We start from the raw sequence: 55,745 nt of genomic DNA on the forward strand, positions 1-55,745 counted from the left end.
AGGTCGGGACGACGACGCCCGAGGCGACAGCGCTCATCGAGACGACCGAGCGCGCGCTCGAGGCCGGCATCGCGGCGGCGAAGGTCGGCGGGCGGATGGGCGACATCTCCGCGGCGATCGGCGACGTCGGGCACCGCGCGGGCTACGGGATCAACACCGACTTCGGCGGGCACGGCGTGGGTCGCACCATGCACGAGGACCCGCACGTCCCGAACGACGGCCGCCGCCGCAGCGGCATGAAGCTCCAGGCCGGCCTCGTCATCGCGATCGAGCCGTGGTTCATGGCCGGCGGCGACGGGTACGTGATCGACGACGACGGCTGGACGATCCGTTCCGCCGACGGCTCGCTCGCGGCACACTTCGAGCACACGGTGGCGCTCACCAAGGACGGCCCGCTCGTCCTGACGTCACGCGACTGAGGAGGGACCGTGTCGGGGACGGACAGCGTCGACCGCCGGTTCGACGGGCACGAGCACCGCTACGACGAGTCGGCGACCTCGCCGTACGGCACCCCGGTCGCGGGCGGCTCCGCCACGCCCCCCGCGTACGGCACGCCGCCGACCGCACAGCTCCCCACCGTCTCGTCGTACCCGGTCTCGTCGTACCCGGTCTCCTCGCACCCGGGTTCGTCGTTCTACGCAGTTCCGTACGACGCCGTGCCCTACGACGCCGTGCCGGCCACCCCGCTGCCCGGAGCCGCGCCCTACGCGCCCGGCACGTGGCCGACGACCGCGCGCACCGACCAGGTCACGCCGTCGACCGCGGGGATCGTCGTGGCGTGGTTGCTCACCGTGCTCACCGGGTTCTACCTGCTGCCGTTCGCGATCGCGATGACGCGCGGCAAGGCCGCCCGGTGGGGGATCTTCTGGGTCACCCTGCTGCTGGGGTGGACGTTCGCGGGATGGGTCGCGGCGCTGGTGTGGTCCTGCCTGCCGCACCGGGTGCTGACGTTCGCGCCGGGTCCGGCCGCGTACGCAGTGCCGCCCGGTTGGTACCCGACGCCCGACGGTCGTCGTGCGTACTGGGACGGCGCGCGCTGGACGGGGCACGTCGCCTGACGACGCCCCCGCTGGTCAGCGCAGGTCGGCGAGGGCCTCCTCGAAGGTCCGGCGGCCCGTCCCGTGATCGGGCGTGAGCTGCGCTCCCGCGCGGAACGCGGCGAACGAGCGTCCCGGCAGGCGCACGCTGACGCTCCGGGGCCGACGACCCCGCGCCTGCGCGACCAGCCGGTACGCGGTGCGCGCGTCGACGACGCCGGGCCCGCCCAGGTCCGCGACCCGCCCCGACGGCCCCGCCTCGACCAGCTCGACGAGCCGCTCGGCGACCTCGTCGACGTCGACCGGCTGCAGGCTCGTCCCCGCGGGCAGCACGGTCACACCAGCGACCGTGAACCGGTCGAGCAGCCGCGGCACGAACTGGTGGAACTGCGTCGCGCGCAGGATCGACCACGGCACGCCGCCGACCTCGACCAGGTGCTCGACCTCGAGCTTGGCGCGGTAGTAGGAGTACGGGATCGCGTCGACGCCGACGATCGAGACGAACACCAGGTGCGGCGTCCCGGCCCGGCGAGCGGCGAGCAGCAGGTGCGCGGCGGCGGCGACGTCGTGCTGCGGCCGGCGTGGCTCACTCGCGCAGTGCACGACGGCGGACACTCCCGCGAGCGCCTCGTCGACCCCCGCACCCGTCGTGAGGTCGCCGACGACGCGCTCCACCCCGGCCGGGCTCTCGCCCGGTCGGCGGCTCAGCACCCGCACCCCGCGGCCTCGTCGGACGAGCTCGGCGACCACCGCCCGCCCGAGCATCCCCGTCCCGCCGGTGACCAGAACCGGACCGTCGACGTGCGCGCTCTCCCCTGCCATGGCGGCCATCCTGGCAGGGCCGGGGTCCGCCGACCATGGTCCGGGACGCCCCGCGGATCGTGCTAGCCTTCTGCAGCGCGCGCGAGTGGCGGAACGGCAGACGCGCTGGCTTCAGGTGCCAGTGTCCGAAAGGGCGTGGGGGTTCAAATCCCCCCTCGCGCACTCTGGGGTCTCGGGACAACCGAGGCTTGGTAGTCCGGACAACTCCCGGCAGGACGAGATCCTGCCGGGAGTTTCTGGTTCAGGGCTCAGCGAGGCGCTTGACTAGCACGCTAGCGTGCCATTGCTCCCGCTTTGCACGAACGGAGCGGTCGGAGCTCATCGCGCATGCACGCCAACCAGCCCGGTCACCGTGGTGGGTGCCGGGCTGATGGACGTGCTGTGAAGTTCGGCGACGCGGAGCGCGTCAGGCGGCCACGGGCGGCCTGCCTCTGCTGGCGTAGTAGGCCTCATGGAACGCGCGCTTGCGCTTGCGGCGGCTCTTGATGCGCGCGTGCTCGACGGCCCAGTCAGGTCGTCGGTGTCGCCGATGAGTTCCATCCAGGGGTCTGGCATCGAGCGGCAGATGTGCCAGTCGCGCAGCATCCGTACGTTGGCGCCGATTAGCGCGAACGTCAGCAGGATGTGGTTCTTCAAGGCGCCGAGGACGCGGGTGAAGTTGCGGACAATCTTGACTCCGCGGTTGTGCTTGATTTCGGCGTTGATGTGCTCGACGCCCGAGCGCTGCCCGCGGGGCCACAACACCACCGTGGCCGGTCGGGACCGGTTCTGCTCGTGGTGCGGCGCCGTCCTGGTGGATCCGCTGACGTGGCACCGGTCCGCGAACGACGACGAGGCCCGGCCGTGAACCTCCCCGCAGGTGCCTCGGTAGTCACTCCCGCGCTGCACCTTTCCGGCGAGCGCGTCGTGGTCGCCGGCGACTGGCATGGTTCGCGCACTGCCGGTCTAGACGTGATCTCACGCGCCGCTGCCGCTGGCGCACAGGTTGTGCTTCACGTTGGAGATCTGAACGTCCCCGCCATCGGAGCCCCGTCTATCGTCAAGACGCTCAATGAGAAATGCGCTCGCACCGGTGTCGTCGTGCTGGTCTCGCCCGGCAACCACGACGACTGGGATCGCATCGACGCCGCACCGCTGGACGACGCAGGCTTACACGTCCTCGGCCGGCATGTGCGCGTCATACCGCGCGGCGCCCGGTTCGAGATCGCCGGCCGCCGGTTCGGCGCACTCGGTGGCGCCGTCTCTGTGCTCGGCCGCCTGGTCCGAGGCGAGACCTGGTGGCCGCAGGAGGCGATCACCGACGAGCACGTCCGCCTGCTCGGAACCGCACCGCTGGACGTGCTCCTCACGCATGACGCCCCCGCGGGCGTCCCGCTCGCGTCGGGATACGACCCGCCCGCCGACCTCGTTGCCGAGGCTGACGAGCTGCGGGCACGACTGCTTCGCGCCGTGCAGAGCACACGGCCCCGACTCGTGTTCTGCGGGCACTGGCACACCCGCCGGATCTACGACCTGCGCGTGGACGACGAGACGACAACGACCGTGCATGTTCTCAACCGAGAGCACACGGCCGGAAACGCCGTCCTCCTCGACCTGAGCACCCTGCACGTCAGTCCGCTACCCGCCGCAGCGGACGCATCCACCTCATAGCTGCGGCCTCACAACGGCCATGGACCCGACAAGGAGTGGCGTATGCCGACGGATCAAGACCGACCGAGTTCTTCCAGCCGCCCCCCACTGGTGCGCGACGGCGACCTGAGCGATGAGCAGCGGACCTGGATGCCGCCGACCGCCTGGGACGCGTACGGCCAGTGGCCGTGCGCGAGCAAGGTCGAGCTTGCTGACCGGCTGGAGTTCCTCACCGACGCCGGCGGGTGGGACTGGCGCAGCGTCGCCGTGGCCGCCCGCGCCTACCCCGAATGGCGGGTCGAGCTGCGCGGCGAAGGCTTCCTGACCATCACACCTCCGCGGGGCCAGGACCCCACCGACGCGAGAGCGGTGATCCGAGGCGCCCCCACACCCGCAGCACCGGCAACTGTGGACCGGACCACGACGCGCCTGAAGGCGAGCAGAACCGTCCTAGCGTGGTTCGCCGAAGCGATCACCGGGGCGTGGATCTGCCTCGTGGTCGCGCTCAACGGGGCGTTCAGAGACCAGGACGCACTCGTGGTCGGCACATTGCTGCTCGCCGCGGGGATGATCGTGCTGATGCGGCTCGACGCCCGGCGCGAGTACCACCGCGGCTGGAGTGACTCGCGACTTCACTCCGCTGTCCAGACGAGCCTGATCCGACGTGATGGGCAACCTCCCGGCCCGACGCAAACGCCGCCCGAGCCCTGGCAGCGAACCGCATTGCTCGCGACGGCCGTTCGGACCGCGGTCCTCGCCGCGAGCAGCCCATCCGACGACGCGGACCACAGCTGAGTGGCGTCGCAGAGGGCAGCGATCCTGTCCAGCGTCGACCGGTTCTGGACCTCCGATGACTTGCGCGGTGCGCGCTCGACGAGGCGTCACCTGCTCGCGTCGCTGGCTGCGACGGGCGAACTGAAGCGAGTACGTCGGGGCCTCTACTGGCGCGGCCGATCCACGCCACTTGGGCGCTCGGCTCCGACGCCCGAGCAGATCACGCGCGCGCTACTCGGCCCGACGCCGGGCACCGGTCCCTCGGGTCCGTCGGCTGCGCACGCGCTTCGACTGTCCACGCAGGTGCCCCGGATGGCGCACGTCGCCGTCCCCCTCCGGGCGCCAAGGTCGGTCGTCGGCGTCAGGTTCGTCTCTCGCGCCGCACGCTCCGAACGGGTGCGTCAGGATCTCAGTGCCCTTGAGGTCGCGGTGCTCGAGGTGCTCGAGTCGTGGCAGGACGTCGTGGAGGTCCCCGACGCTGCGGCCAACTCAGTGTTGTGGGCGTTGTGCCTGTCGGGCCGTATCGATCCAGTGCGCCTGGTGGCCGCCGCGACGACCGAGCCGCGGATCGTGCGCACTCGTCTTGCGGACCTGCTTCGCTCGATGGGGCGCGAGGATCTGGCGTCGGCCATCTCGACGGGCGATCGCGGCGGCCGACGATGACTCAAGACACGGGATCGGCGCAGCTCTGCTCACAGGACCGCCCCGCGGCCTGCGTCTGCCGCGAGACGCTCGGTGGTGAGACCATGGGGCCTCCCGATGATGGCCCGCGTGCGCCGCGAAGCACGCCGCATCATGACCGCTGAGCTCGGAGGGACTTCCCTCATCCACCGGTGAACGGGCCGCAGGTGCGTGTGCGCACCCCCAAAGACCTTCGCCGCGAACGCCGCCGCCGGCCCCACTCCTGCTGGGACCACCTGATCGCCGCCCCGCTGTGGCCACTGCACGGCATCAACCTCGGCACCCTGCTGCGCACCCGTGACGCCGTCGGTGCATGCCTCGCCGTCCCCCGCCTGCCCTGGGTCCCCGAAGCTCTCGGTCGTGGCAACACCCTGCGCCACCCGGCATGCGTGCACTGGACCGGGAACCCGATCCGCTGGCTCGAGCAGCAACGCGAGCGCGACACGGCGATCGTCGGTGTCGAACTGACCAGGAGTCGGTGCGCCTCGGCGACCTGCCCGCAGCGCGCAGGCGCACCGTGATGGTCCTCGGCCACGAGCAGACCGGGATTCCTCCTGAGGCGCTCGACCTGCTCGACCTCGCCGTCGAGATTCCGATGATCGGCACCGGCGCCAGCCTCAACGTCGCCGTCGCGGGCTCGCTCGTGCTGTACCGGCTCGCTGGACTCCTGTGACAGCTACATCCCGCGTGTCAGATTCCGGGTGACCTCGATCGCGACGGGTTCCCGATCCTCGTCCGCCTGCGCGCTCGCTGCCCTGAGGTCACATCGGTGCTGATGGACGAGGCTACGTTTCTCGCGCACCGCGACATGTCGGTAGGGGACCCCAACAGCGAACCACGGTCCACGCCGACTCGTTCCGAACGGCTAACGGCCGATGAGAGCGCGGTCGAAATGCTGCTCCGTGAGCTCGGCGGCGTGCGGCTCGAGCACGAGCTGCTTGCGCGGCCTGCATGCCTGCTCGCACTCGGCCATGCGTGAGACCGGGAGAGTCGCGTGACCTTCATGATGAGACGAAACGCCTTCACATAGAGTTACGTGGTGACGAAAAATGTCAAGGAGGGCACCGCGCGCGCGGGCGATCTGCCATCCCGAGCTTTCACGCTCGCCGATGCCGAACGGCTCGGTCTGAGCCGGTCTGCTGTCTACCGCCTTGCCTCACGGGGCGACCTGGAGCGCGTCGCCCCAGGCGTGTACCGGCGAGCCGAGGACGACCTCACATACGACCCCGACCTGCTCGGAGCCGCCATCCGTGCACCCCGCGCGACCATCTGCCTGACAAGCGCTCTCGTACTTCACGGACTCACCGACGAGATCCCCGCCGCCACCGATCTGGCGGTCCCCCGCCGAGCCCGACGACCCGCGACCTCGCCCGCGATCCGCTGGCACCAGTGGGACGAAGCAACCTTCGAGATCGGTCGCGGCCCGCACACCATCGAGGGCACCGACACCGTCATTGGCCTCTACAGCGCTGAGCGCTCGATCGTGGACGCATTCCGCACCAGAAACGTCGCTGGCTACGAGACCGCCACCGAAGCGCTGCGTCGATGGCTCCGCAAGCGTGGTTCTCATCCGGTGAACGTACTCGCCGTCGCCGAGCGACTCCCTCGCGCCCGAGGCCCCCTACTTGAGGCGCTGCAGTACCTCACGTGAGGTCGTGCGCGCTCGTCGCCTTCGACGCGAACCGGCAGTGCGCACTCGTCCCCTTCCGCCACCGAGCAGGCGACGCCGCACCTTTCACCCTCGACCGGGTGAACAGCCGCATCAGGACCTGCCCGATGTCAGATGGCGCGGCTACGTTGCGCGCATCGCCGTCAGTCGGAGGTCGAGCAGGATGCCGAAGCGAAACCGTCACCGCGAGTTCGCGCGTGCCTATCCGGCCGGTGCGTCCGCGGCCCAGGGCACCACCACGGCGAGTGCTCCCGTGCACGTGCAGCCGCCGTCGAGCGTGCAGCGCGTCCGCACACCGGCCGAGGCGGAGCAGCTCGCATCGCGCTTGCTCAACGGTGCGCCGTGGCCGATCGCCGTCGTTTCGATCCCCTCCGGCGCCCAAGAGCCGTTCATCGACGCCGACGAGCTCAAGCATGAGGTCGGCGATCTGGGCGAGGTCGTGCTGATGCCGACCGATGAGACGTCGCGTGCGTTCTCGCGCGCCATGCCCGACATGACCCAGGTCTACGGCGGTGCCGGCCGCGTGTACCGCGTGGACCGGACCTGGATGTCGGACCCGTACCGCAGTCCGCTGCGGTTCGCGTACTCGCGCGGTGACTCGACCCGCGTGGTCGACGCCCTCGCTCGCGATCTCGCCGCCTTTGCCCTCGAGGCGGGCCTGACGAACGCCTCGTCGCCCGTTGCGTCGCAGGCTCACGCGGCAGGCACCGTGAAAGCGACCGTCGCGGGTTCGCGAGCGATGTTGGTGCTGGACGACGACTCGTACGCGACCATCTGGGCCGAGCTCACCGTCCCCGATGTGCCGATCGATCACGTCGTCACGCCAGGTCAGCGAGTGCACGGCGTACTGGACGTCGCGACCCGTCGGCTTGATGTCCGCGACTCCCTGCGACCCGCAGCCCAAGCCCTCGCTGAATACGCACCGGGCATGACCGTCGTGGCCCGAGTCGAGGCCGTCGCGAGCGACACGGCGACCCTCGCCGTCTACCCAGGGGTCACGACAGCCCTCGAACACGGCCGAATCACAGACAACCCGCTCGATGACATCCGCGACCTCCTCTCGCCGGGCGAGGTCGTCATCGCGCGCCTCGAGTCGCTCGACCTCAGCCGAGCACCGAGTTGCGAGCTTCGCCTGGACACGGTTGACGATGACGACGAGCCGGTTGCGGCTCCCGCGCTGCTTGCCGGCGGCCCGCCGTGGCTGGTCCTGACGTTGCCAAAGACAGACCCGGAGCCGGCCCCGCCCCCCGTCGTCCCAGCGGTTCTCGAACCCGTCGCTGCCTTCGCGCCTGCCACGACGACACCCGTCGCTCGCGCAACGCCGCTGGACGCGGGGCGCCGGACACCGGCGGTGGCGAACCCGGCGCACCTGGACGAGATCCGCGAGCTGCGACGCACGCACCAGTGGCTCGAGTCGGAGAACGCTCGACTTCGGCGGGACCGGGACAACCTACGAACGCGGCTGCGCACGTCCGGTAGCCAACGCCGCAAGGCCGAGCGTGCGGCGCGGGGCCCCGGCGACGACCTCGACCTTGCCGACCTGTTCAGCGACCCCGTCGAGCAGTTCCGCTTCGAGGTCCACCTGGAATGGGCACGCCGGATTCCTGCGGGACAGAAGGCAGAACTGCCGCTGCGCGACTACGACATCGGATCCTCGTTCCTGCCGTCTCTCGAGCAGCTGCAGGGGGTGGAGCGCGCCAAGGTCGTCTCCGTCGTCGTCGAAGTCGTGACGGGCCTTGCCGCTGGCCTCGACTCCCGCGAACTGCACCCACTGCGTACCGACCGGTCCGGTGGCTCGCCGACGGTGCGCCGACCAGGCGGCGCCACCTGCATGCGTGTGGCCCTCCAGCGCAACTCCCCGGCCGCCCGTCGCATGCACTTCTGGCAGCTCGGCGACCACGTCGAGCTGTCGAGAGTCACTCAGCACGACGACATGACCCCGTAGGCACCGCTCACGACCCACCGGCCGCGAGCCAGCGTGTCTGGGGCTCGCGGCGACGAGCGGAGACGCACCCCCTCTCCGCGACACCCAGTCCGAGGCGATGTGACCTGTCGTCTGTGTTCTTCGACGCGTTGACGTGCGCGGGAGGCGGACGCGATCGGCGGCAGCGGGGTGGATCTCGAGCCCGGACCTTGACCAGCGGTCGCGCGTCGATACCATAAATCTACGATTTCCCCCCGCCAAAGGAGACACCATGGGGCGCACGCCCGGCGCGAAGAACCGGACCCCACGCGAGCTCAGGGCAGAAGCGAAGCGCCTCACGGAGAAGGCCAGCTACATGGAGAAGCTCGCGAAGCTGAAGGCGAAGGACAAGAAGAAGTAGGTCGGGGCGAGGCCTCTCAACGACAACGCCAGCGGATTGGGTGGCGTCGGCGAGGTCGGTACCGGTGGCCCCGACGAACGACTCCGCAGGGGTCAGGTCCGTGAGGTGGGTAGACGACTCGGTTGAGATGCCTCAGATTCCGTTGGTCCATTCGTGGTCCGGCTTGTTGCCTACGACGAAGTGCTCATCGCCGCAAATCGCACATGTGTCGTCATCCGAGCTGAAGTGCCCGTGGGGATCGATCTCATCAGCGTCGGCTTCTTCGCCGCAGACGGAGCAGGCCTCGCTCGCCATTCTTCTCCTTTGAAGACCGCTCGACACGCTTCGGCCGAGCTCCTTGTTTCCAGCGTACCGAGCGATACGGCCGAGCTCGGGGCCTTGGGGCGTGATGCATGGGGCGTACGCCGTCGGAGAGATCCCCGGTCCCCGAGGCCGTCAGCGCAACCACATTCGCCCTCGGCCCCGTGCAGCACAAGGCGATGCGCCGCCTGGGCTCTACAGGTGAACCGTCCGGCCCCTTAGCACCCGATACCTGCGCCCAGGACGACGACGCGGCAGGCGGCTCAATCCTCGGCAATGAGAGCGAGGGTCGCGTCGCGGAGACGGACATCGTCGTCTCGAAGGCCCGCCAGAACCTCATCGAGCCCGACACTCGTCTGAGCGATGCGATCGATCACGTCCTGGCCGGCCTGGCGGGTCACGAACACCTTGGAGAAGTCAGGGTCGACCAGCGGCCGCGGGACCCGCGAGTTCTCGACGACCACGGTGGGCCCGAACTCGAGAAACACCGCAGGCCCGCCGTCGGCCCGCCTGAGGGCGACGGACCATTCCCACTGGCCGACGAACCGGGTCTCGACCTTCTCGACGCGACCGTTCGAGAGCCCGTCGTTGACCTGCCCTTTCAGGCTCCGTTCTGCGAAGAACTTGAGTGCCCGCTTCGTGTCGGCGAGCGTCCGACGTCCATCTTCGAACTGGCGCCTGGCGTGCTGAGCGGGAAGCTCCACGAACTCCTGGGCCGCGATGTCCTGCGGCCGGTGGCCGTAGCGGGCCGACTCGCCCGTCTCGCACATGGTCTTGATGAACGCGATCCGATCCTCGTCGCTCACAGCACCGGGACCCTCCATGAAGCGTTGCGACATCTGGTCGAGGAAGAACTTTGCTGCGGGTGCGTGCGCCTCCGGGCGGCATCACCCTCGACGTGCGTCGCCAATCGATCCAGCAGCTCGGCGTAGGTGACGACGACTGCGTTCTCCCACCCGTCCGTCTGAAGGTGCCTCTCGCGCCGGGCGCACAGCAGCACGACGATGCTCCGTTTGCCGCCCGTCGCGCCGTAGGCGAGGTACCGGTAGTAGCCGTGGCCATGACCGTCGGACGACTCGAAGTTCTCCACGACGATGCTCGCGCTCGCGTTGGTGAGGACGATGTCGGCGATGTCCTTGCCCGGGTCGTCGTGTGCCGAGGTGTCGACTTCCTGCAGGACCCGGTAGCCCACGGGTGGGACCTGGTCTCCTTCGGCAAGGCCACGGTTCACCTGCTCGATGAAGAGCCGCTGGAACGAGTCGCCGAAGCCGTGCGTGGCCTCCGGGCGCAGCAGCCAGGCGAACACGTTGGACAGCTGCTTCTCGTGCGTGCCGTGATGCATCACCCGGAACACGTTGAACTGCTCGGCCAGGCTCCTCGACAGCGACGGCACCAACGCCGTGACCAGATGGTCGAGCGTGCTCGAATCCATCGGCATGTCCCGAGCCTACCGACGGCCCCACCCTGGCCGGGTGGGGCCGCCTCGGTCTCGGAAAAGGTGGATGCCCGGAGTCGCAGACCGATCACCTCGCGAGCACATGGGGGGCGAGAACATGACCCGTGGGCGACTAAGTGGACCGCCTCGATCGGCCGATATGTATGTCGTGTCGACGGAGACCTCTCAGGACCGCTTAGAAGTGCTCGCGAGCATCTGGGCCGGGAACGCCCGCGCGACCTCGAACGAGTTCTTCGAACTCTACAAGGACGACCCCGACGCGGCACGGCTCGCCGGGTACGAGGTCGAGGCCCTGCGCACCGCGGCGGCAAAGGTCGCGCGCACAGGCTACGGCATCCCGCTGGCGACGCGGCTGCCGCTTGCGCAGTGGGCGCGGCGGCTCGAGCTCGACATGGAGGACAAGCGGGTGTCAGTCCGCACCTCGCGAGAGGTGGAGCGGATGATCAACGTCGGGCGAACGGCGCCGCCGGTCGTCTCGGGGTTCCCGGCGAGCGTTGTCTCCGAGGCGGTCAGGCGTCTCACCGAGCGCAACGCTGACCTGTCCAAGCTCGCCCATCGGTCGCCACGGCCCGCACGATGGCGGCAGGCGCCGTCGGCCAAGCTTCTGTGGGCTCCCGTGATCGCAGCCGACGAGGCCGAGGTCGCGATCGTCGCAATCCTGTCCGCGACGCGCGGCGAGTGGTTGTTCTCGCTGTCGAGCAAGAGTCGGATGTACACACACTCCCGGCACGGCTGGGCGAAGAACGAAGAAGACCGCACCTACGTCGCGGGCCTGTCCGACATCATCGACACCGTGGGCGGCGTCATCGAGTCCCATCGCGGCGGAGGTGGTCGCGTCTACCTGACACGGCACGTCGTCCAGTGCGCGGAGTGCAGACTCGTCATCGCCTCGATCGAAGAGCCGTACACCACCGGACCCAAGGCCGTCGGACGCTGCTCCGCGAGCCGCCGACGCTGAGTTCTGGGTTGGAGTGACTCCAGTGCGCAAGGCTCGTCAACGGCTCGCACGCGGGCTTCGCGGCGGGCTCGGCGCGACGGCAGAACCCCACATGGCCGCACGCGACCCACTCGCGCCTTCCACCGGCGTCCGCACTGTCGGTGCCCTCTGCGAGCATCAGCCCGTGGTCGACATCACCAGCGGTTTCGCTCGCATCCAGCGGCAAGCGCTCGACTCGGCGGTGCCTGTGGCCGACACGCTCAGGCTCTGCATCGCGCTCGGCGGACAGCTTGGCTCTCCCCAGCTGATCGAGTGGGCGAAGTGCGAGCTCAACGGCTACGCCGAGCTCGTCGAGGTTCCGCAGTACCGAAGGGTTCATGCCCCGGTCTTCATCGACTACGTCAATGGCCACCACAAGGTCACCGGCCAGGTCCTACCCCGCGGAGTCCTCGACGACGAGATCCACGACTCTGTCGGGTCTCTCGCGATGCACCACCCGCTGCACGAGATCGCGAAGCTCGCCGCAGAACACCGCGGCGACGACGCTGTTCACATGCTGCCGCCGGGCGAGGGCCACCTCCGCCAGCTCATCGACTTCGGAGCGAGGAAGAGCAATCCGTACTTCTCGGTGATCTCGGTGTACGTGAGCGTCAACGGTGCCGTTCTAGACGCGATAGTCGATCAGGTGCGCACGAAGCTCGTCGAGATGGTTGCCGTCTTCGATGCCGAGTCTTCCGCGAGAGGTGCAAGCCTGGAGTCCGCCGCGGAGCGCGCCGTCAGCGTGGTGGCGCCGGGCGCCACCATCCATTTCGTCAACGCACCGGGAGGCACGGCTGTCTCTGGGAGCGACCGCGCCATCGTTACCGCGAACTCGGCCGCTGGCGAGCTCGTCGCAGCGACCGCCGGAGGGGACGTGAGCTCGCTGACGACGACCGCGCCCAACCACCCCGCCCGGTTCTGGGAGACGGCTTGGTGGACCGTCGGGAAAGTGATTGTCGGAGCGATCAGCCTGATGCTCGTCGCCGCCACCGCGTGGTTCGCGTACCTGGCGGTCCAGTAGACCGGCCGAGAACGAGAGTGATGAGGAAGCCGTGACACCCACGACGCGCCCGGATCAGGAACCGTCCGAGCTCGGCGAGAGCACCATGACGAGTGTCGTCGCCACGCTCACCCGTGACGAGCTGCAAGCGATCCGCGACAACGTCGCCGCGGGGCGCCTGGACCAGCAGCTGAAGTCGCTCGACGAACGCGGCACCGGGCAGAAGCTCGTGCGTGACCAGTACTCCGGGCGGTACCCGTTTGAGCTCCTGCAGAACGCCGCCGACGCCGCAGCAGAGGCCGCCGAAGCGCGCGGAGAACGCACCGAACCGCAGGGGCGCGTCCGGTTCGAGCTCACGAAACTGTCGCTGCTCGTCGCCGACAACGGTGCCGGGTTCGGGCCGGAGCAGATCAAGTCCATCTGCTCGCTCGGTCGCTCTACGAAGAGCCCGACGAAGTCCGTCGGCTACAAGGGCCTCGGGTTCAAGTCGGTCGGCGAGATCACCGACAGCCCCCAGATCATCACCGCCGGCGTCCGGTTCGGGTTCGACGACGCACGCGTCGCCCGGATGGTCGAGGACGCCCTTGGTCGCGCACTGCCGGACGGTCAACACCTGCCGACGTACGCGTTCCCGTTTGAACTCGACGACGCCGACCTTGGTACGGACGCTGTCGTTGTCGCGACCCTGCTCGCTGACGGGTACACCAGCGTCCTTCGGCTGCCGCTCCGCGAGGACGTCGCACGCGACACCGTCGAGGAGCAGCTTCTCGACAACGTCCACGCGCAGCTGCTGCTGTTCCTGGGCTCCCTGCGTGAGCTCGTCCTGGCTGGCACGTCCGCCGACTTCAAGGCCTTCGTCGTCCGGGTCCCACAGGGCGACGCCGACCAGGTGCTGCTCGACGTCGACGACATCACGAGCGAGTGGCTGGTGTACACACGCCATCTGCCGGTCGGGAACGACCTGGTCTCCCCGATGGGGGAGGCATGGAAGAAGGTCGAGACCGTCACGGCCGCCGCGGCGTTCCCGGTCGGTTCGGACAACCGGCCGCTAACCGTCGGTACGCACCCCCTGCACGTGTACTTCCCGACCGACGAGCTGACAGCGCAGCCGTTCGTCGTGCACGCCGACTGGGCACTGCACCTGGACCGCCGTCAGCTGTCGACGACGCCGCAGTCCGCCGCGTACAACGCCTTCTTGACCGACGCCGCCGCCGACCTGGTCGCCGCCGCGGCCACCGACCTCGCGGCACGCTTCGGCGATCCGACCATCCCCTCCGCCGTCCTCGCACCGCGGGGCACGCCGACGGGAGCTGGTGCCGCGTTCCAGCGTCGCTTGCTCGAGGTCTTGCCCGAGCTCGCGTTTGTGGCCACGGTCAGCGGGGAGCTCGTCACGCCCCGCGAGGTGCAGCTGCTCGACTACCGCTGCCCCGACGTGCACGCGTTTCACGAGCTCGCGGACGTCACTGGTGCACCGCACCTGGCGGCCCCGGACGTCGAAGCCGACAGCGCAGTGCGCAAGCTCGTGTTCGGCTTGCGGCAGACGGTGGCACCGCTGGGCCTGCGAGCGTCGCTGGAACTGCTGGCGCTACCCGGGGACGACACCACCGCCTACTACCAGCACCTGCTCGAGTGGGACCGCAAGGTCGGACGCACCGAGTTCGCGAGGGTGCTCGCCACCCTGGCGTGCGTTCGCACCCAGGACGGGCAGGTCTTCACACCGCGCTCACGGGTGTTCTTCGCACGCACCCGCGGCGAGGACATCCCCATCGAGCTGCCACTGCCGATCGCGGTCCTGCCCGACGACATCGAGGGCTTGGCGGGACTGCTCGAGGACGCCGGCGTCGGCCGATTCGAGTGGCGCGACATCATCACGGACTACGTCGCCCCGCTGCTGTCCGACCCGGACACCGACGACGACACCCGGCGCCGCGCGCTGGACGCCCTACGGGCATACCTGCGGATGCGGCGCAGCAGCACCGGTGACCGGGAGGTGCGCGACGCGGTCGCGGGCGTCCTGGTCCCCGCCCGGGATGCCGACGGCCGGCGCCACGAGATGGTCCCCGCCGGCGACGTGTACTTCACCGCGGACTGGACCGGGCAGGCACGGCTCGAGGGCATCTACGGCCCGTTCGGCGAGGTTGAGTTCCTCGACGTGCCACCGCCCGCCGACCCGCAGGCGCAGGACCTGGACCGCGAGCTGTGGGAGTTCTGCGGGGTCGCGGCCAGCCCGCGCGTCATGACCGCCGAAGCCGCCAACCAGCGCCACTACATCACCTACAAGATGGGATGGAAGTCGCACCCTGACCAGGGCGCCGCCCTGTGGTGGGCCTGGTGGGCGGACGGCGCCGTCGAGCACGCCAAGATGTGCCGCGCAAACCATCCCCAGTCTCAGCAGCTGCGGACGTCGCACACCCTGGACCGGTTCGACGAGCTCGTCGGGGCGGGCAACCCGAGAAGGCTGCAGATGCTCTGGGCGGCGCTCGCAGCCGACTGGACCGACGTGTACGAGCCGGCTTCGACGGCGAGGTTCCGGTGCGTGCACGGTAACCACCTGGGCGACGAGCGCCGCGCTCCGTCGCTGCTGCGGTACTCGCTGGAGCACCATGCGTGGCTGCCGGTGGGCCGCGGGAGCAGCGCCAAGCTGGTCACTCCCGCCGAAGCGTGGCGGGTGAACCGCAGCACGCCGGCGCACATCAAGGCGCGGGTTCCGGCGCTGCCCGACGCGATGACGCTCGGTTTCGCGAACCGGGTCCTGATGCTCGCGCTGGGCGTCGTGGACGCATCCAACCTGGAACCCGAGGACCTTTACGGCCTGCTGCGCGCGCTGGCGGACGAGGCCGGGGACGAGCCCGTGACCGACGAGCAGGTCAAGGCGGCCCGGTGGGCAATGCGGACCTTGAACGACGCCCTACAGCCCGGCCGGCACCTCGCACCGGACGACCCGGTGCCGCTGCTGGCGAAGAGCGCAGGCCAGTACGTCTTCGCGAGTGACCCGGTCGTGGTCCACGACCCCTTGCTGCAGGAGGCGTGGGGTGAACGCCGCCCGGTGCTCGACGCCGACGAGGACTGCAAGGCGCTGGTGAAGGTGCTCGGACTGACCGAGCTCAAGCCGCCGCTCGTGCGAGTCATCCCGCACGAAATCGGGCATCGCGCCGATCTTGTCGACCAGGTCCAGGCGCACGTGGACCGTGCCGCAGCGTTCATGCTCGCGCTGCTGCGCAAAGTGCGTCCATCAGCGGAAGAGGCGTTCGTGGCGCGCATCAAGCGAGTGGACGTGCGCCCCTGCAACGAGTTGATCCTCCAGTACACGTTCGGCGAGGAGTCCGTCGAGCTGCCTTCCGCCGTCGCGCACATCGCGGCCCGGCGCGAGCTGGTGCATGCCGCCGGTGGCCCGCCGACACGGCCCATCTTCGGCACCGCATACCTCGAGGTCAGCCCGACGGGGGCACTGCCGTGGTTCGTATTCGGACCGCAGCTGGCGACGCACGTCGACACGGACAACTACGGAGACCAGTTCGGGCAGATCCTGTCGTACGACGACGCCACCCGGTACGAGTTCCTGATGTCCAAGCAGATCACCCCGGACGACGTAGGTGCCGCCGCGGCAACTCTTGGCCGCGCCGACGCCCTGCTGGACGACCTCATCGACCCCGGCATCACCGACGACGAGGACCTCGACGACGAGACCGGATCCGATCAGGCCGGTTCCGACGACGGCGACGGCCCGGACGCCCCTGATAGCACCCCGCAGGAGCCCGACGCTGGCGGTCAGGACGACGGGGACGAGCACGTCGCAGCTCCGGGCGGCTCCGGTGCGGCACCGACCGGCACGGGCGGTGGTGCCGGCCGCGGGCCCGTGACGAGCGGTGCACCCGCCGACAGGGGGACACCCACAGGCGGCCCGAGCGGAACCTCCGGCACGACCCCTCCTGCTCCGCCGACACCTCCCAGCGCGCCGGCCCTTCCGCCGCTCCCCGAGATCGACATGGAGCACGTCGAGATCGTCGACGCGCATCCCGGCCACGTGGTCAGAGCGCCAGGAGCCACCACTACCCCGACGAGCACGGGCCCGGGCGGCGGTGGCTACGGCGGAGCATGGACCCCCGAGCCGCCGGTCTCCGAGACCCGCAAGCGCGAGAACGGACGCCGCGGGGAGCAGGTGGTGTACCTCGCAGAACGCCGCCGCGTCGAAGCACTCGGCATGGACCCCGACGAGGTCGTGGTGTGGCGTTCGGACGCCGAGCAGTTTGCTCCATACGACATCGCGTCCGTCGACGACCACGGCGTCAGCATCTTCATCGAGGTGAAGTCGACCGAGGGCGTCGACCCGCACGCCCCGTTCGACATCTCCCCCGGTGAGCTCAACGAGGCGATCCGATTCGGGGAGAAGTTCCGGATCTTCCGCGTCACGGCGGTCCGCACCGCGGCCCCGGTCATCACCCGTTACACCGACCCCGTCGCGCTCGTGCGCTCCGGCACAGCGACCCTAGACGTGGCCAAGGCGCGGATGCGGTTCGGGCGTGACGACGACCCCGATCCGGCTACCGGGTCGAGGTCGTCAGCGAGCAGCTAGCGGTGGGCTTTCGTCGGGTTTGCCAAACGCGGCCAACCGGCTCAAGGCGCGGATAGAACGCACGCGGAAAGCGATTCGGGCTCCCCGCAACGGTCAGGGCGCTGGGAACCGCGAACTAGCCGTCGCAGTACTACACGAGACAACAATGGCGCATGGGCATCTTCGACTCCGTCTCACGTGCGCTCGGCGGCCTCCGTCCCCTGTCCGACGAGGAACTGGAGGAACAGCGCGAGGCGCTCCGACAGCGCTACGTGTCCTGCAGGGATGTCGGGGAGGCATCAAATCTCTTCGATGAGTTGCACCGGTACGACGCTGAGATGACGCGCCGCGCGAACGAGGTCTACCAGCGCGAGAGCCCGAACCCACCAGAGCCCAGGCACCGGAGCACGGCTGGTACTTGCCGAACGACGACTAGAGCACGGTGCGTCCAACGACACCTGTGCACCGCGATGCCAATGCGGAGAGTCCAACGCCGCGGACGCCTTGCGGGGCAGCTCGATCGGCACCGTCACGTCCCGGCCGGGCCTCCACCGACGACAGCCGCATTCGAAGACCGCTGGGGTGTCAGCTAAGGGCGCACTGCCGCTTTCCCTTCCGGCGTTCGCTGCCGGTCCCGAGAGCATGCAGCCCCGCTGCAGGCACGACGGGTCCTCACAAGGAGGATCGAGGGGTGACCCGGGCTCCGGCATCAACGCTCGCGTCCGTCGAGGCAGGCGCGGTTCTCGGCGACCTCGCCACCCGACCCCCCGGTCGCGGACAACATGCCCGCTCTCATCGCCGCGGTCCTGCCCGCCGACACCTGACGAGGACCACGACATTCAAGGGCTTCGCAACGGCGTCGTCGGGCTCACCGTGACGCACCGCTTCGGCGCGGAGCTGCCGGCGCTCGCGGCCGCGATCAGAGCCGGTGATGGTGACCGGACCGTCGAGCTGCTGCGCGCGGGCGGGCGGCGGTGTCCTTCGTCGAGACGGTCGGTAAACACCCCGGCCCGACGGACCTCGAGGCGCTGCGTGCGGACATCGAGACGACTGCTGCCCAGCTCGCCGCCGCCGCGCGGGCCGCCGAGCCAGAAGCCGCCCTCCACGGTTGGCCCGGCCGCTCTCAGAGCGCGCGTACGAGCGGCGCTCGCCTTGCCGGGTCGCTCTCGGTTGATGTGCGCGACGCGCTCAGCCAACCACCTCGCCGTCGCGTCGGTGATCCGCGGGACCCGCCTTCGGGAAGCCGCCTTGTGACGTGGTCGGTGCTTTCGGATGCGCGAGCTCGCGACTCTCCGGCCTCGCGACCGGACTGTCGGTTCGACCGAGCCGGAGCCCCGGTCTCCCGTGTCGGTGGCCTCTGTCATGGTCGCCTCAGATCGAGTGGACGAAGGCAAGGAGAAGCATGCGGGTCCGTATTCACCGCGGGAGCCGGGAGGTCGGCGGCTCGTGTGTCGAGGTCGTGGCCGAGGGTTCGCGCCTCGTGCTTGACGCCGGTCGGCCCTTGTGGGCGCGGCACGACGAGCACGTGCCGCTGCCGGCCGTGCCGGGCCTCGAGGACGGCGACGACCCGTCGCTCCTGGGTGTGGTGGTGTCCCACCCGCACCTGGACCACTACGGGCTGCTCGACCAGGTCCACCCGTCGGTTCCCGTCTACGCGGGCGCTGCCGCGTCGTCCATTGTCGGGGCGGCGCGCTGGTTCTCCCCGCGTGGTCCGGCACTTCGCACCGCGGGCCACCTGCGTGACGGCGAGTCGTTGCAGCTTGGCCCGTTCCGCATCACGCCGTACCTCGTGGACCACAGCGCGTTCGACTCGTACGCGTTGGTCGTCGAGCACGGGGACAGTCGTCTGATGTACACCGGCGACCTACGCGGGCACGGCCGCAAGTCGCGGCTGTTCGAGCGGATGATCGCCCAGCCGCCCGCAGGCGTCACGACCTTGCTGATGGAGGGCACCCAGGTGCGCCCTGCCTCCGAGGTGACGCCGCCGCTGCACCTCGGTGGCTCGGAGTCGGACGTCGAGGAGGCGATGGCTGCCACGTTCCGCGCGACGCCAGGGCTCGCCGTCGTGGCCGGCTCGCCGCAGAACGTGGACCGGCTCGTGACCACCTATCGGGCAGCCCGCCGCGCCGGTCGCACGCTCTTGGTCGACCTGTACGGCGTCGCGGTGGCGAGGGCGACCGGTCGATCGACGATCCCGCAGCCCGGCTTTCCCGCCTTCGGGGTGTGGGTGCCGCGACGTCAGCGGGTCCTGGTCAAGGAGCGCGCGGAGTTCGAGCGCATCGCTGAGGTCCGGTCGATCCGGGTGTTCCCCGAGGGGCTGGCTGAGCGGCCCGGCGGCTACGTCGTGTTCACCAGCAGCTCCTCGGTCGCCGAGCTGGTGCACTGCTCGGCTCTGACCCGGCACGGCGTCGTGGTCTGGTCCATGTGGTCGGGCTACCTGCAGGAACCGTCAGGCGTCCGGCTCCGTGACCTCCTCGCGGGAGCAGGCGTGCCGATGGTCGAGCACCACACGTCTGGGCACGCCTCGGTCACCGACCTGAAGCGACTGGTCGACGCGGTCAAGCCCGGCCGCGTCGTGCCGATCCACACGGACGCGGCCGACGCGTTCGGCGAGTACTTCCCGCGCGCGAACGTCCACGAGGACGGGGAATGGTGGGCCGCATGAGTACCGCAACACTCGGCGCCACCGTCCGCTCCGAATGGTTGGACCAGCCTCACCAGGGGGCACGGTGAGCACGTCGGTCTTCAACGACCTGTCCGCCCGAGTCCGCGGGTTCGTGCTCGGCTTCTGCCTCGGGGACGCGCTCGCTTCCAGCGGTGAGTCCCGGTCGGAGTTGAAGGCGTCGAGCCTGTCGCGCGCCTTCCTGCACGAGGTGTTCGCCCTGGAGTGGAGCCTGCGGTGCGACAGCCTGTTGAGCCGCGACGCCGCCGTGTCGGACGCGGTGTTCCGGGTGCGTGAGCCAGCCGACCGGGTGCTCGCCGTGTCGCTGCCGCTGGCACTGGCCATCTTGACCCGGGCCGAGCAGGCCGGTGGTGCGCTCTCGTTGGTGAACGGCGCCTGGCTCACCCTGCAGGTCGACCACCGCAACGTCCGCGAGATCGAGCAGGTCGACGTCACCGTCGCGGGCGTGCTGGTGCGCGCGGTCGCCCGTCGACTGCTGGGCGAAACGACGACAGGTCTGGACGGCGAAGAGTCCCTGGACGCGCTACTCCCGGCGCGTCCCGGCAACGACTCCGCGCAAGTGAACGACCTGATCCGGGACCTGTCCGCCGCGTCCCGCGACGGCCACTCGCCGAGGACCGCGAGGTTCGCCGAGCAGAGCCGCCTGCTCGGTGTCGTCGCCGAGTCGGTGGCACTCCTCGACAGGCTCGAGGATCGAGGCTCGCCCACGCTCGCAACTGGGCTGCTGCGCAGCTTGACCGCTTCGGTCGCTGCACTCGCCCTGGGCCTGTTCGGCGCGACGCACGGTGACGCCGCGGAGCCGTTGGCGATGGATCTCGGCTGGCTTGACGTCGCACCGCTCGCCGAGCGCGCGGCACGGTCCGTGATTGCTGCGAGCAGGAGCCTCGAAGAGCCGCTCGATCGGCGCGCCGGATGGGTCGACCCAGGGGCGCAGGTCCCTCTCCTCGAGCGCAATCGCCGCTGGCTGTCGGCTCACCGCTCTCCCGACGGCGACTTGGTCTTCGCCGGCCAGGACCTGAACGGGTCGGAGTACGAGTGGGCGTCGACAGTTGCGGCCGCCGACGTCCCGGTCCTCGTAATGTCGCGCGTCAGACTTTGTGGCAGGGCCCGTTGCTTGCGGGCCTGACCTGTGAGGAGTCTGATCGTTCATGGCAAGACCACCGGCCGTTCCGGCCGAGGAGAAGACCAGGATCGTGTTGTCGGTCTTGGCCGGCGAGGTCACCGTCGCCGAGGCCGCCCGGCGGGCGAAGGTGTCCGAGCAGTCGGTCGGGAACTGGAAGCGGGCGTTCCTCGAGGCCGGCAGGACCGGCCTGGCGGCGGGGAAGTCGGGGCCCTCGACGCGTGAGCAGCAGCTGGAGGCCGAGGTCGCCGAGTTGACCCAGGCCCTGGGTGAGGCGCACCTGGAGGTCCGGGTGTGGAAGAAGTCCGCGGAGGGCCGGCTGGGCCCTTCGAGGACCTCGAGGTGATCCGCATCCAGGCGGGCATGCCGACCACGAGGTTCTGCCAGGTGATCGGCGTGCCCGAGCGGTCGTGGCGGCGCTGGCAGGCCCGCGCCCGGGCCGGGTCCCCGGTCAAGGGGCCGTGGCCGCGCCCGGCGCGCGAGAGCGTGCGCGTGGCCGCGCGGCGGCACGCGTTGGCGCATCCGGCATGGGGGCACCGCAAGGTGTGGGCCATGGTGCGCCACGACGGGCACCGGGTCTCCCAGGCCACCGTGCTGCGCCTGCTGCGCGATGAAGGGCTGATCCTGCCCGCCGCCTACCAGCGGGAACGCCGCCAGCTCGCGGCCCGCAGGAAGGCCGCGTTCGCCACCGAACCGACGGGGCCGAACCAGGTGTGGCAGCTGGACTTCTCCGAGTTCGAGACCACGACCGGCGGCACGTGGCGCATCGCCGGGTGCCGGGACTACTGGTCGAAGTACGAGCACCCGTGGCATGTGTCCCCGACCGCGAACCAGCACGACGCGATCGCCGCGATCGAGCTTGCCCTGGCCGACTACGAGGCGATGTTCGGCCGCCCCCTGATCGACGCGTGCGCCCGCGACGGCGACGGCAACGTCGTGCCCGCGGTGACGGTCGTGACGGACAACGGTGGCCCGTTCCGCTCGTTCCGGTTCGAGGCGTTCATCACCGCCCACCCCGAGCTGCGGCACGTGCGCACCCGGGTGCGTACGCCCGGGCAGAACGGGTCACGCGAACGCGGGTTCGGCTCCCTGAAGTACGAGCGGCTCTTCCTCGAAGAGATCGACGACGTCCTGTCCCTCGTCGCGCACGCCGACGACTACCGGGCCGAGTACAACACCGTGCGACCGCACGAGGCGATCGCCTGGAACCGGCCCCTGGAGGTCCACCTGGGCCTGGCCGACCCGCTGACCCCCAACTTTCCCGAGACCCAAGACCTGCCAGCAGCTTGACGCGGGACAGTAAGCAAGACGGGCGGCACGTCCGTCGCGGACGTGCTGACGCTACTCGCCGCGCACCGCGACGCGATCGCAGCCGACGAGCGAGCCTGGCTGCAGTCGCACGACATCCCCTGGACGTCATGGAGTCACAGTTCCGAGTAGTTCATCGCGGTGTGCCGCGCGCCCAGAAGAGCCTGCGGAAGACCTTCGGGGACTTGGGGCCCGTCAAGCCGGCGGCGGTGCTGCCGATACACACCGTGATTGTCGACGAACTCGGCATGCACATTCGATGGACTACCTCCCGGCCCGACGGCGTGTGGTGGTCGGTAAGCAGGGACGCCAATGATCACCAAGAGCCAGATGAGGGAGACGCTCGAGAAGCTGGGCGCCGACTGCATCGACACCCGTCCGGACCGAGCTCACTCGATCGCCGCCACGACCGTCCGGTTCGTCAAGGACGGTCGCCGGGGAGTCGCCGTTGCCGGCAACGTGGCGAGCCAGCTCGACGCGTTCACCGACCTCATCGACCTGAACCTGCACGACCCGTCGGAATCCCTCGACCCGCACCACGTGTGGCTCTGGTTCGCTGAGGACCCGGACGACCGGGAGACCGAGGTTGCCTTCCGCACGCTCGCCCGGAACGTCCGCGACCTCGTCACGGTGCACCTGCGCGCGATCACGGCCGACGGCGAACTGCGTGCGGTCGACACCGAACATTTGCCGTGGTCGGACTCCGGCCACTACTCCTACGGACAATGGGCGGAGCTCCTCGCGGCGGTCCCCGCGGAGCCCCCGGCGCTGGTGCGTGACCTCATCCTGGCGACCGGTCGACCGGAGTACCGGGCGTACCCGATGCTCTCGTCCCGGGGCAAGCGGTGGTCGATCAGGCTCGAGGGGCTCCAGGTGGGGGTCTGCTCGGCGACGAAGGGCCGGCTGTCCGTCGGGCGGGACGGCAAAAAGGGTGGAACCAGCCATCACCGCGCGCGGTGGCTCTCGGTCGCCGGCTGGAGCCCTGTCGATGTCGACCTGAGCGTCGGATCGATGGAGAAGGCGGCCGCGCTGCTGCAGGCGTTCGCCGACTCACCGCCTGTGAACCACGCGGCGACCGGCGAGCAGGACGAGCACGCCCTCGAGTCCAGAATCCTGCGCGGCGACGTCCGCCTGAACACGCCAGCCGGCGCTCCGCTCGAACTGATGCGATCACACTCGTTCCCCGAGCAGGAGCCCTCGGTCGTGAACTGGGGCAGCCAGTTCCCCACCCGATGGGGCGTGCGCACCGCCGCAGCGCGGTACCTGGACGGCATGCTCCACGTAGGCCGCACCCCGTGGGCGCTGGAGATGAAGGTCAAGGGCATCAGCGGCGAGCTCTACTACCGGCACGCCATACACCAGGCTGTCCTCTACCGAGACTTCATCCGTGAAGCCACACCCCTGAAGGACTGGTTCGACCGCTTCGACCTGGACCAGGCCGCATGCGAGGCGGCCGTCGTGGTGCCGCAGGGGCAGACGGCGGAAGCCGAGGCACGCCTGCGCGCCGTCGCCGCTGCTTTCGGTGTCGCCCTGATCGTCGTGCCGGTAGAGGCGGCGCGCAGGCCCGGTGCCTGAAGTGGTGTCGACGGGGCGGAACTGATCGTGAACCAAGATTCGAATCGCGACGAGCCCCGAGCTCAGGATGACTGGGATCGGCGCTATGCGTCGCTCGACGAGGCTCTTCGGGACCACAAGGTCCCGCTTGAGAACCACGCCCTCATCCGGGCGATCACCTCTCGGATCGAGATCAAGAGCTTTTACGCGATCACCGGCTACATCAAGGCCGTCCGCTCCCACGTCGGTCCGGCGCTGCAGATCCACTACGGGTACACCAACGGGTTCCTCAGCCGCGAGGAAGCGCTGCACGCGGTCGGCGACCACGTCGAGATCTGGCCGAGTCGACGCGGAACCGGCCAGTGGGGGGTGAGCCACCCCGTGCACGGCAGTGCCAGCGGCGGCAGCCGCGAGACCCGGGCCGAGCGGCGCGACTTCGGCACATGCCCCATCTGCCGCTATGCGTTCGCCGCGAATGGCACCTGCGACTGCAGCTGACCTCTACCTGCACTGCGGGGGCTCTGGCATAGCGGCTACGCCGCGAACGCGAACGCCCGGGCGCGCTGCCCGACGAGGCGACGGGTCGCGCACGGGGCCTGAACCGCCGCCGGGCGATCGCAGGTGCGACTCGAGTGGGGTCAGACGCGCTGGTGCCTTGCGGCGTGCTCGGTGATCGTGGCGAGGAGGGCTTCCTTGTCCTGGGCACGCCGAACTAGTTCACGACCGTCGGCATTGAGGGCTAAGGTCCGGCCGAACCGTCCAACTCGACTGATTGGAGCGCCATGCCCCTCGTTGTTGAGGCTCAGCCGATCTCCGACACGCTCTTTCGCCTCGAGATCACCATGGACGGGACCGTCATCGGCGAGTACGAGCGCTCGCGCCACGCGGACATCGCGCGCAAGACCGAGGAGGTTAACTGCGCCGGGGACTACCTCGTGAAGCTCTACAGCCGCCGCGGCATGTTTGTCGTCCGCTGGGACTCGGCGACGCGCACGAAAGTCATCCGCGACGAGCTCGGCAACCACATCGGCGAAATCCCGAGGGCCTGCTGGCGAAGGCCCGCTCGCCAGACCGACTCACCGCAATCGACGGCGTAGTTGATGCCTGAGGCTGCCGGTCTCGAGCAGGCTGCGGCCATGTACTTGGTGCGGTTCCGGTAGCTGATCTCGAGGTCGTCGATGCTGCGCCAGGGTCCGCGGTTGCGGACGAGTTCGGCCTTGAACAGCGAGTTGAACGCCTCGACGAGGCGCTGGGTGTAGCGCACGACGACGTACTGACCGGATTCAATGCTCGGCTTCCAGCCGGGTCAGCGCCCCGGCTGACGCGCGGACCAGTAGTGCGAGCAGGGCGCTGAAGAGGATGGTCCCCTCGCTCTGGGCCCGGCCGATCTCGAGGTGCGGGTAGCCGTACTGCGCCGACAGGTCGTTCAGTTGGGTGTTCAGGTCGAGCGCTTCACGTTCCCAGGCACGGATGTCCGACGCTGAGATACTGGGGTTCTGCCCCGCCTGCCCGAGTCGGATGACCAGTGGCGCCATCTGCGACTGAAGGCGTTCGATATCGCTCGGGAACAAGTTGTAGTCCTCTCGGCACCTCAACGGACCGCGGGCGGCTGTGCCGGGCCTTCGGTCGCTGCCAACACTTTAGGGGTCGAGCGCTCAGGGACATGCGAACTTGCGCGCCGTTGATGCACGCGCGGTCAAGCCCTGGGGATGGCGTGGCGCCGTTCGGCGCGATTTCTGTGACGTGTACCCAAGGCGGTCCTTAGCGTGTACCCGCCCTGACCTGCCGCTTTGCGTACACCTAGGTCAGCGAGTTGTCCCAAGACCCCACTCTCAGATGTCGCTGACATCGAGCAAAGGCCGGACCTCAGGGTCCGGCCTTTCGCGTGTGCCCGCCGCCTCCGCGGCAGGGGCCGCGGGGGTTCGTGCCGCACGTCGCCGACGGCGCCCGGTTCCATCCCGGGACCGTGACGTCTCGGCGACTTTCGTCCCGAGTTGTCCGGCTCCGCTCGCGAGCGCGTACGAGCTGGACGACAAGGGACGCCGTGAGGTGGCCAGGACTTTCGACAACGCCCAGGCCAGGCTCCTCGCCATCCGCAAGGCTGCGCCCCTCGTCACCGAGCACGACCTGGCGGAGCTGTGGGACGTGACCGCCCGGCAACGCGAGAAGATGTGGAGCGACTACACGGAGCGTATGAACGCCTTCTCGCCGGACTCGCCGTCGACGCCTGACCCGCCCGTCTAGCTCCGACACCGCAACCCGGCCACGACGTCGTCGTTGCCCCCGTGCAAGTTCACCCTCGTCGGCACGCCCCCGCGGTGGGATGGTCGAAGCACGCGAAGGCGCGGCCCGAGGGGGAGGCACTCATGGCTGTCAGCAACGCCGAGATCGCCCGGATCGCAGATGACCCGGAGAAGAGCGACGCCGAGCGCATCGCCGCGATCAAGGAGGCGATCGGGTCCCCTGGTCAGGCGACGACCGACCGCCTGTGGACGATCCTCGTCGTGGGCCTGGTCGGCATCTCCACGCTCGCGCTCGTCGCCCTGATGCTGGCCGTCCTCGACAAGAGCGACAAGACCAGCCCCGATGTCTTCCTCACGGTCTTCACGGCCGCGCTGACGGGCTTGCTCGGACTCTTCGTGAACCCGCAGACCTGACGTCGGACCAGCGGGGCGCACCGCGACCACTCGGGTTCAGCGGTGTGGCCACCCGGCGGACGGCACCGACGGCTGCAGTGGGCGTCAGTGGGTCATGCCCTCCATCGGGATGCCGTCCGGCATGACGTGCGTCGGGTCCCAACCGAGCACCGTCGGGTCGAGCATGCCCGCGATCATCGCGATGTGGGCGACGACGAGGAAGATCCCGACGAGCGTGGCGTGCGTCTTGAGCCGGCGGCGCTCGTCCCACGGCTCACCGACGACGCGGGTCTCGAGCAGGGTCATGCCGTAGAGGGGCACGAGGCCGAGCAGGTAGAACCCGACGGCGATCACGTCGGCCGGCCCGCGCCACCCGCCGTCGAGCGTGAGCGGCACGACGGCGTGCCGCAGCAGGTAGACGACGACGCCGAGGAAGTAGAGGCCGGCGGCGAGGCCGACGTACCGGTTGAGTGCGCGGACGGTGCGGCCCGCGCGCTGCGGGGAGAACAGGATGACGAGCTCGGTGACGGCGACGGTCTCGGCGGCGATCACGGGGACGGCCATGAACAGCAGCAGGTTCCACGGCTGGTTGTCGGCGAGCAGGCCCATGTAGTGCGTCGAGCCCATGTCGGGCCCGGTGGGCCAGGCGGGGAGCAGGAGGGCCAGCACGACGATCGCGCCGCTGGCGGCGGCGAGCAGCATGGCACGCACCTCCCAGGTGAGGCTGGTGCGTGCGGGTGCAGTGGGGGTCGGGCTGGGTGCGGTGGCGACCATCGGGACTCCTTCGTCGTGGGACGCCGGACGGCCCGGCGGCGGGGCCAGCCTTCTGACCGCGGGTCGAGCGTCGGCTCAGGTCCGATGAAGGATCGATGAAGGTGCCGCGGGCGCGGGCCTGCGGGTGGCCGCGTCGGGACCGAGGGCCCAGGTCGCGCGCGTCAGTCGTCCGTGAGGGGCGCCAGCAGGGCGCGCATCTCGGCGATCTCGGCGGTCTGGTCACGCACGATCCGCTCGGCGAGCGCGAGGGCGCCGGGGTCCCGTCCGGCGCGCTCCTCCATGCGCGCCATGTGCACGGCGCCCTCGTGGTGCACGATCATCAGCTCGAGGAAGAGCCGGTCGAACGCGGGCCCGCGGGCGGCCTCGAGGTCGCCGAGGTCGTCGTCGGACGCCATGCCGCCGTCGCCTCCCCTCCCGCCGTGGTGCATCCCGGGCATCGTCGCGTCCTCGTCGGGCACGGCGGCACCCCAGGCCTCGAGCCAGCCGCTCATGAGGTCGATCTCGGGCAGCTGGGCTGCGGCGATGCGGCGTGCGAGCGCGGCGACCTGGGCGCTGCCGGCACGCTGCGGTGCGAGGGCGGCCATGTCGAGCGCACCCTGGTGGTGGATGATCATCTGCTGCGCGAAGTGCACGTCGGCGCGGTCGGCGGCGAGCGATGACGTCGAGGTCGCCGGCCGGTCCGCGGCGGGGGTGGCGGGGTCGGTCTGCGCGCACGCGGCGACGACGGTCGTGCTCGTCGCGACCACGAGCACGACGAGGAAGGGGCGGACGACGCGCACGGGAGCTCCAGAGATCGGGGACGGTCCGTCTCCACTGTCCACGCCCGGGACGTAGGTCCTACTGGCGAACGGTCAAGATCCGATGAAGCCGCTCACCGGTCCGCCGGCAGGTCCACCCAGAACCGCGCCCCGCGGCCGGGGCCGTCGCTGCTCACCCCGGCGCGGCCTCCGTGCGCCTCGGTGAGCGCCTTCACCACGGCCAGCCCGATCCCCGAGCCGCCGTGCGACCGGTCCCGAGCGGTGTCGACCCGGTAGAACCGCTCGAAGACGTGCGGCACGTGCTCGGGGGCGATGCCCTCGCCGTCGTCGTCGACCCGCAACCGCACGCCGAGGGGCGCGGCCTCGGCGGTCACGACGACGCGCCCGCGCGGTGCGGTGTGCCGCACCGCGTTGTCGAGGAGGTTCGCCAGCACCTGACCGACGCGGTCGACGTCGACGACGACCGGCGGCAGCCCGGCCGGCACGCAGGCCTCGACCTCGACACCGTTCTCGGCGGCGCGCGCCTGCACGCCCGCGACCGCTGCGGCGACCAGGTCGCCGGCGGCGACGGGACGCCGGTCGAGCACGAGCCCTCCGCCCTCGGCGTGCGCGACGGCCGCGAGGTCCGTCGAGAGGCGGGTGAGCCTCGACGCCTGTGCGCGCAGCACGTCGACGGTGCGGGGGTCGAGCTCCTGCACACCGTCCTCCAGCGCGTCGACGTACGCGACGATCGTCGCCACGGGCGTGCGCAGCTCGTGCGCGACGTCGCTCATCAGACGCCGACGCTGCTCGTCGTCGCGGCGCAGACGCTCCGCCATCGCGTTGAACGCATCCGCGAGGTCGTCGAACTCGCTGCCCGCCCCGGGCCGGTCGAGCCGGATGTCGAACCGGCCCGCAGCGACCTGCCCGGCGGCGGCGGACAGCGCCCCGAGCGACGTCCCGATGCGCCGCGCGAGGACGGTGCTCGCGAGCAGCGCGGTCACGGCCGCCGCCCCGAGCGCGGCCGCGAGCGTGACGGTGCTCGCCGAGGAGAACGCGAGCTCGGCGTGCTCGACCGCCGTTCCCGGCCCGTGGTGCGCGGCCGCCATGTGCTGGTGGAACAGCGCGGGCCCGACGACGGACGCGACCGCCCACGCGACGAGCGTCGCGCTGGCGAGGACGACGACCATCGCGACGAGGAGGCGCGCGGCGATCCCCGTGCGGCGCGTGCCGCTCATCCGCCCGTACCCATGCGGTACCCGACGCCCCGCACGGTGCGGACGTAGCGCTGCTCGCTCGCGCTGTCGCCGAGCTTGCGGCGCACGTGCAGCAGGTGCACGTCGACGAGGTGCTCGTCGCCCACCCACTCGTCGCCCCACACCGCGGCGATGAGCGCACGCCGGGAGAACGCGCGCTGCGGTGCGCTCGCGAGCGCCGCGAGCAGGTCGAACTCGGTGCGGGTGAGCGCGACCTCCCGACCGTCGAGCCACACCTCACGGCCGACCGTGTCGATGCGCAGCGCCCCCACCGTCAGCGCGGACGCCGGTGCCGAGTCGTCGCGCACGCGGCGCGGGCGGCGCATCAGCGCGGCGACCCGCGCCATGAGCTCGCGGGGGCGGAACGGCTTGGTCACGTAGTCGTCGGCCCCCACGGACAGCCCGACGAGCGTGTCGACCTCGTCGGCGCGCGCGGTGAGCATCACGACGTACGCGTCGGAGAACGTGCGGATCTGGCGGCACACCTCGACGCCGTCGAGCCCGGGCAGCCCGAGGTCGAGCACCACGACGTCGGGCTCGCGCTCGCGGGCGGCCCGGACGGCGCCCGGCCCGTCGAGCTCGACGCGCACCTCGAACCCGTCCTTCTCGAGGTATCCCGCGACGAGCCGCGCGAGCGGTTCCTCGTCGTCCACGACGAGGGCGCGGCGCGTCAGCGGCACGGATGTTCGGCTCTCCACCGTGCCAGTGTCGCGGCACCGAGGACCGGACGTCATGAGGCGACGTGCCCGGGGACGTGCCTCGCGGCGAGCGTCAGCCCAGCGTGACGGGGCGGCGGTCGTCGGACGTCCACTCCGACAGGGAGCCGTCGTAGACGGCGACCTCGGTGCCGTCCACGACGAACGCCGCGAACGCGGGCATGGTCGCGGCGATCCCGCCGCCGCAGTACGTGACCGCCCCCTCGGCCTGCAGCACGCCGGCGTCCTCGAGCAGCGCGCGCAGCTCGTCGACGGGCAGGAACCGGCCGGTGGCGGGGTCGAGGAGCGTGAACAGGGGCACGTTGACGCTCCCGGGGATGCGGCCGCGCCGCGGGTAGGGGCTGACCTCCTGCTCGCCGCGGAACGTCGCGGGGTCGAGCGCGTTGACGAGCAGCCCGGCCGCGTCGCCCGCGGAGATGCTCTCGACCCGCGGGAGCGTGGCGAGCAGCTCGGGCCGCTCGCGAGGGGTCAGCGTGACGCCGCCCGCACGGGCGGCCTCGTCGTCGGCCGCGCCCGAGGCCGTCGGGAAGCCCGCGGCCCGCCAGGCGCCGAGGCCACCGTCGAGCACCGACACCGCGTCGTGCCCGAGCCAGCGCAGCAGCCACCACACGCGCGTCGCCCACGCGGACCCGACGGTGTCGTACACGACGACGTGCGTGCCGTCACCGACGCCGACGGCGGCGAACGCCGCGGCCAGGGTGTCGGCGGGCGGGAGCGTGAACAGGAACGGGCCGCCGGGGTCGGACAGCTCGTTCTTCACGTCGACGAACGCCGCTCCGGGCACGTGCGCGTCGAGGTACTGCGCGCGCAGCGGCTCCGCGGTGTACGGGTCACCCTCGCCGCCCTGCGCGAGCGCAGTCGACGCGTCGAGCACGAGCACCTCGTCCGGTCCGTCCAGCGCGTCGCGCAGGTCCTCGGGGCTGACCAGGGGCGGCAGTGCGGGCATGGGTCCTCCTCGGCGTGCTGCCCACCCAGCGCGTCGCGCGCCTCGCCCGGCAGTCGGGCGTGCAGAAGTTCGTGCTGTACGGCTCGTACACCGCGCAGTGGGCCGAGGAGTGGCCGGACCTGGGTTACCGCACGCGCAACGGCTACCCCCGCACGCGCCTGATGCAGGAGGAGGTCGCCTGCCTGGAGGGCGCGGGCGAGATGGACGTCATGACGCTGCGCCTGCCGTACATCTTCGGCACCGTCCCGAACCAGCGGCCGCTCTGGCAGATGTTCCTCGACATGGTCGCCGGACAGGAGGGCCCCGCCGCGGTGCTCGGCGGCTCGACGTCGTCGGTCACCGTCCGGCAGGTCGCGCAGGCCGCCGTCGGGGCGATGGAGCACGGCGAGCACGAGGGGCGCTACCCGATCAACGGCTACGACCTGTCGTACCTGGAGTTCCAGCAGATGTGCCTCGCCGCCGTCGGCCGGGACCCGCAGGACGCGGTCGTCGTGCCGCTCGAGGTGATGCTCCCCGGCTACGAGGCGGCCCAGGAGCAGTCCACCGCGGCGGGCGTCGAGCACGGAATCCACCTGCCCGACTCGGCGCGCTTCCAGGCCCGCGACGCCGTCTCCGACCCGGCGGTCTGCGCGGTCCTCGGCATCGAGCCCGACGACGTCCCCGCCGCCATCCGCGAGACCCTCACCTGGTGCGTCGACCACCCCCGCGAGACCACCGGCTACTGACCCGAGCACGACGAGGGTCCCGTCGCAGGTGCGGCTGGGGCCCTCGTCGTCGCTGAGGCTCAGGCGTCGAGGCCCAGGTACGGGCCGAGGACCCGGCGCAGCGGAGTGAGGATCACGGCCTTCTCGGTGTCGTCGCTCGGCTGCGGGCGGGCGCGGGCGGCCTTCGTCGCGCTGAGGATCATCGCGTCGACGAGGTCGGCGACGGCCTCGGCGTCGGGCTCGCCGTGCTCGCGCAGTGCCGCGCGCAGCGGCTCCTGGAGCGCGGCGTGGAACTCCTGCATGGGCCCGGACAGCACCGCGGGGTCCACGACGCTCCCGAGCGCCCGCGCGACGCGCTGCTCGTCGCCGGCGAAGAACGCGACGTTGGCCTCGACGTACGCCCAGACGCGCGCACCTGGTGTCGGTGCCTGCGCCATGGCGTCCTGGATGCGCTGCGCCCAGCTCGGCAGCACGTCCGCGACCACGGCCGCGAGCAGGTCGTCGCGCGAGCGCGCGTACTCGTACACGCTGGACCGCGCGAGGCCCGCGCGCGCACCGACGTCGGCGAGCGACGGCGCCTGCCCGGTCTCGGCGAGCAGGTCACGCGCGGCGTCGAGCACCGCGCGCCGTTGGCGGGCGCGGTGCTCCGCGACGGTCGCGGCGTTGATGCGAGGCACGGATCCCTCCCGGCAGGTCAGCCGACGTGCTCCTCCAGCCGGCCGTCGGTCATCTGCAGCACCCTGTCACAGTGGTGCAGCACGTCGTGGTCGTGGGTGACCATGACGGTGGCGACGCCGTGCTGGTGGGACTCGCGGGCGAGGAGCGCGACGACCTCCTGGCTGCGCGCGCGGTCGAGGGCCGCGGTGGGCTCGTCGACCAGCAGCAGCTGCGGGCGGGTCATGAGGGCGCGGGCGATGCCGATGCGCTGACGCTCACCACCGGACAGGTGGCCGGGGCGACGGTCGGCGCGGTGGGACATGCCGACCTCGTCGAGCAGCTCGCGCGGGTCGCGCGGGTTCTCGACGGGACCGAGCTGCAGCGGCAGGCGGAGCTGGTCGAGCGCGGTGAGCGCGGGCAGCAGGTTGCCGGACTGGAACACGAAGCCGATGCGCGTGCGGCGCAGGCGCGCGAGGTCGCGCTGCGAGGCGTTGGTCAGGTCGGCGTCGCCGACGTGCACGGTGCCGGACGTGGGGCGGATGAGTCCGCCCGCGACGGCGAGCAGGCTCGACTTGCCCGCACCGGACGGTCCGACGACGGCGAGGAGCTCGCCGGGCTGGACGGTGAGCGACACGTCGTCGAGGGCGGTGACGGTGTCGTCCCCGTCGCCGTGCAGGAGCGTCACACCGGCGAGGTTCAGGCCTGCGGTCACGGTCGCGGCGGTCATCGGTTGCCTCCGAGGGCGGTGAGGGGGTCGACGCGGGTGATGCGGGTGACGGCGACGGCGGCGCCGATCATGCCGAGCACGACGAGGAGCACGGCGGCCCCGGCGACGGGCGCGGCCTCGAGCGCGAACGGCATCTCGGTCGCGGACAGCCCGCTGCCGAGCAGCAGGCCGATCCCGACGCCGATGGCGGTGGACGTCACCAGGAGGATCGCGGACTGCGTGAGGCTGTCGCGCAGCAGGAACCGCGAGCTCGCGCCCATGGCGCGCAGCACCGCGAGCTCGTGCTTGCGCTGGATGGTCACGACGAGGAAGAACGCGCCGACGACGAGCGCGGAGATCGCGTAGAGGAACACCTGGATGAGCTGCAGCGTGGCGGTCTCGGCGGTGTAGCCGGGCGAGGCGCCGAAGGACTCGTCGAGCGTCATGCTCGTCGTGCCGATCGCGGCGTCGCCGGCGGCGAGGTCGATCCCGTCGCCGCGCAGCGCGACGGCGGTGACCTGCTCGTACACCCACGCGGGGGCCTCCTCGCCGGGGCGTACCCCGCCGTGGACCTCCTGCCACGTGGGCAGGTCGACGTAGCCGATGTCGACGTGGCCGAACGTGTGCTGCCCGTCGAGGAACCCGACGACGGTGAGCTCGGTGCCGATCTGGTCGATGACGACGACGTCGCCGACGTCGACGCCCATGTCACGCACGTCGCCCGCGAGCACGACCTCGCCGGGGCCGGCGAGGTCCTCGCCCGTGGCCGACGAGGGTGCGATCCACGTGCCGGGCTGGACGCCGAACAGCGCGAGGTCGAGGTCGACGCCGGAGTCGGTGCGCGTGTTGACGAGCACGTTGCCGAAGGGAGCGGCGTCCTTCACGCCGTCGACCGTCGCCCACTCGTCGACCGCGGTCACGTCCACGGCCGAGCGCGCGAACGCGGCGGAGTGGTCGACGTCCTCCTCGAACGCGAACGCGTCGACGGGCATCCGCTTGAGCCCGGAGACGCCGTCGTTGACGAGCCCGACGGACAGGCCGGACAGCAGGACCATCAGGACGCCGATGAGCGCCACGACCGAGCCCATGAGCGCGAAGCGCCCCCGGGCGAACGTCAGCTCACGCCACGCGAGGAACACCGCGCACCACCTCTGTTGTCGACACCATGTCGGTAAACATAGGCCGGGTTCCGTCTTGCCGACAAGGCGTCGACAAAGTGGGCTTGGTCCCCGTGGCGCTCCCGCGCCGGCCTCAGTGCTCCGCCGGGACGAGCTCCAGCACCCGCCGCGCCAGCGCGACCCGGTCCGTGCCCGCGTGCCCCAGGTCCCCCGAGTCGAGCGCACCCGCCACGACCTCCCGCAGGTGGCGCGTCGCCGGGGACGCCGGCTCGTGCAGCGCGAGCAGGTGCGCGACGACGAGCCCGTGGTACTGCTCCAACGCCGAGACCGGCTCGGTGATCGCCCGCTCCGCGACCTCGTGGCTCGCGGCCGGAGGGTGCCCGCTCATCATCGCGAGCGCCATCACGCGGTTCGCCTCCGAGCCCTCGTCGTACACCTGCTCCAGCAGCTCGCGCGTCGGGTGCGTGCGGTGCGCCGCCTCCGCCCACGACCGGACCTGCAGCTCCTGCTCCACGGACCGCCGCCACCCCGGCGACGACCGCCGCGTCACGGCGAACCGCGCGGCCTCCGCGGAGTTCAGCTCGATGAGCTCGCGGGCCTCGTCACGCAGCTCCGCGGCCCGGACGTGGTCGCCGTCCTCGTCCGCCCGCGCGGCCTCGTCGAGCTTGCGCGCGACCGCCTGCCCGAGCTCGACCTTCACACCCCCGGCCTCGACCGCGGTGATCCGCTCCGCGAGCACCGCGACGAGCACGAGGGCGGCCCCGGCCGCGAGCACCGCCGCGGTCCCGGCGCCGTTGTCGGACACGAACACTGCCACGCACCCGAGCGCGACGAGCACTCCCCCGCCGACGGCGCACCACCCCCGCACGGCCCTCGACACCTGCGCCCGCGCGCCCGGCGCGCCGCCGTTCCCCCCGCCCCGCTGCATGCCGCGATTGTGGCGGTTCACTCCCACCCTGGCTACCGCCCCCTCCACCGAGCCGGCCATTCGTCGCGAGTCAGCGGTTACGGCGCGGGTCTGTCGGTGGGTCGTGCGGATGACTGCGCGACCTACCGACAGACTCGCGACCCACCCGGAGAGGCGCGATCGGTGAGGCCGGGGTCAGTAGCGCCAGTGGCGCATGTCCTGCTGGTAGGTGCGGTAGATCACCGGTGCGAGCAGGGTCGACGGCGCCATGTCGGTCGGCGTCAGGTCGCCGGGGAGGCGGGCGGTGTCGGCGAGGGAGCGCTGGTCGTGGAAGCGCAGGCCGTCGGGCAGCGGGGCCGCGGTGAGGAAGGAGTCGCCCGCGCCGGGCAGCGAGAGCGCGAAGCCCCACTCCCCGAACGACGGCACGTTGATGCTGAGCGGGACGACCGTGCGGCCGGGCCCGCCGGCGCGCAGCGTCGCGACCACCTGCCAGTACGCGCGCGGGGTGAAGTACGACGAGGTCGCCTGGGTCGCGAGCACGCCGCCGGGCCGCAGGTGCGCGACGACCGAGGAGTAGAACTCCGTCGAGTACAGCTTGGCGACCCGCTCGTCGGACGGGTCGACCAGGTCGACGAGGACCGCGTCGAACGTCGCCTCGCCGTCCCGGACCCAGCCGAACGCGTCGGCGTTGACGACGCGCACCCGCTCGTCGTCGAGCGAGCCCTCGTTGAGGTCCCGCAGCAGGCGGTTGCTGCGCGCGAGGTCCGTGACGGCGGGGTCGAGGTCGACGACGACCACCTCGCGCACGGTCGGGTAGCGCAGCACCTCGCGCGCGAGCAGCCCGTCGCCACCGCCGAGGATCGCGACGGACGCGGGCGCGCGCACCGAGGTCAGCGCGGTGTGCGCGAGCGTCTCGTGGTAGCGCGCCTCGTCGACGGACGAGAACTGCAGCTGGTCGTTGAGGTAGAGCCGCACGTCACCCTGGTAGTCCGTGACGACGAGCTTCTGGTAGCGCGACGTCGCGGCCGCGACCACCGGGTCCTGGTAGAGCCGCGTCGACAGCGCGGCCTCGAGGCCCGACGACGCGGCGAACACCACGAGGAGGGCAGCGAGCGCGCCGCCCGTGGTCCAGGTCCAGCGCGGCTGGTGGCCCATGCGCGCGAGCATGAACAGCGCGACCGCGACGTTGAGGATCGCCACCGCGAGCGCGGTGCGCACCAGTCCCAGCACCGGCAGCAGCAGGAACGGGAACAGCAGCGACGCGAGCAGCGCGCCCAGGTAGTCGAGCGCGAGGACCTTCGAGAGCAGGCCCACGGACTCGTCGCGGCCGTGCTCCTTGAGCAGCGCGACCAGCAGCGGGATCTCGATGCCGATCCCGATGCCGATGCCGACCGCGAGCAGCACGAACACCGGCCAGTACAGCTCGGTCTGCCCGTACGCCCAGAACAGCACGAGCACCGACGAGCCGCCGAGCAGGCCGAGCACCAGCTCGTTGCGCACGAACGCGATGCCGGACGGCCCGGGCAGGCGCGGTGCGAGCAGCGAGCCGATCCCCATGCCGAACAGCGACAGGCCGGTCGCCACGGAGAACGAGACGACCGAGTCGCCGACGAGGTAGGACGCGGCCGTCCCGAGGATGAGCTCGTAGACGATGCCGCCGACGGCGACGAGCAGCGCGGCCGCGAAGACCGTCGGGCGGTCCATGCGGCGCGCGCGCGACCGGCCCGTCGCGGCGGGGTGCTCGACCTCGGTGGCGGTCATGCGGCGCTCAGGAGCTGATGGTGCCCGCGATGATCAGGCCGATCGCGACCGCCATGCCCGCGATGAGGATGCCGAACGCGACGTTGTGCTCCTCGACGAGCTCGTGGCGCAGGTTGAGCCGGAACAGCCGGTCGGCGACGACGACCGCCAGCAGCAGCATGACGATGCCGACGACCGAGTACAGCAGGGTCGACAGGAACTCGATGATCACGGGTGCTTCTCCTTGGTCGGGACGTTCACTTGCCGAGCCCTCCGCCGCCGCCGCCGAACACGGAGCGTCGGACGCACACCTGCTCGGTGGTGGTGGTGACACCGCCCGGCTCGGCCAGCACGGTGCGGGGGGTGCACTGCTCGACGGTCTGCGAGCACGCGACGCCGAGCCCGCCGATGCCGAGCGCGATCACCAGGCCCAGGACCAGCCCGCGCAGGTTGCGCGGCGCGACGCGCTTGCCGAAGTGCGCCTTCTGGCCCGCGGTGTCGAGCTCGACGCCGTGGTAGACGTCGAGCACGCGCTCGTCGAACTTCTCGACGGACAGCACGAACCCGTGGCCGCGCAGCTCGGCGTACGCGACGTCCTGGCCGAGCTGCAGGTCGTACGTGAAGCCGCCCTCGAGGTACGCGATGCGGCCCACGCCCACCTCGTCCACGCGCACCTGGTGGGTCTGCCCGCGCCACGTGACGCCGAGCCACTGGCCTTCCTGCAGGTGCGTGGGGTCGAGGTGCTCGACGACCTCGAGCGGCCGGTAGAGCGTGACCTTGCGCGTGTAGTGGTCGTACTCCACCCAGAAGTCGAGGTTCTCGTAGCCGAGGACCTCCCACTCCTCCCACGTGTACGTGGTGCGGTCGGCCGGGTCGTACTCCTCGTACACGACGACGCCGTGCGGGATCGAGCGCCACGGCGGGGCGCCGACGAGGTGCTTGCCCAGCGCCATGCGGGCGCGGGGCCGCCGTCCGACGCTCATGCGGGCGGCACCTCGCGCACGACGACGGTGCCCGCGAGCGCGGTGGCGAGCGCGGCGCGCGTCCGCTCGACGAACCCGTCGTCGGGGCGGCGGCAGCTCGTGAGCGTCACGTACGCGGCGCCGTGCTCGGGCCACGTGTGGACCGCGACGTGCGACTCGGCGAGCAGGATCGCCAGGCTCAGGCCCTGCGGTGCGAACCGGTGCACGGCCTCCGCGCCCACAGCGTGCAGGCCGGCGTCGGCGACCAGCCCGGTGAGCGCGCCGCGCACCACGTCGAGGTCGTCGAGCCGCGCGGCGTCCGCGCGCAGCACGTCGAACACGTACACGTGGTTGCGGTGCACGTCGCGCGGCCTCCCGTCGTCCTGCGCCGGACGGCGCGGTGGTCGCTGGGCACCGTAGCGAACCGGGCAGCCCCGCGTGGGCGGTATCCACACGAGAGGGCGCTTTCGGGTGACGCCCGGGTCGCCCCGGGCGTCACCCGGCGGCGCTCAGGGCAGGAGGGCGGGCGTGCGGGTGGCGGCGGCGACGCGGTCGAGGATCTTGTCGAGGACGACGCCGCGCTCGAACTGCAGCGCGTGCTCGCGCGCTCGCGCGGACCACGCCGCGCGCTCGTCGTCGTCCATCGCGAGGACCTTGTCGATCGCGGCGGCGATCGCGCCGGGGTCGGACGCCGGCACGACGAGCGCGGTGCTGCCGACGGCCTCCCCGATTCCTCCGGTGTCGGTCGTGATCACCGGGCCGCCGCCGGACAGCATGTTCTCGACGAGCGCGATGCCGAACGTCTCGACGAACTCGGGCCGCGGCTTGGACGGCAGCACGAACGCGGTGCAGCCCGCCATGAGGTGCGGCTTCTCGTCGTCGGGCACGTCGTGCAGGAACGTGACCAGGTCGCCGAGACCGGTCGCGGCGGCACGGTCGTGCAGCTCGGCGGCCTGCGGGCCGTTGCCGGCGACCACGAGGCGCTGCCCGGCCGCGGGTGCCCCCGAGGCGACGTACCCGTCGATGAGGTCGTCGACGCCCTTGGCGTGCGCGAGCCGCGACAGGTAGAGCACGTACCCGCCGCGGGTCAGGCCGCGCGCGGCGAGCACGCGGCCCGTCTCGTCGTCGTCGCGCCGCACGTACGCCGCCACGTCGACCGCCGGGTAGGAGATCGCGACGCGTGCGCGCAGCTCGGCCGCGAACCGGGTGCCGTGCGCCGCGTCGAGCGCGGCCGCCTCGGTCACGACGAGGTCGCGCGTGTACTGCGAGACCGCGAGGCACACGTCGTGCTCGAGGTACCCGGACAGCACGTGCGCGGCCGCGCCGAACCGGCCCTCCTCCACGCACGCGCGCACCACGTTGGTGACGTCGGAACCCACGGCCTCCGCGACGGTCACGACGTCCACGGGCAGGCCCGTGCGCCGCGCGACGTGCACGGCGTCGGCGATCGCGGTCGCGTGCGGCGACAGGTACAGCGACATCGCGACGGTCGGGACGCCGTCGGTGAACAGCTCCACGAGCCGCCCGGTGAGCCCCGCGAGCCAGCGACCGTCGGGCACCTTGTAGTCACCCACGGGTGCGGGCCGCTCCACGACGATCCCCGGCGAGTACGGGAGCACGCCGTCGAGCGGCTTGAGGGGCAGCCCCGCGGCCTGCAGCCGGTCGACGGGCCAGGTGACGATGCGCACCTCGTCGAACCCGCGGTCCAGGGCGGCCTCCGCGAGGTTGCGGGCCTCGCCCGAGTGACCGCAGATGACCGGGTCGGCGCGCACGACGATCACGAGGCGGCGGTTCGGGCGGGCGACGTGCTGGGTCATGGCGTCGTCCTCTCGGGGTTCTGGGGATGCTGCGGTGCGGGCGCGGACGGCGGCCGGTGCCGCGTCGCCCACCCCGACGGTTCGGGGCCGAGCCCGACGAGCAGGCGCCCGCCGCGGTGCAGCTCACCGCCCGTGAGGTACGGCCGGTCCAGCGGCACGCCGTCCAGGTGCACGGACTGCACGTGCTGCGCGGGGCCGCCCGGCTCGGGTTCGACGAAGCCCGTGGTCTCGATCGCGAGCGTCCCGCCCGCCACGTCGACGCGCGCCTCACGCCACGCGGGCGCGTTGAGCAGGAACAGGTTCTGCCCCGCCACGGGGAACACCCCCAGCGACGCCCACACGTACCAGGAGGACAGCCCGCCGGAGTCGTCGTTGCCCGGCAGGCCGCCGCGGCCGGTGCCGAACTGCTGCTGCACCACGTCGTGCACCACCTGCGCGGTGCGGTCCGGGCGCCCGGCGTACATGTACGCCCACGGCGCCTCCATGTCCGGCTCGTTGTTCAGGCCCTCGAACCGGTCGAGCGCGTAGCCCGCCGCGAGCTCCTGCACGTCCGGCCGCACGCCCGGCTGCTTCACGGGATCCGCACCGAAGCCGAAGAACCGGTCGAGCATCCCGACGAACGCCTCGTCGCCGCCCGCGAGCGCGATCCGGGACGCCATGTCGTGCAGCAGACGGAACGAGTAGTTCCACCGGCCGCCCTCGTACCACGTGGAGTCGACGAGCAGCCCGTCCGGGCCGAACGCGCGGGTCCACCCGCCCGCGAGCGTGCCGAACTGGTCGACGAGCGTCAGGTCACCGACGCGCGCCGCGACGATCGCCGTGCACCAGTAGCCGAACGCCAGGTCGAGGGTGTGGCTGACGGGGTGCGTGATGCCGCGCTGCAGGTACTCCTCGCCGTACGTGCGGCGCAGGTCGTCGTGCATGTGCACGAGCGCCCAGTCCCAGTCGACGCCGGGCAGGCCGAGCGAGCACAGGTCCGCGAGGAACGTGTGCGCGAGCGCCGAGCCCTGCCGCGAGAACCGGTCCGCGCCGCGCGCCATGCGGTACCCGATCGGGAGGTTGCCCTCCTCCTCCGCGATCTGCAGCAACGCGTTCGCGAGCTCGACGGACCGCTCCGGGACCAGCGCCGTCATGAGCGGCAGGTGGGTGCGGTAGATGTCCCACATCGTCGACAGGTCGAACGCGAACGGGCCGGGCGTCGGCCAGAACGGCGACTCGTCGGGCGCAAGGCACGGCTTCACGAGCGAGTGGTACAGCGCGGTCGCCATGACCGTCTGCTTGTCCGACGAGGGCGTGTCCACCGCGACCTTGCCCAGGTGCTCGCGCCACACCGTGCGCGTCGCGCCGCGGCGCTCGTCGAACGCCGGCCCGCCGCCGCCCAGCTCGGCCTCCAACGTCTCGCGCGCCTGGTCGACGCCACGCAGCGAGAACCCGAACCGCAGCTCGACCACCTGCCCGGCCTCCGCGGGGCCCGCCCACATCAGGCCGAACGGCCGCAGCGTCGTCGGCCGGATGCGGTCGAAGTCCAGGCGCGTGCCGCCCGGCATGAGCCGGCGGTCGTACCAGAGCATCTGCCGCCAGCCGGGGGCGTCGCACTCGACACGCACCGCGAGCGGTGCCCCCTCGACGACGATCTCCCCCTCCGCCTGCCCGGGCCCGACCGTGCCGAGGTGCGCGCGCAGCGGGATCGTCCGACCGAACGGGATGTCGAGCCCGCCGAGCGAGAAGTCGATGACCACACGCGCGTCGTGGTGCGCAGGGAACGTGTACCGGTGCACCGCGGACTTGGGCCCCACGGTGATCTCCGCGCGCACACCCGACTCGAGCGTCGCCGCGTAGTACCCCGGCTCGGCCTGCTCCTCGACGATCCGCCACGCGGTGCCCAGGTCGTCGAGCGGGCGCAGCATCGGCGTCACCCGGAAGTAGTTGTAGTACTTGCGGATCGCGCCCGTGCCGGACTGCTGGAAGTGCGTGAACCCGCTCGCGACGAGCTCGTCGTGCAGCACGGGCGGCAGACCCTCGGTCGACAGGTCGTAGCGGCCGTAGCCCGTGGGGTACGCGCCCGAGTACGCGCACGCCGAGACCATGCCGAACGGGTACGTCGCCCCCGGGTGCGTGTTGCCGACCTGCGGCTTCGGCCACCACCACGTCGAGGCGAGGCCCGTCGGCACGGGCAGGTCGGTCGCGTCCGTGCCGATGAACGGGTCCACGTGGTCGAACATCCGCGCGCCCTCCCCTGCTCACCTGCGTGGGGACGGCGGACGCGGCCGTGCTGACCGCGCTGTCGTCGCCCCGTTCGTGCGCGACGGTACGAGTGGAGTGTGACAGCAGTGTTGCGCGCACGTCACGACGAACGCGGGCGCCCTTCGTCCCCGACCCGGCACCCGGCCTCCCGGCGCGCTCCTATGCTTGCGCGGTGACCTCCACCGGCGACCGACCGACCGCCCGCATCGCGATCCTCGCCTCCGGGACGGGGACGACGGCCGCCGCGATCATGGACGCCGCGGGACGCACCATCGCCGCCGAGGTCGCCGTCGTGATCAGCAACAACAGCGGCTCCGGTGCGCTGGCCCACGCGCGCGAGCGCGGTGTGCCCACCCGCCACCTGTCCGGCCTCACGCACCCCGACCCCGCGGTCCTCGACGCCGCGATGCTCACCACGCTCGTCGAGTCCGGCGCGCAGCTCGTCGTGCTCGCGGGCTACATGAAGAAGCTCGGGCCGCGCACGCTCGCCGCGTTCCCGGGCCTCGTCGTCAACACCCACCCCGCGCTCCTGCCCGCGTACGGCGGTCAGGGCATGTACGGCGACCGGGTGCACGCCGCGGTGCTCGCCGACGGCGTGCGGCAGACCGGCGCGTCCGTGCACGTCGTCACGCCCGAGTACGACGAGGGTCCCGTCCTGGCCCAGGCGACCGTGCCGGTCGAGCCCGACGACGACGTCGCCTCGCTGCGCGCCCGCGTGCAGGCGGCGGAGAAGACGCTCCTGCTCGACTGGCTCGCCACCCACTTCGCATAGCGCGGCGAGTGACCGGCCTCGATCACGAAGTCGGTATTCCGGCGGCTATCGTCGGACGGTGCTGCTCGTGGGCCCCTGCCATGCGGCATCAGGATGCTCGCGCCGACGCATGGCTTGGAGCGACCCTGACCCGGACCGGGACTCGCCGCGACGCGCTGAGATCAATCCCGGCCGACCTCGTCGGCGATGACCAGAGGACACTCGTCAATCCTCCTTACGCCCAGCCCACACGATCAGCACGTCTGCCGCCACCGCCGCGCGTGCCGTCAAGACCGGCCGAATCGTCGTTGTGCGCGTCCCTGCTGCGACGTCCACCGTATTGCGGAGGGATCAGATGGAAGCGCACCCGACCATGATCGAACTCATCCGCGGAGGGGCGAGTGCTCGGCGGTCCTCACGCACACACCGGCCCCCAACCATTGGCCGGCCCTTGTGACCTGCGTCGGCTAGTAGGCTCACGCTGATGCCCACCCCAACTACAGAACGAGGAACGCAGTGACACGCAAGACAAGTGCCGTGTCGGTTGTCCTAGGGGTTGGAGCACTCCTGGCCGGGGCATTCATGGGCCTGCGCCCCCTTCCGAGCCCGCAAAGCGACCAGGAGACGTGCGGCTCAGCGTTCGCTCCCTCTATTGGCGACTACTCAGACGCTCTTAGCCGTGCGTTCTTCAAGGCCGTCTGCGCTGACGCCGTTAACCAGGCTAAGGTCGTCTCGATCGTGCTGGTTCTGCTCGCCGCCGCTCTCGTTGTCGCTGGAGCTATCGGCCTAGCCGGAGCCCGCCCCCAGCACCACGCCAGCATTCTCGCTGCCAAGCGCCCTGAGCCGCACGCGCCGGTCGCCGAGCAGTTGGAGCGACTCGCTGCCCTGCACGCCAATGGCACGATCACGAATGCAGAATTCGAGGCAGCCAAGCGCAAAGTGCTCAACGAGACCAACGACCAGCCGTGAGCATCGGGGGCCACGTCCGCACGCACGCGACCTCGCGCCGTCGGCTCGCTACATACCGATGACTATCGGACGGTATGGGCGCGATGCACGTGCGGATGGAAGCTCCCGCTCTGTGGCGGCAGCGCCCTCGTGATCTGGTGACTTGACCCGTGAGGTGGACACGCCGGTTCCGGGACTGAACCGAGGGAAGCGACAAGATCTGCTCATGGCAAGGGTGCTGATCAGCCGAGCTCGACGACGGCGTCCCGGTCGAGGATCGGGTCACCACAAACGGGAGCCCCGGGCCATGCGGGGATGCCTCATCGCCGGGATCCGAACGCGCCGCCAGGTGCTGACCGCGCCGCCCGTCTCGTTCAGGCACGCCTGGACCTCTGCACGGGCCTCGTCGCCTGCCGGCGTGCGGCACCAGCGGCAGTACGTGGACGGCGCGATGCGAGGTTCCGCACGCGGATCGACTTGTCTACTCCGGGCGCGTGCGCGAACAGCTCGGCGGTCTCGTCGCCGGTGATGTGGGTCCCTTACGAGGGAGTAGGTGCGGGTGCCAATGGTGGTGTTCGCGTCAAGGAAGGTCTGGCCGTGTCGAGCGCGCGGCGAACGACCGTTGCGCTTGCGGCCGCTCCCCGGCTCCTCCCAAACGGCACGTAGCAAATCCCCGGCCGGACTGCGCGGTTCGGAACGTGCGTCTGCCGCGCTCGCCCGACTTCATCCAGCGGGCGTCGATCCGGGCCACGATGCATGAGCGAGCCAACGGCTCCCTGGCGAGCGGCGGTCACTTCCCCGGCTCGTCGGGCCGCCGGGCGATGGCCCCGGAGGCGAACCAGTCCACCAGGGTCACGGCCAGCGAGACTCCTGCACGAGCCTCCTCGGCGGTCACGTCGCTGTAGTCGACAGCCCCATGCCGGTCGCGGTGCCCGCGCCAGAGAGTTCGCAGCATTTGCACGAGCATCGCCGCGCTCGGTGCATGGTCGTGCTCGCGCAGGGGCAGCCGCCAGTCACCTTGGTCGCGCATGCGGGCGATCACCGTTCCGAGGGTGGCGTCCGGGTTCACGCCGAGCACGATCGGGATGGCGACCGCCTCGACGGCACGGACTGCGTCGGCGTAGGCGGCGGTGGCGTTCTTCTCTAGACCGTGGATGTGCGCCCACGCGCGGGCCAGGAGCGGGCCAGCGTCGGGGACCGTGGTGACGTCCTCGGCGGCCACCCGCACGCCCTCGGGTACGCGGTCGACGAGGCCGAGCTTCCCGGAGCGCTTCCCGACGGTGTACGCCGACCGAGCCTGGCTGAGCACACCCTCCAGCGATGCGAGCGAGATGGCGGCGCGCGATCCGGTGGAGGACTCCGACACGATGTAGTCGACAATGCGGAGCAGGTCGATCTCCGGTAGGCCGCGCAACACCGAGCGCATCCAGGCGCCGGAGGTGATGGAATTGCCGCTCACCGCGCCGAGGTCCAGGCGCAGTACGTTCTGGATGCGCACGAGACGCGCCGTGTCGAACCAGCCCTCGCCCTCGCCCTTGGCCAGACGCCCGGACAGCCAGGCAACCAACGGCTCGCGGAGCCACATAGGCACGCCAGGGACCAGCACCTCGTACGCCTTCTGCGCATCGTCATCAAGACCGAACGGCACCCAGTTCTCAGACACGGCGCCCAGACTGCCAGAGCGGTAGTCAGCGCGGGGTCGAACAGCGTGCTTGTGCCGATGCCGGAACCCGGGCCAACGAACGGGTATGACGACGACCACGACGCCCACGGTTGCATGTGCACCAGGCCGCGACGTAGACCCGGCTCAGCGGGGGCGCTGGTCTGACGCTGCATGCGCCAGAATTGGTGTGTCCCGGCTTCCGTGGAGTTGTCCGGCTGGACTCTCAGGCCACGGTGATCGGTTTTACGGTTCTCGAGCTCGGCTGATGGGATGTCGCCGAGTTCGATGTGCAGGTGGCGGTCGTTGAGCCCAGTCGACCCACGTGAGGGTGCGTGCGCGTCACTGCTGGTTGCGGCCGAAGAACCAGACGGCCAGGACCACCAGCACGATCCCGACGAGGACCGCCGCGACGATCTTCGGCACGGACCACGGGCGCTCACCGACGACCTCCCCGGTGTTGGCGTTGACCATCACCTGCCACTGCTTGCCCGCGTACATGAACGTCGCGAGCCACACGGGCAGCAGGACGAGCTTGATCCGTCGCGCGCGCCTGGCGATCCTCGCGTCCGGCACCGGCTCGACCGCCGCGGCGATCATGGACGCGGCGGGCACGACGATCGACGCGACGGTCGCGCTGGTCATCTCGAACAACAGCGGCGCGGGCGCGCTCGAGCACGCGCGCACGCGCGGCGTGCCGACCCTGCACCTGTCCAGCGTCACGCACCCCGACCCGGACGCGCTCGACGCCGCGATGGTCGAGGCGCTCGCGGACGCGCGCATCGAGCTCGTCGTGCTGGCCGGGTACATGAAGAAGCTCGGGCCGCGCACCCTCGACGCGTTCAGCGGGCTCGTCGTGAACACCCATCCCGCCCTCCTGCCCGCGTACGGCGGCCAGGGCATGTACGGCGACCGCGTGCACGCCGCGGTGCTCGCCGACGGCGCGACGCAGACCGGCGCGTCGGTGCACGTGGTGACGGCGGAGTACGACGAGGGTCCGGTGCTCGCCCAGGCGGTCGTGCCCGTCGAGCCGGGCGACGACGTCGCGTCGCTGCGGGCGCGCGTCCAGGCGGCGGAGAAGTCCCTGCTCCTCGGCTGGCTCGCCACCCACTTCCGCTGACCGCAGGCCACTGGGACTCGGCATTCCCGAGGATCTTCGCGATGCTCTACCGAGTCTGGATGAAGTCCCTCAACTCACAGAGGTCGCCTCGTCTGCACCCTGGTCGGAGCGGCTCACCGACGAAGAAGTGACGCGCCGGCCCCCAGGAGCAGGCACGTGATCGCCACGAACCAGGACAGGGCCGCGACCGCGGGTGCCGTCGCCCAGTTCCAGGAAGCCGGTCCCCCACCCGCGTTGCCCCACCACACGAGGGGGAACAGCGCCACCATCGGCAGGACCCACGCATACGCCGCTCGCCCGACCCCGGCCGAGATCAAGGCCAGCCCGTACCAGAACAGGCCGGCCCGCACGGCTTGGGCCGGGGTCCCGTTGGCCGTTGCCAGCTCGGAGACGGCGCCGAGCGCCACGGTGATCGCGAGCATGGCCAGGAGGTGCACCTGCCGCGTCCGCCACAGCGGCCCGGTGTCGGAGCGATCTGTCTGCGCAACGGGAGACTCCAGGCTCGCGACGCCGATGATCGCGATGAACATGGACAGCACGTAGCGGTACGGCATCATCAGGGGCTGGTCCGAGGACATGAGCGTGAGGAGCCGACCGCCGACGAGGCCGTTGCCGACCGCCAGAACGGTCATGGTCACGACGGCGGCGACGAGGCGTCGCGAGCGCGCGTAGAGCCTCACGTGCACCAAGCCTGGACGGCTGACTCCATGGTCGCGACCCGTTGCGCGACCCAGGCGTCCCGTGTGTCGGCGTCGGCGCGCCAGACCTGCATGACGTCCGCGAGGTCGGTCCCGCTCGAGTCCCCGTAGCCGGCGGGGCGTTCGCTGTCCTCGATCTGCAGCTGGAACAGCGCGGTCAGGTCGTACTCGGCCTCGTAGTACGTGCCGAGCGCCGGGTGGTCCGGCGGTGGGTCGCACCGAACGGGGGCGAGGGAGGAGGCGAGCATCGCCGCGAGGGTGTCGCTGAAGAACCAGGTCCCTTGGCCCATCGCGACGAAGTTGTCGCCTCGGCTGAGCCCGAACTCGTCGAGCTGAGGCCGCAGGCGCCCGCCGACCTGATCCGCGAGCGCGCCGGCACGGTCCGCCTTCTCCGCGAGGCCCGGCAGCAGGAGTGCATCCTCGGGCCAGACGCACACGCGCGGTCGGGTCTCGCTGCACAGCGGGTTGCTGGCGGGCGGGCGAGCCTGGGCGATGGGCGGGCTCGCGAGCACGAGCACGGCGCTGGTGACGATCACCGCCGTCGCCGCCAGCCCGCGAAGTCGGTCGCGGGCGGCAACCGGGTAGACGCGGCCGACGCGTCGGGCGCGCAGACGGTCGCCGAGAACCGGCAGGGCAAGGGCCACAGCGACGACGACGCCCGTCTCCAGTACCGCCCCGACGACTGCGCGGGTGTTGAGCTCGTCCCACGGACGGCCGGCGAGGAAGATCCGCGTCAGCGCGGCCTCGGACGACTCGGGGCTCACCCCCTGAAACCACGCGGCGCGCAGGAACACCAGCAGCACCGCGATCACGGGGGCGAACCACAGCGGACCGCCGAGGCAGCCGAGGAGCATACCGACGGCGACGCTCCCGACCGCGAAGGCCAGGGCCACGACGAGGTACGACGGCCACACGAACCCCGACGGTGCCCCCGCGGTCAGGTTGACCACGACCGCGCAGAGAACGCCTGCGGTCACGACCGCGACGGCCATCGCCACCCGCGCCAGCAGCATCGCCGTCGTGGGGACCCGCCACCCGACGCCCGCAGCTCCGAGCGACTGGTGTCGTGTGCGCCGCAGGGTGTCGTAGGCGCTCAGCCCTGCGGCCACGGGCCCGAGGAAGAGCCAGGGCGCTCCCACCGCGGCCGAGGCCATCGGCCACACGCCGCGCCACGCCGCGACGTCGTTCAGCATGAGCGCGATCTGCGCGACGGCGAGCAGGGCGGTACCTGGCCCGAGGACCGAGCGGCGCAGCTCGGTCCACACGATCACGCCCATCAGGCGTCGACCGCGTGGTTCGCGCCGTCGAGCACGCTCATGTAGCCACGCTCGATCGGGGAGTCTCCTGGCGCGCGCGCGAGTGCGGCGCGGGCGAGCTCGGCCGGGGTGCCCTCGAACCGCACGGCTCCTTCGGCGAGCACCATGACCCTGGACGCCACCACCGCGACGTCCTCCACCAGATGGGTGGACAGCACCACGGCGACGTCGTCGAGGTCCGCGACGAGCGCTCGGAACTGCAGGCGTTGCGCGGGGTCGAGCCCGACTGTCGGCTCGTCGAGCAGCAGGACCCGCGGCCGCGCGACGAGCGCGGCCGCGAGGAACGTGCGCTGGACCATCCCACCGGACAGTGCGCGCATCCGCTTGTCGCGGACCTCGCCCAGGCCGACTCGGTCGAGCATCGCCCGTGCCGCCGTCGATCGCGTCGCTGACGGGACACCCTTGAGCCACGCCGCGTACTCGACGGTCTCCTGTGCCGTGAACGACGGCACGCACGACGGCGACTGCGGCAGGAAGCCGACGATCCGCCGTGCCGCACGTGCATCAGACCGCGAGACGACCGGGTGACCGTCGAGGATCACCCGGCCGCTCGTCGGGGCGAGCTCGCACGCCAGGATGGAGAGCAACGTGGTCTTGCCGGCACCGTTGGGCCCGAGCAGCCCCAGGCGCTCGCCCGGCGTGAGCTCCAGGCTCAAGGACGACAACGCCTGGTGCCGCCCGTAGGTTCGGGTGACCCGGTCGACACTCAACATGGCTGCGCCTCGCTCCTCGGACTCCCGGTGTCAGCCCTTGTAGGCCACGTAGTTACCTGCGGACTGCACGCCCCGCCACGCCTCGCCACTGTCGAATGTCGTCACGGACGCCTTCTTGACGTACCGCCACGGGCCGCTGTAGTCCACCTGATCCGCGCGCGCGACATGCGCCATGTAGCTTCCCGAGGCGCTTGCCGGGTTGCACTTGGCGGACCACGCCGTGTTCCACCACTGCACGTAGCAGCCGTTGGTCTTGGCGCTCGTACCGGCAGCCCAGGCCGTCCCCGACGCGACCGAAACCGCGGGGACTGCTAGCACACCGACGATCAGCGCGCGACCGATGCGCGCCTTCATGCGTGAGTTCATCATGCTGCCTCTCTCTGTTTGTCGGTTACCCGTCCGGGGTGGCCGGGCCCGCTTACCGCTGCGCCGCCCAGGCGTCAGCGTTCGGGCAGCGCCTGGCTGCCCGGATCGAGGGATGCGCGAGCGGGCTACGCGCCGAGGACGTTCTGATGTGCGCCGCGCGAATCCGTGAATCGTGCCGCCCACATCGGTGGTGACCCAGCCGCGGCGCCGGGTCGCGGGTGTTGGTACCCCCAGTGCCCGAGTCCGGCACGCCCGTGTCGATGCATGAGACGAGAACTCATCAGCCCCCCTGGCTGGTCGGCTCGCTGCGGAGCACTGCTCGCGACGCTAGCACCGCTGGCCTCGCATCACGGCCGATTTCAGGAGATCTCGCACCCCGCCCGGCCACGCTCACCGGAGGCCCGTGACGGTCGAGTCCAGCGCGCGTGCTACTGCGGCGGGCGCCGCTAGTTGCGGTTGTAGAGCCAGAACGCCAGCCCCGCGACGACGAGGCCGACGAGCACGGCCGCGATGATCTTCGGGGCGCTGTACGGGCGCTCCCCGACGACCTCGCCGGTGTTCGCGTTGACCATGACCTGCCACTGCTTGCCGGCGTACATGAACGTCGCGATCCAGATGGGCAGCAGGATCAGCTTGAACATCACCTGCGAGTAGGTGGTGTCGATGCGGTGGATCCGTTGCTCGTCGCCGCCGATGTCGCGCTTGACGTCGGCGCGGATCTCGTCGTCCATGATCTGCTTCGCCTGCGCGTACCCGGCCTGCGGGTCGACGTCGTACCGCACGGCCGAGTGCCCGATGAGGTACTCGGACTTGAACGGCTTGACTGCGCCGAGCGTCCACGGGCCGAGCTTGTTGACGCGGTTGCGCGGCAGCGTGGTCGACGCGGGGATCAGCAGGTCGTCGAACGTGTTCCGGATGCGACCGCTCGCGTGGTGCCAGCGGGTGCGCCGCACCTCGTGGTCGCCCTGCTTCTCGGTGTAGTGCTCGCCGCGCTGACCCGTGTAGTCGCTCGTCGTGTTGGCGTCGTACGTCCAGTGCGGCAGGTACGTGCCGCGGATCGACTCGGTGTCGCCGACCTGCTTGAGCGCGCTCGGGGCGAACCAGCGGCTGCGCACCCACTTCTTGACGTTCTCGCGCGCGCCGCGGCTGTCGATCAGGAACGGCAGCACACCTTCGGGCGGGATGACGCCCTCGGGGTTCTCCGCGGCGACGAGGTTGCCGCCGCAGAACTGGCAGTGCCCCGCGACGTCCTTGGTCTCGGTGCTCGCGCCGCACCCGTCGCACGCGAGCACCTGACCGCCGATCGAGGCGACCTGGTAGCCGCGGTTGCCGGCCAGCCACTGCTCGTACGAGTGCTCCGAGACGGTCTCGTCGTCGCCGTGCGTGATCTCGACCGCGTGACCGCACGAGTCGCAGACCAGCGCGGACGTGCCCGCTCCGAACGTGAGGGACGAGCCGCAGACCGGGCAGCGACCCCGCTCGACGGCGGCGGTGTCCTCGCCCCAGCCCGCGGTGGCGGCCGTGGGGCGGTCGTCGGCCTCCGGGAAGGGCGGCGGCGTGAGGGCGTCGTTCGTCATCGTCAGGCCCCCGGCGTCGCGGCGGTCGGCGGCAGCGGCGGCGGCGCCGTGAACAGGCCCGCGAGGTGCGGCACCTGACCGGCGGCGGTCCACGCGGACAGCCCCTGCTTCCAGACGAGCGTGTCGCGCGAGACCTGGCCCGTCCCGACGAGCTGTGCGAGCGCCTCGGGCGTCACGGGGCCCGCCTGCGCGTTGCCCGTGGAGTAGTACCAGAGCTCGTCGGTGACGGGCAGCGGCGGCGGGCCGGCCGGTGCGGCGGGGGCCGCCGGCGCCTGGTTCGCCTGCGAGATGGCCTGCGCCATCTGCGTGCCCATCGCCATGCCCATGCCGAGGCCCATGCCCTCACCCGGGCCGCCGGGGTTCTTCGCGGCGTCACCGATCGCGGTGGCGGTCTGGAACTTGGTGAACTGGTCCAGGTCACCCAGCACGCCCATCTGGGTGCGCTTGTCGAGCGCGGCCTCGACCTCGGGCGGCAGCGAGACGTTCTCGATGACGAACCGCGGGATCGTCACGCCGAACTCCGCGAGCTCGGCACTCAGCGCCGGCGCGAGCTTGGCGGACAGCGACTGCTGGTTCGCGGCGAGGTCGAGCATGGGGATGCCCGAGCTCGCGATCGCCGGCGCGAGGTGGCCGATGACGTTCTGCCGGAAGAACTCGCCGATCTCGTCGGTGCGGAAGTTCGAGTCCGTCCCGACGAGCTGGCGCAGCAGCGCCGACGGGTCGCTGACCTGCAGCGAGTACGTGCCGAACGCGCGCAGGCGCACCATGCCGAACTCCGGGTCGCGCAGCGTGATCGGGTGCTGCGTGCCCCACTTGAAGTCCGTGAACTGCCGCGTCGCGACGAAGTACACCTCGGCCTTGAACGGCGAGTTGAAGCCGTACTTCCAGCCCTTGAGGGTCGAGAGGATCGGCAGGTTCTGGGTCTCCAGCGTGTAGCGGCCGGGGCCGAACACGTCGGCGATCTGGCCCTCGCTCTCGAAGACCGCGACCTGCCCCTCACGGACGATCAGCTGGGCCTGGTTCTTGATCTCGTTGCCCTGGCGGGGGAACCGCCAGACGATCGTGTCCCGCGAGTCGTCGAGGAACTCGACGATGTCGATGAACTGGCCGCGCAGCTTGTCCGCGAATCCCATGCGGTGCTCCTTCGTCTCAGCCGGGCCGTGCCCACCCCGGTCGTGGTGCCCGCCGCGCCCGGGCGGGGTGGCCCGGGGTGCGGTGAACGGAGCAGCATCGCAGGTCAGGCCGCGCCCGTCCACCACGTCTTGACCGCCACATGAACTGCTGCATACCCGCAGGTGGGCGCGGGGACGAACTTCACCCGGACGGCGCACACCCGGAGACCGGGCTCGGTCCTCGGTGCCGTGACCGAGGCGCGTCGCCGCGCGGGCCGGACTGTAGAGTCGCGGCCATGCCGGCGGGGGGCAGCACGCGCAGCGGACAGGACGCCGCGACCCCAGGCGAGCCCGGCCTCGGCCCGCTGACCGCGTACACCTGGCTCAGCCTGCTCGCGGTCGGCCTGATCTCCGTCTCGTTCCCCCTCGGCGAGCTCGTCACCGTGGCGTTGCCACCCGGCTGGACGGTGTTCGCGATCGCGACGACCCTGCTCGCGGGCTACCTCCAGGTCGACCTCCTGCGCCGCGCTCCCGGACTGCGCGCGACACCTCTCCCAGACCACCCGCACCGTCTGCTGTGCGCGCTCGCGGTGGTGCTCGGGCTCGTCGCCTCGCTCGTGCTGTGGGCGGTCGCGGGCACCGGGCACCGTGTCGGTTGGCTCTACGCGATGCCGTTCGGCGCGCTCGTCGCCGCCGTGCTCGTGCACCGCACCCCGTCGCTGCTCGAACCCGACGCGTCGCACCGGCCGGCCGCGCTCGTCGCCGGCGCGTCCGTCGTCGGGACCGCGGCTGCGGCGCTCGTCGGCTACCGCGCCGACGTCCCGCACGCGGACGTGACCGTGCGCGCCCTGTACGGGGCGGCGGTCGTCGTCGCGGCCGCGACCCTCCAGCTCGGGCAGGTGTGGGTCTGGCAGGTCATGCAGGCCCTGCACGTCGCTCGCGTGCGCGCCGCGGATCTCGCGCTCACGAACGAACGCATGCGCTTCGCAGCCGAGCTGCACGACGTGCAGGGCCACCACCTGCAGGTCATCGTCGTGACCGCCGAGCTCGCCGAGCAGCTGGTGCCCCGGGACCCGCAGGCTGCCGTGCGGCACCTGCAGCGGATCCGGTCGCTCGCGGTGACCGCGCTCGAGGACACGCGCGCCGTCGCCTACGCGTACCGCCGCACATCCTTCACGGCCGAGCTCGACAACGGCGTCGCCGTGCTGCGGGCCGCAGGGGTCGACGTGCACGTGCACGGCGAGCCGGACCTGCTCCCGCCCGAGCACGGCTCCGCCATGGGTCACCTGGTGCGCGAGGCGACGACGAACCACCTGCGGCACTCGGACGCCCGTGAGTGCACCATCGAGATCGGGCACGTCGGCACCGACGTCGTCGTCACGGTGCGCGACCCGGGGCCTGCGCGCGCGTCCTCCGTCGTGCGCGACACGCGCCGCGGCCAAGGGCTCGCGGGGCTCGCGGACCGGTTCGCCGCGGCAGGTGGCACGATCGAGGCGCGTGACACCGAGCACGGCTTCGTCCTGACGGGACGGCTCCCGCGCGACGCGACGGCGAGGAGGGGGACATGACGGCCACACCCGCAGCCGGGCGGCACACCCGCGTGGTGCTCGCCGACGACGAGGACCTGCTGCGCACCGCGCTCGGCGAGCTCCTGTCGCTGCAGGAAGGGATCACCGTCGTCGACCAGGTCGCGGACGGACCAGCGGCCGTCGCGTCGGTGCTGGAGCACCAGCCCGACGTGGTGCTGCTCGACCTCGAGATGCCTCACCTCGACGGGATCAGCACCGCCGAGCAGATCCTCGCGCAGTCGACCACCAAGGTCGTCCTCGTCACGCGGCACGCGCGGCCCGGCGTGCTGCGCCGTGCGCTCGCGGTGGGTGTGAGCGCGTTCGCGTCGAAGTCGACCTCCGCGAGCCTGCTCGCGGCGATCGTGCACGACGTCGCGGCCGGCGGCCGGTACATCGACTCCACGGTCGCCGCTGCCGCGCTCTCCGCCGACGCGTGCCCGCTGACGAGCCGCGAGCTCGACGTGCTGCGCGAGGTGCGGCGTGGGCTGCGGGCCCGCGAGATCGGCGAGGCGCTGCACCTGTCGAGCGGCACGGTGCGCAACTACCTGTCGTCCGCGATGGCGAAGATCGGCGCGGCCGACCGCCGGGAAGCGGCCGACCGCGCCTGGTCCGAGGGCTGGATCTGACTCAGCGCGTCAGGTCCCGCCGCTGGGTCAGCACCAGGGCACCCGCGACCAGCACCGCGAGCGTGACGCCGACGACGGTGGCGGACTGCGCGTACGGCGCGGTACCGGTCAGGTTGCGCAGCTCGGCGAGCGCCGTGTGCGGCAGGAACGGCACCACAGCCTCCGGGAGGAAGCTGCGCACGACACCCTCGAGCACGACGATCCACACGAGCGCGCCCGTGATCGCGCCCGCGACGTTGCGCGTCGCGAGACCCAGGGCGGCCCCCGCCACCGCGAGCGCGGTCGGCGAGATCACCGAGCCCGCGACCGCCTGCCACAGCACGCCCTGCGACCACTGGACCGGACCGGCACCCGCCGGCTGCAGCGCCGCGAGCGTGCCCAGCTTGACGAGCTCGGCGACGACGCCCACCACAGCACCGAGCAGCGCAGCGACGACGACCTTCGCGGCCGCCCACCGCCACCGCTCAGGGGTGGCCAGGTACGTCCACACCACCGCTCCCGTGCGGAAGTCACCGGCCGCGAGCACGACCCCCAGAGCCAGGACGACAAGGCCCGACAGCGGGTCGATCAGCACCTCCGCCTGACCCGCGGCAGTCGACACGTCGACGGCCTGCTGCTCGGACCCGTACGTGGACAGCAGCCCGCCCGTCACCACCGCCGCGAACAACCAGGCGGTCACGACCGACCAGCGCACCGCGCGGGAGCGGGTCAGCAGCACGAGCTCGGCCCGGATCGACGCCTTCATCGCACTCCTCCGTTCGTCATGGGTGTGGCCGGACGCGGCGTGCCGTCGACGCCTCGGCCGGGCGGCGCGGCGCCGCGCTCAACGAGCGCGAAGAACACCGACTCGAGCGAAGCGGCACCCATCGGCCCGCTCTCGACGAGCGTCGGCAGGGGTGCCTGCGCGAGCACCTGGCCACCGTGCAGGATCACGACGTCGTCGACCGTGAGCTGCGCCTCGGTGAGCAGGTGCGTGGACAGCAGCACCGAGCCTCCGGCTTCGGCGTGGCGCCGCACCAGCCCACGCAGCCACTGGATGCCCATCGGGTCGAGGCCGTTGAGCGGCTCGTCGAGCACGAGGTGGTGCGGCCGCGCGAGGAGCGCCGCCGCGACGCGCAGTCGCTGCACCATGCCGAGCGAGAACTGCCCGATGCGGCGCCGTCCGACGTCGGCCAGCTCGACCTCACCGAGCACCTCCTCCACGCGCTCGGCGGGGACGCGCGAGCGCACCGCGAGCGAGCGCAGCACCGTCGCCGCGGTGTGCTGCGGCGGGAAGCCCGCGACGTCGAGGCATGCGCCGACCGCCCGGGTGGGGGAGGTCAGCTGCGAGTACGGGGTGCCGTCGATCGTCGCGGTCCCCTCGTCGTGCCCCGCGAGCCCCAGCACGACCTTCAGGCACGTGGTCTTGCCGCTGCCGTTGGGACCGAGCAGGCCCGTCACGCGGCCCGGCGCCGCCGTGAACGACACCCCGCGCACACCCCCTCC

General features: G+C 71.3%; 60 protein-coding genes and 1 tRNA gene (2 of these 61 running past the window's edge). 29 read left to right on the forward strand and 32 right to left on the reverse strand.

The genetic code is table 11. From position 1 onward, the window contains the following. Nucleotides 1-419 carry the 3' portion of a type I methionyl aminopeptidase gene (gene map / locus ACT17Q_RS15615; protein WP_444665410.1) on the forward strand. 343 nt of this gene lie to the left of the window's left edge, so 419 of the gene's 762 nt are visible here — the last part of the coding sequence; its start codon lies beyond the left edge, outside the window; the stop codon is at nt 417-419. 9 nt (nt 420-428) lie between these two features. After that, on the forward strand, nt 429-1,058 hold the full coding sequence (locus tag ACT17Q_RS15620) for a superinfection immunity protein (protein WP_444663587.1): 630 nt from the start codon (nt 429-431) through the stop codon (nt 1,056-1,058). A 15-nt stretch (nt 1,059-1,073) separates the two neighbouring features. On the opposite strand, the gene ACT17Q_RS15625 is transcribed toward ACT17Q_RS15620, so the two are convergent. After that, nucleotides 1,074-1,859 (reverse strand): SDR family oxidoreductase, encoded by a 786-nt coding sequence (locus ACT17Q_RS15625; RefSeq protein ID WP_444663589.1) that lies wholly within the window; start codon nt 1,857-1,859, stop codon nt 1,074-1,076. A 79-nt stretch (nt 1,860-1,938) separates the two neighbouring features. Between ACT17Q_RS15625 and ACT17Q_RS15630 the strand changes: the two genes are divergently transcribed. Next, nucleotides 1,939-2,021, forward strand: a tRNA-Leu gene (locus ACT17Q_RS15630). A 156-nt stretch (nt 2,022-2,177) separates the two neighbouring features. On the opposite strand, the gene ACT17Q_RS15635 is transcribed toward ACT17Q_RS15630, so the two are convergent. Next, nucleotides 2,178-2,786, reverse strand: a complete 609-nt coding sequence (locus ACT17Q_RS15635; protein ID WP_444663591.1) for a hypothetical protein — start codon at nt 2,784-2,786, stop codon at nt 2,178-2,180. 24 nt (nt 2,787-2,810) lie between these two features. Between ACT17Q_RS15635 and ACT17Q_RS15640 the strand changes: the two genes are divergently transcribed. From ACT17Q_RS15640 to ACT17Q_RS15680, 9 genes are all read left to right on the forward strand, one after another. Beyond that, nucleotides 2,811-3,509: a metallophosphoesterase family protein gene (locus tag ACT17Q_RS15640; RefSeq protein WP_444663593.1), complete on the forward strand. Its 699-nt coding sequence runs from the start codon at nt 2,811-2,813 to the stop codon at nt 3,507-3,509. A gap of 90 nt (nt 3,510-3,599) precedes the next feature. Continuing rightward, the gene (locus ACT17Q_RS15645) at nt 3,600-4,283 is read left to right on the forward strand and encodes a hypothetical protein (RefSeq protein ID WP_444663595.1); all 684 of its coding nucleotides are present in this window, start codon (nt 3,600-3,602) and stop codon (nt 4,281-4,283) included. A gap of 291 nt (nt 4,284-4,574) precedes the next feature. After that, complete coding sequence (locus ACT17Q_RS15650; RefSeq protein WP_444663597.1) at nt 4,575-4,925, forward strand: hypothetical protein; 351 nt, start codon at nt 4,575-4,577, stop codon at nt 4,923-4,925. Between the two features lie 170 nt (nt 4,926-5,095). Next, on the forward strand, nt 5,096-5,464 hold the full coding sequence (locus tag ACT17Q_RS15655; protein ID WP_444665420.1) for a hypothetical protein: 369 nt from the start codon (nt 5,096-5,098) through the stop codon (nt 5,462-5,464). Further along, entirely contained in the window at nt 5,422-5,616 is a 195-nt protein-coding gene (locus ACT17Q_RS15660) for a TrmH family RNA methyltransferase (RefSeq protein ID WP_444663598.1), read from the forward strand. Before ACT17Q_RS15655 ends, ACT17Q_RS15660 begins: the two co-directional genes overlap by 43 nt. A 66-nt stretch (nt 5,617-5,682) precedes the next feature. Then, the gene (locus tag ACT17Q_RS15665) at nt 5,683-5,922 is read left to right on the forward strand and encodes a Wadjet anti-phage system protein JetD domain-containing protein (RefSeq protein WP_444665411.1); all 240 of its coding nucleotides are present in this window, start codon (nt 5,683-5,685) and stop codon (nt 5,920-5,922) included. A gap of 60 nt (nt 5,923-5,982) precedes the next feature. Then, nucleotides 5,983-6,594 carry a type IV toxin-antitoxin system AbiEi family antitoxin domain-containing protein gene (locus tag ACT17Q_RS15670; RefSeq protein WP_444663599.1) on the forward strand — a complete coding sequence of 204 codons (612 nt, stop codon included), beginning with the start codon at nt 5,983-5,985 and terminating at the stop codon, nt 6,592-6,594. A gap of 181 nt (nt 6,595-6,775) precedes the next feature. Further along, entirely contained in the window at nt 6,776-8,557 is a 1,782-nt protein-coding gene (locus ACT17Q_RS15675; protein ID WP_444663601.1) for a hypothetical protein, read from the forward strand. A 250-nt stretch (nt 8,558-8,807) separates the two neighbouring features. Continuing rightward, on the forward strand, nt 8,808-8,936 hold the full coding sequence (locus ACT17Q_RS15680) for a hypothetical protein (RefSeq protein ID WP_313554941.1): 129 nt from the start codon (nt 8,808-8,810) through the stop codon (nt 8,934-8,936). 132 nt (nt 8,937-9,068) lie between these two features. Here the strand turns inward: ACT17Q_RS15680 and ACT17Q_RS15685 are convergent, their stop codons facing one another. From ACT17Q_RS15685 to ACT17Q_RS15695, 3 genes are all read right to left on the reverse strand, one after another. Beyond that, a complete protein-coding gene (locus ACT17Q_RS15685; protein ID WP_313554940.1) occupies nt 9,069-9,230 on the reverse strand; it encodes a hypothetical protein in 162 nt (53 codons plus the stop codon). A gap of 269 nt (nt 9,231-9,499) precedes the next feature. Further along, nucleotides 9,500-10,042 carry a hypothetical protein gene (locus tag ACT17Q_RS15690; RefSeq protein WP_444663604.1) on the reverse strand — a complete coding sequence of 181 codons (543 nt, stop codon included), beginning with the start codon at nt 10,040-10,042 and terminating at the stop codon, nt 9,500-9,502. After that, nucleotides 10,039-10,674 (reverse strand): PD-(D/E)XK nuclease family protein, encoded by a 636-nt coding sequence (locus ACT17Q_RS15695; protein WP_444663605.1) that lies wholly within the window; start codon nt 10,672-10,674, stop codon nt 10,039-10,041. The genes ACT17Q_RS15690 and ACT17Q_RS15695 overlap by 4 nt, the downstream gene beginning before the upstream one ends. A 166-nt stretch (nt 10,675-10,840) precedes the next feature. On the opposite strand from ACT17Q_RS15695, the gene ACT17Q_RS15700 reads away from it, so the two are divergent. From ACT17Q_RS15700 to ACT17Q_RS15740, 9 genes are all read left to right on the forward strand, one after another. Beyond that, entirely contained in the window at nt 10,841-11,650 is an 810-nt protein-coding gene (locus ACT17Q_RS15700) for a hypothetical protein (RefSeq protein ID WP_444663607.1), read from the forward strand. 163 nt (nt 11,651-11,813) lie between these two features. Next, nucleotides 11,814-12,689 (forward strand): AbiTii domain-containing protein, encoded by an 876-nt coding sequence (locus tag ACT17Q_RS15705; RefSeq protein WP_444663609.1) that lies wholly within the window; start codon nt 11,814-11,816, stop codon nt 12,687-12,689. Between the two features lie 85 nt (nt 12,690-12,774). After that, nucleotides 12,775-17,241: a sacsin N-terminal ATP-binding-like domain-containing protein gene (locus ACT17Q_RS15710; protein WP_444663611.1), complete on the forward strand. Its 4,467-nt coding sequence runs from the start codon at nt 12,775-12,777 to the stop codon at nt 17,239-17,241. A gap of 1,459 nt (nt 17,242-18,700) precedes the next feature. Further along, entirely contained in the window at nt 18,701-19,885 is a 1,185-nt protein-coding gene (locus ACT17Q_RS15715; RefSeq protein ID WP_444663613.1) for an MBL fold metallo-hydrolase, read from the forward strand. Between the two features lie 64 nt (nt 19,886-19,949). Continuing rightward, on the forward strand, nt 19,950-21,029 hold the full coding sequence (locus ACT17Q_RS15720) for a hypothetical protein (RefSeq protein ID WP_444663615.1): 1,080 nt from the start codon (nt 19,950-19,952) through the stop codon (nt 21,027-21,029). Between the two features lie 22 nt (nt 21,030-21,051). Continuing rightward, nucleotides 21,052-21,369, forward strand: coding sequence for a helix-turn-helix domain-containing protein (locus tag ACT17Q_RS15725; RefSeq protein WP_115941774.1), 318 nt, complete (start codon nt 21,052-21,054; stop codon nt 21,367-21,369). Then, nucleotides 21,366-22,313 (forward strand): transposase, encoded by a 948-nt coding sequence (locus ACT17Q_RS15730; RefSeq protein ID WP_444662423.1) that lies wholly within the window; start codon nt 21,366-21,368, stop codon nt 22,311-22,313. Before ACT17Q_RS15725 ends, ACT17Q_RS15730 begins: the two co-directional genes overlap by 4 nt. A 330-nt stretch (nt 22,314-22,643) precedes the next feature. Then, entirely contained in the window at nt 22,644-23,906 is a 1,263-nt protein-coding gene (locus tag ACT17Q_RS15735) for a hypothetical protein (protein WP_444663617.1), read from the forward strand. Between the two features lie 27 nt (nt 23,907-23,933). Further along, on the forward strand, nt 23,934-24,383 hold the full coding sequence (locus ACT17Q_RS15740; protein ID WP_444663619.1) for a hypothetical protein: 450 nt from the start codon (nt 23,934-23,936) through the stop codon (nt 24,381-24,383). Between the two features lie 445 nt (nt 24,384-24,828). Here ACT17Q_RS15740 and ACT17Q_RS15745 read toward each other — a convergent pair whose 3' ends face one another. Beyond that, a complete protein-coding gene (locus ACT17Q_RS15745) occupies nt 24,829-25,149 on the reverse strand; it encodes a hypothetical protein (RefSeq protein ID WP_444663621.1) in 321 nt (106 codons plus the stop codon). 19 nt (nt 25,150-25,168) lie between these two features. After that, nucleotides 25,169-25,456, reverse strand: a complete 288-nt coding sequence (locus tag ACT17Q_RS15750; protein ID WP_444663623.1) for a hypothetical protein — start codon at nt 25,454-25,456, stop codon at nt 25,169-25,171. A gap of 478 nt (nt 25,457-25,934) precedes the next feature. Here ACT17Q_RS15750 and ACT17Q_RS15755 point away from each other — a divergent pair, with 478 nt between their 5' ends. Beyond that, nucleotides 25,935-26,129, forward strand: coding sequence for a hypothetical protein (locus tag ACT17Q_RS15755; protein WP_268531721.1), 195 nt, complete (start codon nt 25,935-25,937; stop codon nt 26,127-26,129). Between the two features lie 122 nt (nt 26,130-26,251). Then, entirely contained in the window at nt 26,252-26,542 is a 291-nt protein-coding gene (locus ACT17Q_RS15760) for a hypothetical protein (RefSeq protein WP_268531723.1), read from the forward strand. A gap of 84 nt (nt 26,543-26,626) precedes the next feature. On the opposite strand, the gene ACT17Q_RS15765 is transcribed toward ACT17Q_RS15760, so the two are convergent. The 5 genes from ACT17Q_RS15765 to ACT17Q_RS15785 form a co-directional block, all read right to left on the reverse strand. Continuing rightward, nucleotides 26,627-27,295: a DUF6803 family protein gene (locus tag ACT17Q_RS15765; RefSeq protein WP_444663625.1), complete on the reverse strand. Its 669-nt coding sequence runs from the start codon at nt 27,293-27,295 to the stop codon at nt 26,627-26,629. 161 nt (nt 27,296-27,456) lie between these two features. After that, nucleotides 27,457-28,074: a DUF305 domain-containing protein gene (locus ACT17Q_RS15770; protein ID WP_444663627.1), complete on the reverse strand. Its 618-nt coding sequence runs from the start codon at nt 28,072-28,074 to the stop codon at nt 27,457-27,459. Between the two features lie 92 nt (nt 28,075-28,166). After that, a complete protein-coding gene (locus ACT17Q_RS15775; protein WP_444663629.1) occupies nt 28,167-29,270 on the reverse strand; it encodes a sensor histidine kinase in 1,104 nt (367 codons plus the stop codon). After that, a complete protein-coding gene (locus ACT17Q_RS15780; RefSeq protein WP_444663630.1) occupies nt 29,267-30,022 on the reverse strand; it encodes a response regulator in 756 nt (251 codons plus the stop codon). The genes ACT17Q_RS15775 and ACT17Q_RS15780 overlap by 4 nt, the downstream gene beginning before the upstream one ends. Nucleotides 30,023-30,059: 37 nt before the next feature. Next, nucleotides 30,060-30,950 (reverse strand): sulfurtransferase, encoded by an 891-nt coding sequence (locus tag ACT17Q_RS15785; RefSeq protein ID WP_444663632.1) that lies wholly within the window; start codon nt 30,948-30,950, stop codon nt 30,060-30,062. A 14-nt stretch (nt 30,951-30,964) separates the two neighbouring features. Here ACT17Q_RS15785 and ACT17Q_RS15790 point away from each other — a divergent pair, with 14 nt between their 5' ends. Next, nucleotides 30,965-31,675, forward strand: a complete 711-nt coding sequence (locus tag ACT17Q_RS15790; RefSeq protein ID WP_444663634.1) for a hypothetical protein — start codon at nt 30,965-30,967, stop codon at nt 31,673-31,675. A 59-nt stretch (nt 31,676-31,734) separates the two neighbouring features. On the opposite strand, the gene ACT17Q_RS15795 is transcribed toward ACT17Q_RS15790, so the two are convergent. From ACT17Q_RS15795 to ACT17Q_RS15840, 10 genes are all read right to left on the reverse strand, one after another. Continuing rightward, on the reverse strand, nt 31,735-32,331 hold the full coding sequence (locus ACT17Q_RS15795) for a TetR/AcrR family transcriptional regulator (RefSeq protein WP_236122435.1): 597 nt from the start codon (nt 32,329-32,331) through the stop codon (nt 31,735-31,737). A 17-nt stretch (nt 32,332-32,348) separates the two neighbouring features. Further along, nucleotides 32,349-33,038, reverse strand: a complete 690-nt coding sequence (locus ACT17Q_RS15800) for an ABC transporter ATP-binding protein (protein ID WP_444663636.1) — start codon at nt 33,036-33,038, stop codon at nt 32,349-32,351. After that, nucleotides 33,035-34,156 carry an ABC transporter permease gene (locus tag ACT17Q_RS15805; RefSeq protein WP_444663638.1) on the reverse strand — a complete coding sequence of 374 codons (1,122 nt, stop codon included), beginning with the start codon at nt 34,154-34,156 and terminating at the stop codon, nt 33,035-33,037. Before ACT17Q_RS15805 ends, ACT17Q_RS15800 begins: the two co-directional genes overlap by 4 nt. Before the next feature lie 112 nt (nt 34,157-34,268). Then, nucleotides 34,269-35,063, reverse strand: a complete 795-nt coding sequence (locus ACT17Q_RS15810) for a hypothetical protein (protein ID WP_444663640.1) — start codon at nt 35,061-35,063, stop codon at nt 34,269-34,271. A 174-nt stretch (nt 35,064-35,237) separates the two neighbouring features. Continuing rightward, the gene (locus tag ACT17Q_RS15815; RefSeq protein ID WP_444663642.1) at nt 35,238-36,803 is read right to left on the reverse strand and encodes a polyamine aminopropyltransferase; all 1,566 of its coding nucleotides are present in this window, start codon (nt 36,801-36,803) and stop codon (nt 35,238-35,240) included. A 7-nt stretch (nt 36,804-36,810) separates the two neighbouring features. Then, nucleotides 36,811-37,014, reverse strand: coding sequence for a DUF350 domain-containing protein (locus ACT17Q_RS15820; protein WP_094181546.1), 204 nt, complete (start codon nt 37,012-37,014; stop codon nt 36,811-36,813). A 25-nt stretch (nt 37,015-37,039) separates the two neighbouring features. Continuing rightward, nucleotides 37,040-37,765, reverse strand: coding sequence for a DUF4178 domain-containing protein (locus ACT17Q_RS15825; protein WP_166772044.1), 726 nt, complete (start codon nt 37,763-37,765; stop codon nt 37,040-37,042). Next, nucleotides 37,762-38,106: an S-adenosylmethionine decarboxylase gene (gene speD, locus ACT17Q_RS15830; protein ID WP_198303477.1), complete on the reverse strand. Its 345-nt coding sequence runs from the start codon at nt 38,104-38,106 to the stop codon at nt 37,762-37,764. The genes ACT17Q_RS15825 and speD overlap by 4 nt, the downstream gene beginning before the upstream one ends. Nucleotides 38,107-38,253: 147 nt before the next feature. Further along, nucleotides 38,254-39,561, reverse strand: a complete 1,308-nt coding sequence (locus ACT17Q_RS15835) for a glycosyltransferase (RefSeq protein ID WP_444663645.1) — start codon at nt 39,559-39,561, stop codon at nt 38,254-38,256. After that, nucleotides 39,558-41,783, reverse strand: a complete 2,226-nt coding sequence (locus ACT17Q_RS15840; protein ID WP_444663647.1) for a glycoside hydrolase domain-containing protein — start codon at nt 41,781-41,783, stop codon at nt 39,558-39,560. The genes ACT17Q_RS15835 and ACT17Q_RS15840 overlap by 4 nt, the downstream gene beginning before the upstream one ends. A 194-nt stretch (nt 41,784-41,977) precedes the next feature. On the opposite strand from ACT17Q_RS15840, the gene purN (ACT17Q_RS15845) reads away from it, so the two are divergent. Both purN (ACT17Q_RS15845) and ACT17Q_RS15850 read left to right on the forward strand, forming a co-directional pair. Next, nucleotides 41,978-42,577 (forward strand): phosphoribosylglycinamide formyltransferase, encoded by a 600-nt coding sequence (purN, locus tag ACT17Q_RS15845; RefSeq protein WP_444663649.1) that lies wholly within the window; start codon nt 41,978-41,980, stop codon nt 42,575-42,577. A 495-nt stretch (nt 42,578-43,072) separates the two neighbouring features. After that, nucleotides 43,073-43,525: an SHOCT domain-containing protein gene (locus ACT17Q_RS15850; RefSeq protein WP_444663651.1), complete on the forward strand. Its 453-nt coding sequence runs from the start codon at nt 43,073-43,075 to the stop codon at nt 43,523-43,525. Nucleotides 43,526-44,294: 769 nt separating this feature from the next. On the opposite strand, the gene ACT17Q_RS15855 is transcribed toward ACT17Q_RS15850, so the two are convergent. Together ACT17Q_RS15855 and ACT17Q_RS15860 are read right to left on the reverse strand one after the other, a co-directional pair. Further along, nucleotides 44,295-45,167 carry a hypothetical protein gene (locus tag ACT17Q_RS15855; protein ID WP_444663653.1) on the reverse strand — a complete coding sequence of 291 codons (873 nt, stop codon included), beginning with the start codon at nt 45,165-45,167 and terminating at the stop codon, nt 44,295-44,297. 339 nt (nt 45,168-45,506) lie between these two features. Beyond that, entirely contained in the window at nt 45,507-45,779 is a 273-nt protein-coding gene (locus ACT17Q_RS15860) for a hypothetical protein (protein WP_444663655.1), read from the reverse strand. Here ACT17Q_RS15860 and purN (ACT17Q_RS15865) point away from each other — a divergent pair. Further along, the gene (purN, locus tag ACT17Q_RS15865; protein ID WP_444663657.1) at nt 45,763-46,284 is read left to right on the forward strand and encodes a phosphoribosylglycinamide formyltransferase; all 522 of its coding nucleotides are present in this window, start codon (nt 45,763-45,765) and stop codon (nt 46,282-46,284) included. The two genes, ACT17Q_RS15860 and purN (ACT17Q_RS15865), sit on opposite strands and share 17 nt — an antisense overlap. 113 nt (nt 46,285-46,397) lie before the next feature. Here the strand turns inward: purN (ACT17Q_RS15865) and ACT17Q_RS15870 are convergent, their stop codons facing one another. The 6 genes from ACT17Q_RS15870 to ACT17Q_RS15895 all read right to left on the reverse strand — a co-directional run bounded on the left by ACT17Q_RS15870 (nt 46,398) and on the right by ACT17Q_RS15895 (nt 52,087). After that, a complete protein-coding gene (locus ACT17Q_RS15870) occupies nt 46,398-46,964 on the reverse strand; it encodes a hypothetical protein (protein ID WP_444663659.1) in 567 nt (188 codons plus the stop codon). After that, complete coding sequence (locus ACT17Q_RS15875) at nt 46,961-48,259, reverse strand: hypothetical protein (protein ID WP_444663660.1); 1,299 nt, start codon at nt 48,257-48,259, stop codon at nt 46,961-46,963. The genes ACT17Q_RS15870 and ACT17Q_RS15875 overlap by 4 nt, the downstream gene beginning before the upstream one ends. Continuing rightward, nucleotides 48,259-48,954, reverse strand: a complete 696-nt coding sequence (locus ACT17Q_RS15880) for an ABC transporter ATP-binding protein (protein WP_444663662.1) — start codon at nt 48,952-48,954, stop codon at nt 48,259-48,261. Before ACT17Q_RS15880 ends, ACT17Q_RS15875 begins: the two co-directional genes overlap by 1 nt. Nucleotides 48,955-49,041: 87 nt before the next feature. Next, nucleotides 49,042-49,365, reverse strand: coding sequence for a hypothetical protein (locus ACT17Q_RS15885; RefSeq protein ID WP_444663664.1), 324 nt, complete (start codon nt 49,363-49,365; stop codon nt 49,042-49,044). A gap of 458 nt (nt 49,366-49,823) precedes the next feature. Next, nucleotides 49,824-50,954, reverse strand: coding sequence for a hypothetical protein (locus tag ACT17Q_RS15890; RefSeq protein ID WP_444663666.1), 1,131 nt, complete (start codon nt 50,952-50,954; stop codon nt 49,824-49,826). Nucleotides 50,955-50,956: 2 nt separating this feature from the next. After that, nucleotides 50,957-52,087 (reverse strand): SPFH domain-containing protein, encoded by a 1,131-nt coding sequence (locus ACT17Q_RS15895; protein WP_444663668.1) that lies wholly within the window; start codon nt 52,085-52,087, stop codon nt 50,957-50,959. A 275-nt stretch (nt 52,088-52,362) separates the two neighbouring features. On the opposite strand from ACT17Q_RS15895, the gene ACT17Q_RS15900 reads away from it, so the two are divergent. After that, the gene (locus tag ACT17Q_RS15900) at nt 52,363-53,634 is read left to right on the forward strand and encodes a sensor histidine kinase (RefSeq protein ID WP_094181539.1); all 1,272 of its coding nucleotides are present in this window, start codon (nt 52,363-52,365) and stop codon (nt 53,632-53,634) included. After that, the gene (locus ACT17Q_RS15905; protein WP_094181538.1) at nt 53,631-54,260 is read left to right on the forward strand and encodes a response regulator transcription factor; all 630 of its coding nucleotides are present in this window, start codon (nt 53,631-53,633) and stop codon (nt 54,258-54,260) included. The genes ACT17Q_RS15900 and ACT17Q_RS15905 overlap by 4 nt, the downstream gene beginning before the upstream one ends. Before the next feature lies 1 nt (nt 54,261). Here the strand turns inward: ACT17Q_RS15905 and ACT17Q_RS15910 are convergent, their stop codons facing one another. Together ACT17Q_RS15910 and ACT17Q_RS15915 are read right to left on the reverse strand one after the other, a co-directional pair. Then, on the reverse strand, nt 54,262-55,005 hold the full coding sequence (locus tag ACT17Q_RS15910) for a hypothetical protein (RefSeq protein ID WP_094181537.1): 744 nt from the start codon (nt 55,003-55,005) through the stop codon (nt 54,262-54,264). Beyond that, nucleotides 55,002-55,745 carry the 3' portion of an ATP-binding cassette domain-containing protein gene (locus tag ACT17Q_RS15915; protein WP_444663671.1) on the reverse strand. The gene runs 57 nt beyond the window's last position, so only the last 744 of its 801 coding nucleotides appear in the window; its start codon lies off the right edge, out of view — the gene reads right to left on this strand; the stop codon is at nt 55,002-55,004. Before ACT17Q_RS15915 ends, ACT17Q_RS15910 begins: the two co-directional genes overlap by 4 nt.

This window comes from Cellulomonas sp. CW35, assembly GCF_052378485.1.
Lineage (GTDB): Bacteria > Actinomycetota > Actinomycetes > Actinomycetales > Cellulomonadaceae > Cellulomonas > Cellulomonas uda.

What these genes read in the sequence shown, in the direction of transcription:
- ACT17Q_RS15625 (WP_444663589.1), bottom strand. Translation starts at nt 1,859, where the DNA reads ATGGCAGGGGAGAGCGCGCACGTCGACGGTCCGGTTCTGGTCACCGGC.
- ACT17Q_RS15635 (WP_444663591.1), bottom strand. Translation starts at nt 2,786, where the DNA reads ATGCCAGTCGCCGGCGACCACGACGCGCTCGCCGGAAAGGTGCAGCGC.
- ACT17Q_RS15650 (WP_444663597.1), top strand. Translation starts at nt 4,575, where the DNA reads ATGGCGCACGTCGCCGTCCCCCTCCGGGCGCCAAGGTCGGTCGTCGGC.
- ACT17Q_RS15675 (WP_444663601.1), top strand. Translation starts at nt 6,776, where the DNA reads ATGCCGAAGCGAAACCGTCACCGCGAGTTCGCGCGTGCCTATCCGGCC.
- ACT17Q_RS15680 (WP_313554941.1), top strand. Translation starts at nt 8,808, where the DNA reads ATGGGGCGCACGCCCGGCGCGAAGAACCGGACCCCACGCGAGCTCAGG.
- ACT17Q_RS15685 (WP_313554940.1), bottom strand. Translation starts at nt 9,230, where the DNA reads ATGGCGAGCGAGGCCTGCTCCGTCTGCGGCGAAGAAGCCGACGCTGAT.
- ACT17Q_RS15695 (WP_444663605.1), bottom strand. Translation starts at nt 10,674, where the DNA reads ATGCCGATGGATTCGAGCACGCTCGACCATCTGGTCACGGCGTTGGTG.
- ACT17Q_RS15710 (WP_444663611.1), top strand. Translation starts at nt 12,775, where the DNA reads ATGACGAGTGTCGTCGCCACGCTCACCCGTGACGAGCTGCAAGCGATC.
- ACT17Q_RS15725 (WP_115941774.1), top strand. Translation starts at nt 21,052, where the DNA reads ATGGCAAGACCACCGGCCGTTCCGGCCGAGGAGAAGACCAGGATCGTG.
- ACT17Q_RS15735 (WP_444663617.1), top strand. Translation starts at nt 22,644, where the DNA reads ATGATCACCAAGAGCCAGATGAGGGAGACGCTCGAGAAGCTGGGCGCC.
- ACT17Q_RS15760 (WP_268531723.1), top strand. Translation starts at nt 26,252, where the DNA reads ATGGCTGTCAGCAACGCCGAGATCGCCCGGATCGCAGATGACCCGGAG.
- ACT17Q_RS15765 (WP_444663625.1), bottom strand. Translation starts at nt 27,295, where the DNA reads ATGGTCGCCACCGCACCCAGCCCGACCCCCACTGCACCCGCACGCACC.
- ACT17Q_RS15775 (WP_444663629.1), bottom strand. Translation starts at nt 29,270, where the DNA reads ATGAGCGGCACGCGCCGCACGGGGATCGCCGCGCGCCTCCTCGTCGCG.
- ACT17Q_RS15780 (WP_444663630.1), bottom strand. Translation starts at nt 30,022, where the DNA reads ATGACGTCCGGTCCTCGGTGCCGCGACACTGGCACGGTGGAGAGCCGA.
- ACT17Q_RS15785 (WP_444663632.1), bottom strand. Translation starts at nt 30,950, where the DNA reads ATGCCCGCACTGCCGCCCCTGGTCAGCCCCGAGGACCTGCGCGACGCG.
- ACT17Q_RS15800 (WP_444663636.1), bottom strand. Translation starts at nt 33,038, where the DNA reads ATGACCGCCGCGACCGTGACCGCAGGCCTGAACCTCGCCGGTGTGACG.
- ACT17Q_RS15810 (WP_444663640.1), bottom strand. Translation starts at nt 35,063, where the DNA reads ATGCAGCGGGGCGGGGGGAACGGCGGCGCGCCGGGCGCGCGGGCGCAG.
- ACT17Q_RS15815 (WP_444663642.1), bottom strand. Translation starts at nt 36,803, where the DNA reads ATGACCGCCACCGAGGTCGAGCACCCCGCCGCGACGGGCCGGTCGCGC.
- ACT17Q_RS15825 (WP_166772044.1), bottom strand. Translation starts at nt 37,765, where the DNA reads ATGAGCGTCGGACGGCGGCCCCGCGCCCGCATGGCGCTGGGCAAGCAC.
- ACT17Q_RS15835 (WP_444663645.1), bottom strand. Translation starts at nt 39,561, where the DNA reads ATGACCCAGCACGTCGCCCGCCCGAACCGCCGCCTCGTGATCGTCGTG.
- ACT17Q_RS15840 (WP_444663647.1), bottom strand. Translation starts at nt 41,783, where the DNA reads ATGTTCGACCACGTGGACCCGTTCATCGGCACGGACGCGACCGACCTG.
- purN (WP_444663657.1), top strand. Translation starts at nt 45,763, where the DNA reads ATGGACGCGGCGGGCACGACGATCGACGCGACGGTCGCGCTGGTCATC.
- ACT17Q_RS15875 (WP_444663660.1), bottom strand. Translation starts at nt 48,259, where the DNA reads ATGGGCGTGATCGTGTGGACCGAGCTGCGCCGCTCGGTCCTCGGGCCA.
- ACT17Q_RS15885 (WP_444663664.1), bottom strand. Translation starts at nt 49,365, where the DNA reads ATGAAGGCGCGCATCGGTCGCGCGCTGATCGTCGGTGTGCTAGCAGTC.
- ACT17Q_RS15890 (WP_444663666.1), bottom strand. Translation starts at nt 50,954, where the DNA reads ATGACGAACGACGCCCTCACGCCGCCGCCCTTCCCGGAGGCCGACGAC.
- ACT17Q_RS15895 (WP_444663668.1), bottom strand. Translation starts at nt 52,087, where the DNA reads ATGGGATTCGCGGACAAGCTGCGCGGCCAGTTCATCGACATCGTCGAG.
- ACT17Q_RS15900 (WP_094181539.1), top strand. Translation starts at nt 52,363, where the DNA reads ATGCCGGCGGGGGGCAGCACGCGCAGCGGACAGGACGCCGCGACCCCA.
- ACT17Q_RS15905 (WP_094181538.1), top strand. Translation starts at nt 53,631, where the DNA reads ATGACGGCCACACCCGCAGCCGGGCGGCACACCCGCGTGGTGCTCGCC.
- ACT17Q_RS15910 (WP_094181537.1), bottom strand. Translation starts at nt 55,005, where the DNA reads ATGAAGGCGTCGATCCGGGCCGAGCTCGTGCTGCTGACCCGCTCCCGC.